The sequence below is a fragment of the Rhizobiaceae bacterium genome (assembly GCA_023953845.1).
GTDB lineage: Bacteria > Pseudomonadota > Alphaproteobacteria > Rhizobiales > Rhizobiaceae > Arvimicrobium.
In genome coordinates, this window is record JAMLJC010000001.1 from 4,129,764 (window position 1) to 4,186,287 (window position 56,524).

Consider the following 56,524-nt stretch of genomic DNA (forward strand, 5'->3'; position numbering starts at 1 on the left):
CCTCGCTCCAGCTGTCGTCGGCGCCGATCCAGCCGAGCTTCAGCTCGCTGTTTTCCGTCGGCTTGATGGTCGCCTTCAGCATGCCGCTCAGCACGTCGAAGCCGGTGCCGGGCACCGTGTCGCCGCCGCCGGCCTCGTAGTCGTCGTAGTCGCGATAGACGATGTTGCCCAATGCGCTCACGGAGTCATTGAAGCGATAGGCGCCGGTGGCGCTGGTGGTCACGCCTTCGCCGTTGGTCTCGTACATGGCCGTGGTTGATACGGCCCAGTTCTCTTCCGGCTTCAGGAAATCCTCGGCGTCCTTGGTCTCGAAGAATACGACGCCCCCAATGGCGCCCGAGCCGTAGGTGTTCGCAATCGGACCGCGAATGACATCCACCGACTTCACCAGTTCCGGATCGATCCAGAAGGTCGATTGCGGCCCATGATCCGAACGCTGGAAATTCTGGCGCGCGCCGTCGAGTATGACGGCGACACGGCCGAAATCCTGAAGGCCGCGGATGTTGACGCTGGAACTCAGGCGGCGCGCGTCGGTCTGCATGGTGACGCCGGGCACGCCGAAGAGAATGTCGGATGTGGTCGCGGCCATCCGGCGCTCTATCTGCTGCTGATCGACCTGGCTGGCGGAGCCCAGCGTTTCGAGCGCCGAATCCCCGGTGCGGCTGCTGACGAGGATCTCGTCGAGCATCGTCGAGTTGCCGTTGTCCGCCGCGCTCTGTTCGGTGGTTTCCGCGGGCGCCTGCGTCGCTGCATCCTGCGCCATGGTGGCAGCGGTTGTCAGCACGAGACCGGCGGCGCTGGCCAGCAAAGCGGCCTTCAGCCTGCCCGAACGTCCGCCAACCATTCGCGCCGTTGTCCATCCGGCCGCCTTGTTGTCCCGCAATTCCATAATTCCCCGCTCCTCAAAACTCTGCTCAGGCATCCTTCTGCCTTGGCTATGCCGGCGCTGTTAAAAACTTGACTCGTCAACTCCGGTATTGCACTGACTATTAAAGCTGATAATTAGTGTCAACAATTCGCGTGACGATTCAGGAAGGCGAGGGGGCGGGTGTTGCCCATTAGCCGCAGAAAGGACCGAGCCATGAACACGCACAACCCCAAGAGCTTCCAGTTCCGCTATGCCCGGCCGGCGGAAGGCGTTGCCTACCGTCCTCCGCTGGACCGGATGTCGGTGCGCACGCTGTCGAGCGAATCGCTCTTCCAGCGCGGCGAGCACGAGATCGGCATCGCGCACGGAGAATCGCTTTACAGGCTGAAGATCACCCGGCAGGGAAAGCTCATCCTGAATAAATAGGACCCGGAATGGACCAGCATACGAAGCCGTCGCCGCAGGCGATCGTGCGGGCGCGTGTCGACAATCCGAAGATACGCGAAAGAGACCTTGCGACGCAGCTCGGCATCTCCGAAGCCGAGCTTGTTGCGGCGCATTGCGGCGACGGCGTTTTGCGCATCGAGCCGCGTGTGAACGATCTGCTGGTCGGCCTTGGAGCGGTCGGCGAGGTCATGGCCCTGACGCGCAACGAGAGCGTCGTGCATGAGAAGATCGGCGTCTACGAGAATGTCGAGCCGGGCGAACACGCCGCGCTCGTGCTCGGCGAGCAGATCGACCTGCGCGTTTTTCCGAAAGCGTGGAAATACGGCTTCGCGGTCGAAAAGCGGGACGGCGACGATATCCGTCGCAGTCTGCAATTCTTCGATGCGAGCGGCGAGGCAGTGCATAAGGTTCATCTGCGCGCTGCCTCGAATCTTTATGCATATCAGAAGCTTGTATCGGAACTTGAAAGTACCGGACAGAGCCGCACGCTGGATGTTGTGCCATTGCCCGGCGAAGACGCCGGCACGTCGGAGACGTCGGCCAGCGTCGAGGATCTTCGCGATCGCTGGAGCCGGATGACGGATGTCCACCAGTTCTTCGGTATCCTGAAGGCGTTGAAGCTGAATCGCCGGCAGGCCATGCGCATGGTCGGCAAGGACTACGCATGGTCGATGCCCGTCGATAGCGTCGCTGCCGTGCTCAGCCATGCCGCCCAGCAGGCGCTGCCGATCATGTGCTTCGTCGGCAATCGCGGCTGCATACAGATCCATTCGGGGCCTGTTCAATCCATCAAGCCGATGGGGCCGTGGATCAACGTCATGGACGAGACGTTCCATATGCACCTGCGTACCGACCACATCGCGGAGGTGTGGGGCGTCCGCAAGCCGAACACGGACGGGCACGTCACGTCGGTGGAGGCCTATGATGCCGCCGGCAGGCTGATCATCCAGTTCTTCGGCAAGCGCGAGGAAGGTCAGCACGAGCGCGAGGACTGGCGGTTTCTCGTCGAGAATATGCCGCGCATCGACTCGCCTGTTGCCGCCTGACGCGACAGGGCCTAGAAAGTAGAGTTATGTCTGCAAGTTTTTCGATCCGCCGGCTGCGCGGGCTGACGTCCGCCGCAATGGGCATGCTTGCCACGTTGCTTCCTGCTGCGGCCGATGAAACTCCGGTGCTGCCAGACACATCGCGCGTGGTTTCGATCGGTGGCGCCATCACCGAGATCGTCTACGCGCTGGGCGAGGAGAAGATGCTGGTGGGCAGGGATTCGACCAGCGTCTATCCCGAGGCGGCATTCGCGCTTCCCGATGTAGGCTATATGCGCCAGCTTTCGCCGGAAGGCGTCCTCTCGGTGAACCCGAGCGGAATCCTGGCATTGCAGGGTAGCGGGCCGAAAGAGGCCGTCGACGTGCTCAAGAAGGCGAGCGTTCCATACGTGGAGATCAGGGAAAGCTACGATCACGCGGGTATCGTCGAACGCATCCGCGCCGTGGGCAAGGCGATCGGCGCCGACGACAAGGCTGAAACACTGGCCGCACAGGTCGACGGCAAGCTGAAAGAGGCGGAACAGCTTACGGCCGGGGTGAAGGAGCGCAAGCGTGTGCTGTTCATCCTGTCCATGCAGGGCGGCAAGATACAGGCTGCCGGCGCAGGCACGGCCGCGGATGGCATCATCGAGCTTGCCGGCGGCGTCAACGCCGTGCAGGGCTATCACGGCTACAAGCAACTCACCGACGAGGCAGCCATCGAGGCGAAGCCCGACGTTATCCTGATGATGACGCGCGGCGGCCAGCACGATGCCGGCGAAGCGGAACTGTTTGCCCATCCGGCGATCGCGGCAACGCCTGCCGGGCAGGCGAAACGGCTGATCAAAATGGACGGCGCCTATCTGCTCGGCTTCGGGCCGCGCACCGCCGATGCGGTCAAGGAGGTTGCTGCGGCGCTCTACGGCGATCAGGTTGGAAATTGATCGGGCCGGACCCATGGTGCAGCAGATTTCCGCCGCGACTGCAGGCGTGACGCGCCGCGCTCCGGAAGGGGATCGCTCGTCGCTGGCACGGCTGGTGATGGCCGGCCTTTCCGTATGTCTCGTGGTGACCGCCGTTCTCAGCCTGACCGCCGGTGCGTCGGATGCGTCCGCGATGGCGGTGCTGGGGCAGTGGATTTTCGGCGGCTCCCCGGACATCGGCATTTCCGCCCGTGACCAGATCATCGTGCAGGATATTCGCCTGCCGCGCATCGTGATGGGCATTCTCGTCGGCGCGGGTCTCGCTGTGTCCGGAGCCGTGATGCAGGGATTGTTCCGTAATCCGCTCGCTGATCCCGGCCTCGTCGGCGTATCGGCCGGCGCCAGCCTCGGCGCCGTGTCCGTCATCGTGCTCGGCGCAACCATCCTCTCGCCGGCTACGGCGTTGCTGGGCGGCTACGCGCTGCCGGTTTCGGCCTTCGTCGGCAGCCTGATCGTCACGCTGATCCTCTATCAGGTATCGACACGGCAGGGGCGGACATCCATCGCCACCATGCTGCTCGCCGGCATAGCGCTCAGCGCGCTGGCCATGGCGCTGACCGGCATTCTCATCTTTGTCGCGGACGACCAGCAGTTGCGTGATCTCACCTTCTGGCAGCTCGGCTCGCTCGCGGGCTCGACCTGGGCGAAAGTCGGCGCGGCGGCTCCGATCATGCTGGTCGGCATGATCGCCACGCCGTTCATAGCGCGCGGCCTGAATGCGCTGGCGCTGGGAGAGCCGACGGCCGCGCATCTCGGCATACCGGTGCAACGGCTGAAACACGTGGCTATCGTCGTCGTTTCGGCGGTGGTCGGCGCCGCCGTCGCCGTCAGCGGCGGCATCGGCTTCGTCGGGATCGTGGTGCCGCATCTTCTGCGACTCGTGATAGGCCCGGACAACCGGTATCTGCTGCCGGCATCGGCGCTTCTGGGCGGCATTCTCCTCTTGATCGCCGATGCGGCGAGCCGCACCATCGTCGCCCCGGCCGAACTGCCGATCGGCATCGTCACGGCGGCGGCCGGCGCGCCGTTCTTCCTGTGGATACTGCTGCGCCGGCGCGGCGTGGTCGATCTGTGAGGCCGGCTCCATGATCGTCGCGGAAAGAGTCTCCATCTCCTTCGGCCGCAAGCGCATCGTCTCCGGCGTCGACTTCGAGGCGCATCCGGGCGAGGTGTCCGCAATCGTCGGTCCGAACGGCTCCGGCAAGACCACCTTCCTCAAGGCGCTTTCGGGAGACGCGGGCTATGGGGGACGGATCTCGATCAACGGCCGCGAGCTCAGGTCGATGAAGGCCTGGGAAGCGGCGGCGATGCGCGCCGTGCTGCCGCAGCAGGCGATGATGGCCTTCCCGTTCACGGTGCGCGAGGTGGTCAAGCTTGGTCTGACAGGTGGCCGGTCCGGTGCTCCGGCCGGGGAAAACGAGCGGCTGCCGGAGCGCGCTCTGGCCCGCGTCGATCTCGAGGGGTTCGCCGGCCGCTACTATCAGGAACTCTCCGGCGGCGAGCAGCAGCGGGTGCAACTGGCGCGCGTCCTCTGCCAGGTCTGGACGCCGGTGCTGGACGGGAACCCGCGCTATCTCCTGCTTGATGAGCCGGTGTCGAGCCTGGACATCAGGCATCAGCTCATCATCATGGATATTGCGCGCGATTTCGCCCGCAGCGGCGGCGGCGTGATCGCCATCCTGCACGATCTCAATCTCACTGCGATGTATGCCGACCGGGTCTACGTGATGCAGCGCGGCAGTCTCGCGGCCGCGGGCTCGCCGCGCGCCGTGCTGAGCGACGAGGTCATTGCGCGAGTGTTCGAGTGTCCGCTGAGGGTAGGGGCCTTGCCGGCAGGAGACATGCCCTTCGTGCTGCCGCAGTCCGTCGCCTGAGCGATCAGAGGAAGTCGGCGCGATGCGGTGTGAAGGCGTCGATCAGCCGCCCCGCTTCGAGCGCCTTTACCCCGTGAACGAGGTTTGACGGGACGATGTAGGCCCCGCCGGCTGCGACGGTCTGCGTCCTGCCGTCGATCGTCACCTCGAACACACCTTCGACCACATAGCTCGCCTGCACGTGCGGATGGGAATGCAGCCAGCCTTCGCCGCCCTTTTCGAAGGCGAACTCGACCATCATCAGTTCGTCCGTATGCAGGACGACGCGGCGGCGGTTGCCGTCCGGCGTCGCCGTCCATTCGCCCGTGCCGTCCGAGAACAATGTGATGTCCGTCATGCAGAAAGGCTCCTCATCTTGCCAGCCAGCCGCCGTCGACGGCGAGTACGGTACCGTGCACATAGGTGGACGCCGGCGAGAGCAGGAACACCGCCGCGTCGCCTATGTCGCTCGGGCGGCCCCAGCGGCCTGCGGGAATCCGGGCGAGAATGGCCGCGTTGCGGTCCGGGTCGGCGCGCAACGCCTCGGTGTTGTTGGTCTTGATATAACCCGGCGCGATTGCGTTGACGTTGATTCCTTTGGCTGCCCATTCGCAGGCGAGCAACCTGGTGATGCCGACCACGCCGTGTTTGGAAGCGGTATAGGAGGCAACGCGTATCCCGCCCTGAAAGGAGAGCATCGACGCGATGTTGACGATGCGACCCGCGCGGCCCGCCGCGAGCAGGTGCCGGCCGAAGGACTGGCAGAGGAAGAACGTCGTCTTGAGGTTGGTGTCGACCACGTCGTCCCAATTCTCTTCCGAGAATTCGACGGCATCCTGCCGCCGGATGATGCCGGCATTGTTCACGAGGCCGTCGAGGGGCGCCTTCTTCCAGACTGCTTCGAACATCGTCTGCGCGGCGGCGTGATCCGACAGGTCGCAGGCTACTGGCTCGAACGCGGCGCCGATCTCGCGCATCAAGCCGGCGGTTTCTTCCATCGAGGATCGGCCGACACCGGTCACGCTTGCTCCAGCGCGCCCGGCCGCGAGACAAATCCCTTGGCCGATGCCGGTGTTGGCTCCGGTCACCAGGATGCGCTTGCCTTCAAGGCTGAACGGAGACGGCTTCATCGCAGATCGCCGATCGCCACCGGATCGACGTCGGTATAATCCACATTGTCGCCGGCCATGGCCCAGATGAAGGCGTAGTTTGAGGTGCCGCAGCCGGAGTGGATCGACCAGCCCGGCGAAAGCACGGCCTCCTCGTTCTTCATCACCACGTGTCGGGTCTCGTCGGGCTCGCCCATGAAATGGAAAACGCAAGCCGTATCGGGCAGGTCGAAGTAGAGATACGCCTCCATCCGGCGGTCGTGCACGTGGCAGGGCATGGTGTTCCACACGGAACCGGGCGCGAGTTGCGTCATGCCGACGACGAGCTGGCAGGTTTTCACGCCTTCCGGATGGATGAACTGGCAGATGGAGCGCTCGTTCGAGGTTAGCTGGCTGCCGAGATCGAGCCGTTTGGCGTCCCCGATCCTGATCGTTTTCGTCGGATGCCGCGCATGGGCCGGCGCGCTGAGAAGATAGAACTTCGCCGGTTCGACGGCGGCGTCCGAGGCAAAGACGACCTCGGCGGTGTCCTTGCCGATATAGATCATATCGCGCGGCGCCAGCGCATGGATGACGCCGTCGGTCGTGACCGTGCCAGCTCCGCCGATGTTCACCGCGATCATTTCGCGGCGGTCTAGGAAATTCGGCGTTCCGGTGGGCTTGATCGCCTCAAGCTTCAAGGTCTTCGCGCCGGGCATGGCGCCACCGACGACCATGCGGTCGTAGTGCGTATAGACGAGGTTGATGCTGCCCGCCTGAAACAGCGCAGGCAGATGGAAATGGCTGCGCAATTCGTCCGTGCCCATGGCCGCGGCCGCCTGCGGATCGATCGCGTAGCGCGATGTGTATTCGGTGTGGCCGTGCGTTCCGGTCATTGGTCTTCTCTTTTCAGGTTTGGGAATTGCGCAGCCGGGGCATGGCGGAAAGATATTCCTCGTAGCGGCCGTCGAGACGCTCGCGGTAGCGCTGCTGGCTGGCGCCAAGATGCGCGCGCATGCCGGCGCGCGCCGCGTCGGCGTCGCCTCGCAGGATGGCGCGCATTATCACGAGATGTTCCCGCTGCAGCCCTTCCTGATACTCTCGGGTCAGCACGCTGTCCGTGCCCCATGGCGAGGTGACGTCGCAGGGGATCGTGCGGCTGCCCAGCGCATCAAGCACATCGACGTAGAACGGGTTGTTGGTGGCGGCCGCGATGGCGCGATGGAAGGCGAAATCGGTCTTGCCGGTCGGCTTGCCGAGGCCGAGCAGCCGTTCGAACTCGAAGAACGCTTCCTGGATCGTCGCTTCCTGCGCGCTGTTGCGGCGCAGCGCCGCGAGGCCCGCGCTCTCGATCTCGATGCCCATGCGGACTTCGAGAACATTGAGCGCGTTGGAAATGCTCATGCCGCTGCTGCCGGCGCTGATCGCGGCGAACGCCTGTGTCGGCCGTTCATTGACGAAGACGCCCGCGCCTTGCCGGGGCTCGACCAGTCCGTCGGCGGCGAGAGTGGCGATCGCCTCGCGTATCACCGTGCGGGAGACGCCGAAGGTCTCGGTCAGCTGGCTCTCGGTAGGCAATTTCTGGCCTGATGGAATCTGCCCCCGGAGAATCTGGTCGCGCAATGCCGCAACCACGCGCTCGGAGAGCTTGGGCCGTCTTTCGGTTCTGATGTCGGTCGAATCGCTGGGTGCCATGCCGTCTCCTACTTGAAGACGCTCGGCAGCCAAAGCGACAGCGCCGGCACGTAGGTGACAAGCGCGAGCACGACGAGGCTCGCGCCGTAGAAAGGCCAGATCGAGCGCATCGCCTGCCACACGGTGATCCGGCCGACGGCACAGGCGACGAACTGCACGGCGCCCACTGGCGGCGTGTTCAGGCCGATGCCCAGATTGAGGATCAGGATCACGCCGAAATGCACAGGATCGATGCCGTAGTGGAGGGCGACCGGCAGGAAGATCGGCGTCGCGATGATGATGGTCGGGCCCATATCCATGAAAGTGCCCAGGATCAGCAGAATGAGATTGATCAGGAGCAGCACGATGAGCGGGTTTTCCGACACCGCCCCCATCCAGGCGATCAGTTGGGCGGGGATGCGCAGGTAAGCCATCAGCCAGGCGAAGGATGCGGCCGTTCCGATGATGAGCAGCACCATGGCCGTCGTGCGCACCGCGCCGAGCGTGGCGTGGACGAAGGCCGTCCAGTTGAGCTGCCGATAGATCAGCAGCGTCACCAGCAGCGCGTAGATGACCGCGATGCAGGAACTTTCCGTCGCGGTGAAGACACCGGAGCGGACGCCGCCGAAGATGATCGCGATCAGCAGCAGACCCGGCAGCGAATTGAGGAAGAACCAGCCCACGCGCCGGAAGCCCGGGAACGGCTCGGTCGGATAGCCCCGCTGGCGGGCGACGATATAGGCCGTCACCATGAGCGACAGGGCGAACAGCAGGCCGGGGATGATGCCGGCCGTGAACAGATCGGCGATCGATATCTTCCCGCCGGCCGAAATGGAATAGATGATCATATTGTGGGACGGCGGCAGCAGGAGCGCGATGAGGGCCGCCATCGACGTCACGTTGACGGCGTAGTCCGCCCCGTAGCCGCGCGCCTTCATCTGCGGGATCATCAACCCGCCGACCGCCGCGGCCTCGGCGACGGCAGAGCCGGAAATGCCGCCGAAAAGCGTCGAAGCCGCGATATTGACCTGTCCGAGGCCGCCGCGCATGTGGCCGACGAGCGAGCCGGCGAAGTTGACGATACGCTGGGCGATCCCGCCCCGCACCATCAGGTCACCCGCATAGATGAAGAAAGGAATGGCAAGCAGCGTGAAGACGCTCATGCCTGAGTTCATCTGCTGGAAGATCACCAGCGGCGGCAGGCCGATGTAGAGGATCGCCGCAAAACTCGCCGCGCCGAGGCAGAAGGCGATCGGCGTGCCGATGAGCATCAGCAGGGTGAAGACACCGAACAGGATGAGCGAAGCCATCACACTTCCTTCACTTCCGAGAGCGACGGCACGTCCTCCTCATGCGCGTCCATGTCGACGTCGACTCCCGACCACCGCAGCACGATCCGCTCCAGCGAAAACAGCGTGATCAGCACGCCGCCGGCCGTCAGCGGCAGGTAGCGGAAGGCGCCCGAAATACCGAGCGAAGGCAGCACTTCGTTCCATTGCAGTCTCATCAGCGAGATGCCGTACCAGATCATGCCGAAGGCGAAGGCGAGCACGACGAGGTCCGAGATGGTGCGCAATATCCGCTTGCTGCCGGGCGGCAGGACGTAGAGCAGCACGTCGAAGCCGAGATGATAGTTTTCCCGCACGCCGACGGCGGAACCGAGGAAGATGAACCAGCTCATCAGCATGATCGCCGTAAGCTCGGTCCAGGCGTTGCTGTGGTTGAGCACATAGCGCAGGAATACCTGCCAGAAGACCAGAACGGTCATCACCACCAGGCCGATGCCTGCGATGTAGAGAGCGCCGTCCGACAGGGCTGCGAGCAGCTTGCCGGCCGCCGTCAGGCGTCGCCGTTCGGGCGGAGCTTCTCCGATGCTGATCGGCTGGGCCACCTTGTCCTCCCTAAGGAATGAGGGTCCGGGCAGGCGGCCCGGACCCGATCCGCCCAATCATTTCACCGCGCGGATACGCTCGACGAAGGCCTTGAGCTCAGGCGTGTTCACATATTTTTCGTAGACCGGCGCCATGGCGTCGATGAACGGCTGCTTTTCCGGGGTGTTGATCTGCGAGCCCGCATCCTCGACGATCTTGCGGGAGGCTGCGACGCGCTCGTCCCAGAGCTGCCACTGCTTCTCCATGGATTCCTTGCCGGCCTGCTTGAAGATCGCCTTATCTTCGTCCGAGAGCTTGTCCCAGGCGGTCTTGGCCATGACGAACACTTCCGGCACGATGGTGTGCTCATCGAGTGAATAGAACTTGGCGACCTCGAAATGCTTGGCCGATTCGTAGCTGGGGAAGTTGTTCTCGGCGCCGTCGATGACGCCGGTCTCGATCGAGGAATAGACCTCGCCATACGGCATCGGAGTCGCCGTCGCGCCGAGCGCGGCCACCATGTCCACGAAAACATCCGACTGGATGACGCGGTATTTCATGCCCTTCAGGTCGTCGACGGTGTTGACCGCCTTCTTGGAATTGTAAAAGGAGCGCGCGCCGCCATCGTAAAAGGCGATCACCACCACGCCATGCTCGTCAAAGCCCTTGGCGATCTCGTCGCCGATCTCGCCTGCCATCACCTTGCGGGCATGATCGGGCGAGGTGAAGAGATAGGGCAGGGAAGGGATCTTGGTCAGCGGGACAAGGCTGTTCCAGGGCGCCATGGAGACGCGGTTGAGGTCGATGACACCCGAGCGCACCTGTTCGATCGTGTCGGCTTCCTGGCCGAGCTGCGCGGAGTGATAGACCTCGACCGAATACCGGCCGCCGGTGCGCTCCTTCACCAGATCCCCGAAGTACTTGACCGCCTCGACGGTCGGGTAGCCGTCCGGATGCGTGTCCGACGAGCGCAGCACGGTCTGGGCCGCGGCGGCGCCGGTCATGAGGGCGGCGGCAAGGAGCGTCGCTCCCGCCAGTTTCGAAAAATGCATCATGATCTCCTCCCGGTTGGTTTCGCTAGAGCCGATACGCGCGCTTCGCGAGCGAATAGGCCAGTTCCTGCGCAAGCTCGTATGCCTCGTCCTCCCGCAGGCGGTGTTCCGTGACGAGACGCGCGAGGAATGCGCAATCGACGCGGCGCGCCAGGTCGTGGCGGGCCGGAATGGATGGGAAGGCGCGGGTATCGTCGTTGAAACCCACCGTGTTGTAGAAGCCGGCCGTCTCGGTGGTCATCTCCCGGAAACGACGTATCCCTTCCGGGCTGTCGTGAAACCACCAGGCCGGTCCGAGCCTGAGGGCTGGATAGACGCCGGCCAGCGGCGCCAGTTCCCGCGCGTAGCTCGACTCGTCAAGCGTGAAGGCGATGACCGTGAGGTCGCGCTCGGTGCCGACGCAGTCGAGCAGCGGCTTCAGCGCGGCGACGTAATCCGTGCGGGTCGGAATGTCGAAACCCTTGTCGCGGCCGAATTTCTGCAGCGCGGCGGGCGAATGGTTCCTCCATGCGCCGGGGTGGATCTGAAGGACCAGCCCGTCATCCAGGCTCATCTTCGCCATTTCCGTCAGCATCTGGGCGCGGAACAGCCGTCTTTCGCGTTCATCGTCCGATCCGGCGCGGATGCGGTTGAACAATTCCGCTGCCGCCGCGGACGAGAGATTCGCCGTGTCGGCGGTAGCGTGGCCGTGATCGCTCGAGGTCGCGCCGAATTCCCTGAAATAGACGCGGCGCTCGCGATGGGCCTCGAGATAGCCCGCCCATGTGCCCGTATCGCAGCCGGTGATTTCGCCAAGACGGTCGAGGTTATCGAGAAAGCCCTCAAAATCCGGATCGACCACCGAGTCTGGTCTGTAGGCGGTGACGACGCGGCCGTCCCAGCCGCTGTCGCGGATCTGGCGGTGATACCGAAGATCGTCCAGCGCGCCCTCGGTCGTGGCGATAACTTCGATATTGAAGCGCTTGAACAACGCCCGGGGTCGATAAGCCTCGGTCTGCAAAAGGGCTGCAATGGCGTCGTAGGATCGGTCGGCTGTCGCGGCATTCAGCAGGTCGTCAATGCCGAATACGCCGGAAAGAACGTAGTCGAACCAGAGCCGTGTCGGCGTGCCGCGAAAAAGATGAAAATTCTCCGCGAAGCGTCGCCAGATCGTGCGCCCGTCCGTCTCGACGTGAGAGCCGTCGCGGGCGGGAACGCCGAGATCTTCCAGCGGCACTCCCTGACTGAAAAGCATGCGAAAGACGTAGTGATCCGGGACGATCAGAAGCTGCGCCGGGTCCGGAAACGGCTCGTCGAGCGCATACCAGCGCGGGTCGGTGTGGCCGTGCGGGCTGACGATCGGCAGTTCCTTCACCGACGCGTAGAGTGCGCGCGCCACGCCGCGGGCGGTCGCTTCCGCCGAAAACAGAAGATCGTCCGCGACCAACGCGCTCATCGTGCCGCAGTCCTCCCTGATCGGCACGGCAAGCCTATCGAGAGGCAGATTCATGTGTCAACATACAAAAAAGTCTAACTTGTATGATGACTTTTGCGACTGCAACGGTGCATTGTCATCATCGCCTGACTACGCAGAATGCCCGCTACGGGAGAGTAAGCATGGGGAAGGTTTGAATGGGGCGCGTCAGAATCAGCGTGATCGGTCTCGGCATGGCATCGGGTCCGCATGCGCACAGCCTTGCCGATCTGCGAGAAAGGGTCGAAGTCGTGGCGGCCTTCAGCCCGAGCCCGGCGCGGCGCGAGGCTTTTGCGGCAACTCACGGCTTTGCGGTCTGCGACAGCGCCGAGCGGATTTTCTCAGATGCTTCCATCGATGCGGTGATGCTGCTGACGCCGCCCAGCAGCCATCTCGAACTGATGCGGCGCGCGGCGGAGGCGGGGAAGCACGTGCTCCTGGAAAAACCTCTCGAAATAAGCCGCGAGCGCTCGGAGGCGCTTGTTTCAGCGGCGGCGTCCGCCGGCATAAGGCTCGGCGTCGTGTTGCAGCACCGGTTCCGGCCCATCACCCTGGCGTTGGCGGAGCTGATCGGCCAGGGGAGGCTGGGAGAGATCGTCAGCGCGTCCTCCCGCCTCTACAACTGGCGACCGCAGAGCTACTACGACCAGCCGGGGCGTGGAACGCTGGCGCGTGACGGCGGCGGCGTGCTGCTCACGCAGGGCATCCACACGCTGGACCTCATGATTTCGCTTGCCGGTCTCCCCGTGGAGGCCACGGGTTACGTCGCGACAAGTTCGATCCACCGTATGGAGACCGAGGATCTGGCGATGGCCGCCATCCGCTTCGGCAATGGCGGCATCGGTACGGTAAGCGCGACGACCTGCGCCTATCCCGGCATGGCCGATGCGGTCGATATCATCGGGTCGAAGGGGACGGCCCGGATCGATGGGACGACACTGCACGCCGCCTTTCATGACGGCACGGAGATCAGGAAGAACGACGGGAGCCTCGGCGGCGGCGCCGGCGCCGATCCCATGGCCTTCCCGCATGAACATCATCGCGCGGTGTTGGCGGATTTCCTCGACGCCATAGAGGACGGACGCGATCCGAAGGTGACGGGGCGCGAGGCGCTCAAGGTGCACCGTCTGATCGACGCAATACTGGAATCTTCGCGAACGGGCCGGCCGCAAGCGGTATGAGCGCAGGAAGAGACGTCCCGCCGAAACTGCTGGCAGCTATTTCGCCGGCACGTAAGGATCTGCCAGCGCGGCTTCCGGGCGGCTGATCGGCACTGCCGTCTTCGAGGTGCGCTTTGCAAGGCTTGTCGCGCCGTTGCGCTCCAGCATCTTGCGGAAGACGGGATGCATGCCGCCATCCGTATAAGCCTGCTCCGAAACGGCGATGCTGCCCGTCGCCATAGAGGAGATCGCGGCATCGTCGGCATTCTCGCGCGCAGCGATCAGCGCATTGCCGTCCGGCGGGCAGGCGGCTTGCGGATCGGAGATCGGCGCGGCCTGGCCTTCCGCCGCGAAGGCGTAGCCTCCGCCGCAATAGCCTACCTGCGGCGGTCGCCGGGTCTTCTCGAATGTGTCATAGCCGCTCTTCAGATTCTGCCAGAACGCGTAGTTCGGATCGTTCCGGTTCTTCGCCATGTTCTGCGCGGTCATGCGGAACGGATATGCCTGGACCTGGAATGCGCGCTGTCCGCCCTTCAGCGCCTCCCTGCCGACCGCGTAGATTTCACCGACACCTTCGTCAGTCATCGCGTAGCAGCCCGACGACGAGCAGGCGCCGTGGATCATCAACGCCTCGCCGGTGTAGCCGAGAGACGCCTCCAGCCTGTTCGGGTAGCCGAGATTGACGGAGAGATAGTACTGCGACTTGGGGTTCAGCATGCTCGCCGGAATGCTGTAAAAACCTTCCGGCGCCTGCCGGTCGCCCGCGCGCTTCTTCGGCCCGAGCTGTCCCGACCAACGGCACATCGGATAGGTCTTCAGCAGCGCATACTGTCCGGTGCGCGTGCGCTTCCAGATCTCGAGTTCGCTTTCCTGCTTGAAGATGCGCACGACGATGGGATCGGCCGGCGACATCGCGTTTGCCTTCATCTTCGAGACGAGCGCCGTCGGTATCGGCTGCGAACCGCGCTGATCGGCGTCGAGCACGCTGGAAACGCATCCGGCGAGCAGCAGTCCGGCCGCCGCTAAAATGGTCATTCGGAGAAAAAGGCGATGCAACGTCTTACCGCTCGCGATCTCTTCGGACATTGTGAAACCGGGCGTCGATACGCCACGATCCATCCTCCAGGGATTTGGTTAATCCGGCATTACCGCGCACCGGCATTGCCGGAACGGCGCCCGATAATGCTCCGCGAAGCAGGCAAATTTGACCATCTTGAGGCGAACGCAAGGCCAAACCGTAACTGATGGCGACATGCTGCAAGCATCAAGGGGAAACTGGCGCGAGTGACGGGGCTCGAACCCGCGACCTCCGGCGTGACAGGCCGGCACTCTAACCGACTGAGCTACACCCGCGCTTTGCGACACGCGCTTCAAATCGGCGGCGTCGAGGCGGTCACTTAAGGGGTTCGTACCGGAGTGTCAAGCGCGCGAAAACAGCTTTGCCGAGGAACATTCCCTGTGGATATCGAAAGTCGCGAGGCAGCATATGCCGCCTTGCGGCGCTGCATTTATGCCTTGCGAAATACGAACCGACCGCCTACACCTCCGGCCGTTCGGGCGATTAGCTCAGTTGGTAGAGCGCTTCGTTTACACCGAAGATGTCGGCGGTTCGAGCCCGTCATCGCCCACCATCCTGTCCGTCAGCTATGTTTAATGTCGCGCGCGTCTGGCGCATGTGCTGTCGCGCAGCAGGAACGTCTGCTGTCCGTCCGGAATTTCCCTCTTGTCGAATGACCGTTATTTGCGTTCGCTATGACCTTCAGGCGACGAGCAACAGGAGGACGACATGTCGACACTGATTCCCTCGATCAACCGCCGCAATTTTCTCTCCGGCGCCGGTGCAGCGGGCGCGCTGATCGCGCTGCATCCGTTCTCGGCCAGGGCCCAGGCCAATCAGGCCCATCTCAGGATCATGGAGACGACCGACATCCATGTGAATGTGCTGCCCTACGACTACTATGCCGACAAGCCCAACGACACGATGGGCCTGTCGCGGACCGCGTCGCTGATCGATGCCATCCGCAAGGAGGCCACCAACGCCATGCTGGTGGACAATGGCGATTTTCTGCAGGGCAATCCCATGGGCGACTACATCGCCTACGAAAAAGGCATGAAGGACGGCGATGTCCATCCGGTCATAAAGGGCATGAACGAACTCGCCTATTCCTGCTCGACGCTCGGCAACCACGAGTTCAACTATGGCCTGTCTTTCATGGACAAGGTGCTGGCCGGCGCGAATTTCCCGTTTGTCTGCGCCAATCTCGTGCGGGGCACGGAACTCGCAGCCAGTCCGCGCGACGACAAGCTCTATCTCAAGCCATACGTGATACTCGATCGCACGATCAAGGACGGCAGCGGCGCGGAGCATCCGGTCAGGATCGGCATCATCGGATTCGTGCCGCCGCAGATCATGATGTGGGATGCCAAGAATCTCTCCGGCAACGTACTGGCGCGCGACATTGTCGAGGCGGCAAGAGCCTGGGTGCCGCAGATGAAGGAGGAGGGCGCCGACATCGTCGTCGCGCTGTCGCATTCCGGCATCGACGTCAAACAGGGCGAGATGATGGAGAACGCTTCCTTCTTCCTTGCCGGCGTGGACGGGATCGATGCGGTGTTCACGGGGCACCAGCATCTGGTCTTTCCCGGGCCGAAGGATTTCGTCGATCTCGAAGGCGTCGACGCCGCGGCCGGCAAGCTGCAGGGCAAGCCGGCGGTCATGGCGGGTTTCTGGGGCTCGCATATGGGACTGATCGACCTGCTCCTCGAGCGGGACGGGTCGACGTGGCGGGTCGTTTCGGCGACGTCGGAAGCACGGCCGATCTACGAGCGCATCGACAACAAGAACAAGGCGCTGGTGGGCGATGTCGAGACCATCGTCGCGGCGCTGAAGCCGGATCATGAAGCGACGCTCGCCTATGTGCGGCGGCCGGTCGGCAAGACGTCGGCGCCGCTCTATTCCTACTTCGCGCTGGTCGCGGACGATCCTTCGGTGCAGATCGTCAGTCAGGCGCAAACCTGGTACGTCAGGGACCTTCTCAAAAACACACAGTGGAAGGACCTGCCGGTGTTGTCAGCCGCCGCCCCGTTCAAGTCGGGCGGCCGGGGCGGGCCGGACTACTACACGGACGTGCCGGCCGGCGACATCGCCATCAAGAACGTCGCCGATCTCTATCTATACCCCAATACGGTGCGCGCGGTGGAAATCACCGGCGCTCAGGTGAAGGAGTGGCTGGAAATGTCCGCCGGCATCTTCAATCGCATCGAGCCGGGCAAAGCCGACCAGAAGCTAATCAACCCGGACTTTCCCTCCTATAATTTCGACGTGATCGACGGCGTGACCTATCGCATCGACCTGTCGCAACCGCCGAAATACGGGCCGAAGGGCGAAGTGCTCGATGCCGGGTCCAGCCGGATCAGGGATCTGATGTTCGATGGGAAGCCGATCGATCCCGCGCAGAAGTTCGTCGTGGCAACCAACAATTATCGCGCCGGCGGCGGTGGCAATTTCCCGGAGATCGACGGCTCCAAGGTCATTCTGGAAGCGCCGGACACCAACCGGGACGTGATCGTCCGCTACATCATCGACCAGAAAACCATCAATCCTTCGGCAGACGCCAACTGGTCTTTCGCTTCCATAGCGGGCGCTACGGTTCTCTTCGAAACAGGCCCGAAAGCCAAAGATTTTCTTGGCGACGTAAAAAGCGTGTCGATCGAGGCGGCCGGCGAAGGGGAGAACGGTTTCGCGCTCTACCGGATCGCTCTTTGATCAGATCCATGCGGCTACCGGACGAGCGGCTGCTGGATCGCCGGATTGCCGAAACCTCCGGGATTGACCGGGCTGATCGGCACGCTGTTGCCTGACTGGCCGAGCGGATCGTTCGGCACCGGGATAGGAGCGGTCTGCTGCGGTAGCGTCGTTGAGGTCCTGCCTTCATCCACGGCGTTGCGTTGCTGGATCGGCACGCAGCCTATGCCGGTGATCTGGGGATCGGAGCCGTCCGGGCATAGCTGGCCGGGCGGCGGAAACTGCCTTTGCTGAGCCAGCGCGCTTCCCGCGAGGAGGAGCAGCGTGGCAGCGGCCAGAATCTTCGTGCTCATATCGGCATTTCCTCTTCCATACTTCTCCATGCCGATCTCAACGGGCATCCCGCAGCATGGTTTCGCCGGCAGATGCTCAATCGTCGCCGCGACATTCCCGATATGGGGACGGAACCGGCGCATATCCATGCTTGCGCGAGTTTCGTCATCTGCGCGATTGACGGCCAAGGCGTGCCGGCCCTATCGATCTGCCCCTGTTGCGCCGCTTGGTAGAAAATCCTTCGCCAGCCGGCATCTGTTTGGGAGAAAGCATCATGGCGGACTTGCGGGTCCTGATCGTCGGCCTTGGCCATATGGGTCTCGCGCACGGCCGCGCCTACGACAAGATCGACGGCTACGAGATCGTCGGCCTGTGCGCCCGCAGCGCGAAGAGTCGTGCCGACCTGCCGGAGGCCTGGGGTCATCTGCCGCGGTTTTCGGACTACTACGAGGCGCTGGCCGCGCTGAAACCCGATGTGGTTTCCATCAACACCTGGCCGGATACGCATGCGGCGTTTGCAATCGCCGCGTTCGAGGCCGGGGCGCATGTTTTCGTCGAAAAGCCTCTCGCCGAAACGGTGGAAGATGCCGAACGCGTGGTCGCGGCGGCTCGCAGGCACGACAGGAAGATGCTGGTCGGCTACTCGATGCGCCACAGCCCGATCTGGAAGCGGGTGGTCGAAATCGCGCAGGGGCTCGGCAAGCCGCTGGTCATGCGCATGAATCTCAATCAGCAGTCGATCGGTCCTTCGTGGACCTGGCACAAGAACCTCTTGTCCTCGCTGTCGCCGATCGTCGACTGCGGCGTGCATTACGTCGACGCCATGTGCCAGATGACGCTGGCGAAGCCCGTGCGCGTCAGCGGCATGGGCGCACGGCTGTCGGACGAAATCGCGCCCGACCAGTACAATTACGGGCACCTTCAGGTCTTCTTCGACGACGGTTCCGTTGGCTGGTACGAGGCGGCGTGGGGGCCGTCGATCAGCGAGGCGGCTTTCATGGTCAAGGATATCGTCGGACCCAAGGGATCGGTGAGCGTCGTGCCGCCGTCGCACAGACTCGGTTACGGAAAAGGCGCGACGTGGACGTTTTCCTCCGACATCCACACGCACGGCGCGATGGACGCCGTGCTCGTTCATCACGCGGGACTGAATGCCGAGCAGGGGTTGGTCGAGGGTGACGAGGTGATTCCGGTAATCGACAAGCCGGACCACGACGAGATCTGTCGGCTGGAGCAACTTTATCTGCTCGACGCCATCCGCAACGATCGCGATATCGGCGAGGGGATGGAGGCTGCCGTCAACAGCCTCAAGATCGTGCTAGCTGCCGACCGCAGCATCAAGGAAGGGCGGATGATCGAGCTCTGACCGGGCGATCCACATGAGCGCGAGAGCCATTCAGGCCAGGGACCTTTCGAAATGCAGGCAACGGATACGCATTCCATCTCCGGTTCTATCCTGACGCCGGCCGGATGGGTGCGGGGTGCGGCGGTTGTCGGCGGTCAACGCATCCTGCGGATCGAGGGAACGCCGTTTGAAATCGGACAAGCGCCCGCCGCGCCCTACGTCATTCCCGGCTTCATCGATCTTCACGTCCATGGAGGCGACGGGCAAGATTATCTCGGCAGTGCGGCAGAAATCCGCCAGTTCCTCCGCTTCCACGCGGCGCATGGCACAGTGGCGATCGCGCCGACGACGGCAACGGCGCCGGCAGATGTGCTGACCCGCTCGCTCGGTCTTATCGAAGCGATCCGCAACGACAGGCAGCCGGGCGAGCCGACTGTGCTCGGCGCGCATCTCGAAGGACCTTTCATCAATCCGGACAAGCTCGGCGCGCAGATGAACGTGCCGCTCGAGGGTGACGTCGCGCTGGCGCTGCGATGGGCCGACACGTGCAAGCTGGTCGTCGCCACGGTGGCGCCGGAGATTCCGGGCGGCATCGCGGTGATGGAGGCGTTGACCGCGCGCGGATGCCGCGTGCAGATCGGTCACAGCCTCGCCACCGCCGGTGAGACAGCCGCCGCCTTCGCACGCGGGATGGCCGGTTTCACGCATCTTTTCAACGCCATGTCAGGTGTCGACCATCGCAATCCGGGCGTCGCCGCCTATGCGCTGGCGCATGGCCGATATGCCGAGATGATCTGCGACCTCAATCATGTCCATCCCGACGTTCTGCTTGCCGCCCACCGCGCCATTCCGCGCCTCTATGCAATCACCGACGCGACGAAATTCGCCGGCCGGCCCGATGGCGAATACGCCATGGATCACCGCACCATCATCAAGCGCGGCCTGACGATCACGCTCGGCGACGGCAGGACGCTTGCCGGCAGCGCCATCACCATGATCGACGCCTTCCGCAACCTGATGTCGCTTGGCCTGTCGATCGAGGAGGCCTCCGGATTGTGTTCCACGCGCCAGGCGGAATATCTCTGCCTGAACGACCTTGGCAGGATCGCTCCGGGGGTGCTGGCGAGCGTGGTCGTGCTGGACGAGCGTCTCGGTCTGGCGGATGTCTGGGTCGCCGGCGAGCGTATCGCCGGCTGAGGATATCCCTGCAAATATTTGCAAGCGCCTGTTATTCCGTTCCTCACCCGATGAAGTCGAGGCGGCGCGCGATAAGTTCTAATCCCGCAAACCCATGATGAGCGTCTGTTCCTGATCGATGAGCGATCCCGTCATCGGCGCGGATGCGTCGCTTAGGAGGAACAGCGTCAGCCGCGCGATATCGTCCGGCGACAGGAGTTTGCCGCTCGGCTGCGCCGCATTTGCCCTGTCGAGCCAGCCTTCGCCATGCCCGAGCGTTACCGCCTGCATCTGGCGCTCGGCCGGCGTGTCCGTCCAGCCGACATTGATGCCATTGATGCGGATGCGGTCAAAGCGATGCGCGTAGGCGGCATTCTTGGTCAGGATGCCCAGCGCTGCCTTCGTCGCGGCGTAGACCGCGAGTTCGGGTGTCCCGCCATGCAGATTGATCGAGAGTATGTTGACAATCGCTCCCGGCGCCTTGCGGCCCCGCAGATGGTTGATGACCGCCTGCATGAGAAAGAACGGCGCGCGTGAATTGACCGCGAACAGCATGTCCCACAGCTCGGGCGTGGCGTCTGCGGCCGATCCGCGATCCGTCGCGCCGGCCGCGTTGACCAGCGCGTCGACGCGTCCGAAACGGTCGAGCGCGCCACGCATGATCGTATCCGGTCCGTCCGGAGCGGAAAGTTCTGCGGCGACGAACTGCGCCTCCGCACCGACGGCTTCGAGCTCGGCCGCGACCCTGGCTCCGCGAATGGCGTCGCGGCCGGTGATGACGACGCCGTCGGCACCTTCCTGCGCGACACGAAGAGCGACTGCGCGACCGATTCCCTGCGTCGCGCCGGTTATCAGGACGACGCGTCCTTTCATTGTCGTATCCACCGCTTTCTTTCGCTCCGTTCGCCTGCGATTTCAGAGGGAAATATTATAATTGCCGGGAAGGCGGAAGCATTCGCGCAAGAACACAGCGCTTTTCACAAGTGCATTGGAAATCGATTACACTCAAATTGACAAAGCGGGAATTGTGTCGATGATCGTTTTGAGGCCGATATGTCCCGCAGAAGGACGTCGGCAAATCCGTACCGTGTTGCTGGGAGGAGTATGCGGATGGCGCAGGAGTCGGAAGGCGTTTCCGCGTTCGACGCGGGATCGGCAGCCCGGATCGAACTGATCCGCGAAGGCTGATCCCGATGGTCTATGCAACTTCGGATGGCGGGGTCGGCGCCGGACGCCTGCGGGTCGGTATGGTCGGCGGCGGCCGTAACGCGTTCATCGGCGCGGTTCATCGCATGGCCGTGCGGCTTGACGATCTGATCGTCCTGACCGCCGGCGCGCTGTCCTCCGATGCGGAGAACGCGCGTTTGTCCGGTCTGGATCTCGGCCTTGCGCCCGACCGCATATATGCGGACTATCGCGAGATGGCGGCGCGAGAGGCGGCGCGTCCCGACGGCATCGAGGCCGTCATCATCGTCACGCCGAACCATCTCCATCATCCTGTCGCCAAGGCGTTTCTGGAGGCGGGCATCGATGTCATCTGCGACAAACCGCTGTCGGCGACGCTCGGCGAGGCGAGGGAACTGGTTGAGCTGACGCGCGAAAGGAAGCTGGTCTTCGCCGTGACCCTCAACAACACCGGGTATCCGATGGTGCGTCAGGCGCGCGAGATGATTGCCGGGGGCGAACTCGGCGACCTGCGTGTCGTTCACGCAAGCTATATTCAGGACTGGCTGACCAATCCGATCGATTCCGATGGTCAGAAACAGGCGGAGTGGCGAACCGATCCGGCGCGGGCAGGGGCATCCGCCTGTCTTGCCGACATCGGCGTGCATGCCCACAATCTGGCGCTCTTCGTCACGCAACTCGATCTTGCCGAGGTTTCGGCCGACCTTGCGACCTTTGTTCCGGGCCGGCGGCTGGACGACAACGCGCATGTCATGCTGCGTTTCGGCAACGGCGCGCGCGGCCTGTTGACCGCGAGTCAGGTGGCCGTTGGCAATCTCAACAATCTGAGCCTCAAGGTATTCGGCACGAAGGCCGGTCTGGAATGGGCAGGCGAGACGCCCGAAGTGTTGCGCTTCACCCCCTATGGCGAGCCGACGCGCTTGCTGGTGCGCGGTGGGCCTGCCAATTCGGATGAGGCGCGGCGTGGTTCGCGCATGCCGGCTGGCCACCCGGAAGGTTATGTCGAGGGTTTTGCCAATCTCTACCGCGATGCGGCCGAACTGGTACGGGCGCGGCGTGCGGGCAGGGTGCCCGACCCGGCCGCGCTGGCGGCGACGCCGGATGTCATCGATGGCGCCAGGGGAGTTGCATTCGTCGAGGCCGCCGTGGCTTCGTCGCGAAACAACGGCGCGTGGACGTCCGCGCGTCTCGTCTGATGGGAGCTTGCGTTGTCTGCCGGCGCCCGCCGGCAGCGCATGAACAGGAGGAGTAATATGAACACCAGGTATCTTCTGGCCGGCGTCGCGCTGGCTGCCGGCTTGACGGCGGCCAGCAGCGCTATGGCCGACAAATATGTGGTCGGCGTTTCCAACACGCTGATCGGCAACGGATGGCGCGAGGAGATGATCTGCTCGGTCAAGGCGCAGGCGCTTGCCTCCGGTCTGGTTTCGAAGGTTATCGTCGCGAACCGCAATGGCGGTCCGTCCGAACAGATCGCGGACCTGCGCAACCTGATCTCGGCAGGCGCAAACGCCATCATCGTCAATCCCTCCGACCGCGAGGCGCTGAACCCGGTCATCAAGCAGGCGGCCGATCGCGGCATCGTCGTCGTGGCGGTCGACCAGGCGGTGTCCGCGCCGGAAGCCTATGTGCTCTCCAACGACCAGACCGAATACGGCCGCGCGGGCGCCAAATGGCTGGCCGAGAAGCTCGGCGGCAAGGGAGAGGTGCTTGAGATGCGCGGCATCGACGGCGTTCCGGCCGACGCCGACCGTCACGCCGGCTTCGAGGAGGTCATGAAGAACTATCCGGACATCAAGGTGACATCCGTGTTCACCGACTGGGCCCTCAACAAGACCGCGCAGACGATGAAGGACCTGCTCGCCTCCGGCAAGCAGATCGACGGCATCTGGACGTCCGGTCTCGATCTGCCGGTGGTCGAGGCCTACAAGACGGCGGGCAAGCCCTTCGTGCCGGTCGTCGGAGCCGACAATAACGGCTTCCTCGGCGCTCTGATCGACCAGCACGACAAGGGCCTGTCCGGCGTTGCGGTTTCCAATCCGCCGGCGGTCGGCGGTGCCGGGCTCGCGCTCGCGCTCGACGTTCTGGAGAAGAAGAAGGATCATCCGCACGAGGTGAAGATCACGCCCACGGTCTGGGATACGGATACCGGCATGGATACGATCAAGGCTTCATACGATCCGAAGCTCGATCCGTTCTACAGCGTCGCCGTGTCCGTCGAAGGCTACACCACCTATACGAAGGACCAGATCCTGGCCTGCAAGGGACCGGGCGAATAAGCCTTCGAGCTGTGAACCGGACGAGCCGGCGGGTGGACCGCCGGCTTTTTCGGCGGCAGGCATGGCTGCGGTGAAAATGACCCCGGACGAAATTCTGCTTCTCGACATCCGTGGCGTAGCCAAGCGCTTCGGGTCCGTCGTCGCGTTGCGCGGAGCCGATCTTCAGGTGCGGGCCGGCGAGGTCCATGCGCTGATGGGCGCCAACGGCGCCGGCAAGTCGACTCTTGTGAAGATCATAACCGGGGTTTTCCCTGCCGACGCCGGCGAGTTCCGCCTCGCCGGCCAGAACCGGAGTTTCCGTTCGCCGGCCGAGGCGCGACGGGCGGGCGTGGTCTCCGTCTATCAGGACCCGGCGATCGTGCCGGATCTCACCGTTGCGCAGAACATGCGGCTGGCGCGCGTCCCCATCGACGCCGTCAAGGCCGCGATGCGCAAGCTCGGCGTCGACCACGTCGATCTTTCCACGGTAGCGCGCGACGTCGATTTCGCCATCCTGCGCCTTATCGACCTGTCCCGCGCCATCGCTTCCAATCCGAGCATCCTGATGCTTGACGAGATCACCGCCGCGCTTCCGGCCGATCTTTCGGAGCGCGTCTTTGCCGTCGTCGATGAATGGCGCAAGGGCGGCAAGAGCGTTATCTTCATCTCCCACCGCATGGCCGAGGTGTCGGCGCTTTGCGATCGGGCGACCGTGCTGCGAGACGGCGTCACGGTCGGCGTCACGGAAACGAAGGGCGCCGAGGCCAGGATCGTCAACATGATGCTCGGTCAGGAAGTCGCCAGGGCAGCCGCCTCCCACGTCCGGCAGCCGACCGCGGCCGATGCGAATGCCGTTCCGGCCCTTGAGATCAGGAATCTCAGCTACGGCCGTGCGCTTCATGACTTGTCCTTCAGCGTGGCGCCGGGCGAGGTGCTTGGCGTCGCGGCGCTCGAAGGGCAGGGGCAGGATGAACTTTTCGACTGTATCGCCGGTGTGCGGCGCATCGCTTCGGGCGAAATTCGCGCGCGCGGCGAAGTCCTCAAACTGCGCCATCCTGCCGATGCCATCGCGGCCGGGCTGGTGCTCGTCCCGGCGAACCGTTTGCAGGCGCTGCTGCCGCAGCGCTCGATCCGCGAGAACGTGGCGCTGGCGGGCTTCGGCGGCCTTGCCGGCTGGGGACCGATCGACATGCGCGGCGAGCGCAGCCGTGTCGACGACGCGATCCGCCGCCTGCAGATCGATACCCGCGCGTCCCCGGAACTGCGCCGCCTGTCGGGCGGCAATCAGCAGAAGGTGGTGATCGCGCGCTGGCTGGCCTCGGGTTTCCGCACGCTGCTTTGCTTCGATCCGACGCGCGGCATCGACATCGGCACCAAGCAGCAGATCTACGCGCTGCTGCGCGAGATCGCCGGCACTGGCGCATCCGTGCTGCTGTTCACGTCGGAGTTGCCGGAGATCCCGCTCGCCTGCGATCGTGCGATCGTTCTCTTTAACGGCAGGATTTCCGGAGAGATGCCGGCGCATGAGGCCGACGAGGCGCGGCTTCTCCACGCCGCTCACGGGCTGGCGCCGGATGTCTCGAAGGTGCACGCATGACGCAGCCGGCCACTCCTCCGACGCGATCGGCAGGCCTCAGGACGGCCGGCAGGCTTCTGCGCGAATTCGGCATGCCGCTGGTCTTCGTCGCGGCCATTCTGGCGACCGCGATCATCCATCCGAATTTTGGCTCGTTCGACCTGCAATCGCTGGCGCTCGGGGCGCTGCCGCTGGCGATGGCCGCCGCCGCGCAGGCCATCGTCGTCATCAGCGGCGGCATCGATCTCTCGGTCGGTTCCCAGATCGCCGTGGCGAACGTCCTTTCGGCGCGGCTGATGCAGAATGCGAGTTTCGAGGAATCGCTCGCAATCGCGGTGCTCATTCTCCTGGCAGGGGGCGTCATCGGCGCGCTTAACGGCATCGTGGCAGCGCTGTCGCGCATTCCCGACGTGGTGGTGACGCTTACGACCGGCTTCATCTGGGGCGGCGTAGCCCTGCTCATCATGGAGCGGCCGGGCGGCGGGGCTCCGGCGGCGTTCCTCAACATTGCTTCCGGCATCGATTTCTCCGAATGGGTGCCGAATGCCTTCATCGTCATCGTCGTGGTGATCGCGGCGATTTGGCTGCCTGTCCGACAGAGCCGCATCGGTCTGCTCATCTATGCCGCAGGCAGCGATCCGGTCGCGGCCTTCCGCAGCGGCGTCGATGTGCGCGTCGCGCGGACACTGGCCTACGCTTTCGCGGGCGTCGCCTGCGCGGCCGGCGGCATCGGGCTCACCATGACGACCGGTATCGGCGCGCCGCTGGCCGGCACGTACTATACGCTGAGCAGCGTGGCGGCGGCGGTCATTGGCGGCGTCAGCCTGACGGGCGGACGCGGCGGCATGGTCGGCCCGGTGGCGGCGGCGCTTCTGCTGACGCTGATCCCGATGGATCTCATCTTCCTCAACATCGACCCGAACTACGGCCAGGTGATCCAGGGCACGCTAATCGTGCTCGTCGTCATGGTAGGCGGCTTCGTGGCCTTCATGCAGGAACGCAAATGACGGCGGCGCTCGACTTCCTGCGAAACAACACGATCTATGCGCTGATCGCCATTCTCTTCGTCTTCGTCGCCGGCATCGAGATCGCGCGGCCGGGAACGGTGACGCCGCTCTGGATCTCCAACATGATCCTGTTCGCCGCGCCTCTCGCCATCCTCGGCGCCGGCCAGACCATGGTCATGCTGACCGGCGGGATCGATCTTTCCGTCGCGAGCGTCGCGACGGGCGCGGCCTACCTGCTCGCCACCAACGCCACGTCCGGCGACATCACCGCGATTTCGATCGCACTGTCGCTCGGCCTGGCGGTCGGCGTCGTAAACGGTATCGGCGTGGCCTTGCTGCGGGTGCAGCCACTGATCATGACGCTCGGCACCGGCCTGATGTGCGCCGGGGTCATGATCGTCTACAGCCAGCAGATGATGGCCAGCCAGCCGCATGTGCCGGCGATCATCCAGTTCCTCGGTTCGGCCAAGGTGATGGGCCTTGTGCCGGTGAACCTGTTCCTCTGGGTGGTCATTGGCGGGCTGGTGCTGTTCGTGCTGCATCGCACGGGCTACGGCCGCCTGCTCTACGCCATTGGCGACAATCGCGACGCCTGCCATCTCGCCGGCATCCGCGTCTGGCGCGTGGTTTTCGTCGATTACGTGGTCTGCGCCGTTCTCGCGGCTGTCGCCGGACTGGTGCTGGTGGGCGGAACCAACGCGTCGGATCTCAGCCTGGCGAACGCCTATCTGCTGCCGTCGGTGGCCTGCGTCATCATCGGCGGCACGTCGATCTTCGGCGGACGGGGCGGCTATGCCGGCACGATCGTCGGCGCGCTGATCCTCACCGTACTGACCAGCCTGCTGACCTTGCTCGAGGTCCACGAGCCGACAAAGCAGATCCTTTATGGTCTCATCATCCTGCTGCTTGCCGCGGCCTATGCCCGGCTGACCGAATAGGTCAGCCTGTCTCGTCCCGGCTGCCGCTTGCGGAACCCTTGGGCGAACCACCTTCGTCCGGCATGGGCGGACGATCGGGCGCCGGTTCCCAGCCGAAGACGCTCCTTCCGCCCAACAGATGCGACTGGTCGAATTCGCCCGCGACGATCTCCTTGAGGCTCGGGCCGGTGACGTAGCGTTCAAGGCGGCGCGACTGATCGTCCAGCCGCTTCAGCGCGCCGGCCGCTTCGTCGCGCCCGAGTTTCGCTTTCGTCACCGCCGACTTCAAGACATTGATCGTCTCGTCATAGACCTTCAAAGGCACCGGAAACGGATGCCGGTCCTTGCCGCCATGGGCGAGCGAGAAACGTCCGGGATCGGAGAACCGGCATGGCGCGCCATGCACGACCTCGGCCACCATCGCAAGGGCGCGCACGGTGCGGGCTCCGACGCCGGGCACCAACAGAAGTTCGGCGAAATCTTCCGGCCCCCGGTCGGTCGCGGCGGCGATGTTGCCGTGCAGGCGGCGCATGACAATGTCGCTCTCCCGGACGTCGTGGTGGGCAGGCATGACAAGGTGCGGCAGGCTCAGTTGATCGGGCTGGGGCGCTTCGTTCGGTTCCAGCGCGGCAAGCTCGGAGACGATCCGGTCCGGTCCGAGATCCCGCAGGATGTCGATCTGCCCCGTGCGGGACGCGGATGCGCGACGGTCCACGAGGTTGACGATGTCGCCCTGCCGCTCGCCCTCGATCGCGGCGTGCGGTTCATCCACGAAACTTTTCAACCCTTCCGACAGCCAGTGATAACGCCGGGCCTGCCGGCTGTCGCCGTTCATGCCCTGCTGAACGACGGTCCATTTGCCGTCGTCTGTGACGATGAAACCGTGCAGGTAGAGATCGAAGCTGTCCTGCACGGCGGCGCTGTCCACCTTCGCCACGAGACGGCTGGCGGTTGCCAGGGCCTCGCCGTCAAATCCCACGCGTCCGCCGATGGCCTGCAATTCGGCCGGCGTTTTGCGGGAGTGAGCACCCCGTCCGCCGCAGACATGCAGTCCGAGTTCGCCGGCGCGCGGCGCCAGCCCGCGCTTCAGAGCGCCAAGCACGCTGGTCGTGATCCCCGAAGAGTGCCAGTCCATGCCCATCACAGCGCCGAAGGACTGGAACCAGTAGGGGTGAGCCAGCCGGCACAGGAATTCATCGCGGCCGTAGTGCTGCACGATCGATTCAGCGATCAGCACGCCGAGACGCGTCATCCGGTCGGCAAGCCAGCGTGGCACGCGCCCGCCGTGCAGGGGCAGGTCGGCGCTGCCGCTGCGCTGGCTCATGGCCTTTCTGCCGGGAAGAATCGCATAGCGCCTCTATGTAGGCATCGCCAAGGCAATCGCCAGCGGCGGTATTGAGCGGCACCCACGACGGTTACCGCAACAAAGCGAATCCTTGCGCCGACTGTTCTTGACAGGCCGGATCGCTCAACCTTATATCCGCGCGTCCTTGGCGACCCGCCGGGCGGTTCGCCGCTCTCGCGGAATTGCACCGGGGCGGAGTAGCTCAGTCGGTTAGAGCAGAGGAATCATAATCCTTGTGTCGGGGGTTCGAATCCCTCCTCCGCTACCATGCAACCTCCCGACGACTTTTCCTGTGCGTTCTCGCGAGGTGAGCTGACCAATTCGCCCCTCCGCCACCATCGAAATAATGTACCCTGCCCGGAGATGCCGATGGCGGGCAGGGCCTCTCTCCACGACCTGATGCGCCGCGCGATGCTTGCCTATGCCGGGCGTTTGCACTAGCGAAGGCTGACGCTGGCCGCAGACGGCCGGCTCGCCGACAGGATTCGATATTCGCAGGTTTCCATGACGCTCGTCGATACGCGCACGCCCGATCCGAAACGCCTGATCCCCGGTGCCACAGGCGACTGGGAAATCATCATCGGCATGGAGGTCCATGCCCAGGTGACGTCCGAATCCAAGCTTTTCTCCGGTGCTTCCACGGCCTTCGGCGCCGCGCCCAACGCCAATGTCAGCATGGTCGACGCGGCAATGCCCGGCATGCTGCCCGTCATCAACGAGGAGTGCGTGAGGCAGGCGGTGCGCACCGGCCTCGGCCTCAAGGCACAGATCAACCACAAGTCGGTCTTCGACCGGAAGAACTATTTCTATCCGGACCTGCCGCAGGGCTACCAGATCTCGCAGTACAAGCAGCCGATCGTCGGCGAGGGCATCGTGTCGGTGTCGATCGGCCCCGATTCGAAGGGCAATTTCGAGGATATCGAAGTCGGCATCGAACGCCTGCATCTGGAGCAGGATGCCGGCAAGTCGATGCATGACCAGCACCCCACCATGTCCTATGTCGATCTCAACCGCTCCGGCGTGGCGCTGATGGAGATCGTCTCGAAGCCGGACATGCGCTCGGCCGACGAGGCGAAGGCCTATCTCACCAAGCTGCGCACCATCGTCCGCTATCTCGGCACCTGCGACGGCAACATGGACGAAGGCTCCATGCGCGCCGACGTCAACGTCTCGGTGCGCCGCCCTGGCGGGCCTTTCGGCACGCGCTGCGAGATCAAGAACGTCAACTCCATCCGCTTCGTCGGACAGGCCATCGAATACGAGGCGCGGCGCCAGGTCGCCGTTCTGGAGGATGGCGGCTCGATCGATCAGGAGACCCGCCTGTTCGACCCGAGCAAGGGCGAGACGCGCTCCATGCGCTCGAAGGAAGAGGCGCACGACTACCGCTACTTCCCAGATCCGGACCTTCTGCCGCTGGAGTTCGATCAGGCTTTCGTGGACGATCTCGCCAAAAACCTGCCGGAGCTGCCGGACGACAAGAAGGCTCGTTTCGTGAGGGAGATGGGCCTGTCGGCCTATGACGCGTCGGTTCTGGTTTCCGAGAAGTCGATCGCCGATTACTTCGAGAAGGCCGCTTCCGGCCGCGACGGCAAGACCGCCGCGAACTGGGTCATCAACGATCTGCTCGGCGCGTTGAACAAGGCCGGAAAAGACATTGAATCCGCTCCGGTTTCGCCCGACCAGATCGGCGCGATCATCGATCTCATCAAGGAAGGCACGATTTCGGGCAAGATCGCCAAGGACCTGTTCGAAATCGTCTGGAACGAGGGCGGCGATCCGCGCGCGGTGGTCGAGGCGCGCGGCATGAAGCAGGTGACCGACACCGGCGCAATCGAGAAGGCGGTGGACGACATCATCGCCGCCAACCCCGACAAGGTCGAGCAGGCGAAGGCGAAGCCGACGCTGGCGGGTTGGTTCGTCGGTCAGGTCATGAAGGCCACCGGCGGCAAGGCCAACCCGCAGGCCGTCAACGATCTGGTGAAGGCGAAGCTCGGCATTGAGTGAGGCACTGCGCAAACAGTGCCGGACGCGCCCCTGCTGCTACCTGGCGAGGACCAGCGCCCAATAGCGCCTGCCGCCGCCAAGCGGGTCGGCCGCGGCGGCCAGTCCGAAGCGCGTATAGCTTCGATCCAGCATGTTGCGGCGATGCGGCGGCGAGTCCATCCAGCGCCGGAACAGCTCTTCGGCGCCGAACGCGCCATGCGCGATGTTCTCGGCCGCCGCGCCCGGCACGCCATTCTGGCGCATGCGCCGGTCGAAGGCGCGGCGAAAGCCGGTCGTGTGTTTCATGGCGCCGGCTCCGGCCATGAATGATGCCTGCTGCAGCGCCGCCCTTTCCAGCGCGGCGTCGGGAAGGAGAAGCGGCATGCCGGCCTCCGCGCGAATCTCACGCAGATAAGGGACACCCGCGCCATTCTCGCCGCTCGCGCTCACCGTCGACACGTCGCTCTGGCATGCCGCGAGGATAAGAAGCGCCGCAACGGCGACGGATGCGCGCACGAAATTCGTCATGCCCGACCAGATCCTTCCTTTCCGGATGCACACCGGGCTGGCTATCCGCCGAAACGGTGGCTTTTTGCTGTCACGATGTCGCCGGCGCGATTGGATGCTTGCCAGATGCGGGGCAGGAAGCCATAACGGCAGCGACGCAGCGCCGGTTCGCCCACGCGTCCAATGAGTTGTCCATGATGAAGTTTCTGACGCAGTTTTTCACCTGGTGGAATGGGCAGACGCTCAACACGCGTTTCCACACCTGGCGGTACGGCAAGGAAGTCGGCCAGGACGAATTCGGCAACATCTATTATGAGGGCGGCGTGAACTCGGACGGCCAGACGCGCCGCTGGGTGATCTACAACGGTTATTCGGAGGCTTCCATCATTCCGCCGGGCTGGCACGGCTGGATTCATCACCGTGTGGACACGCCGCCGGTGAAGGAAAACTACAAGCCGCGCGAATGGCAGAAGCCGCACGAGCCGAATCTTACCGGCAGCCCCAAGGCTTACCGCCCGAAGGGTTCCATCCTCGGCAACCAGCATCGGCCGCAGGTCACCGGCGACTACGACGCCTGGACGCCGGGTTCGTAAAGCCCTCCTTTGGCGGTTGAAAGACGCGCGGGTTTCTTGGAAACCGCGAATCGGTCTTTTATCGCCACAATTGACTTCTAAGGCGCTTGAACGCCGCCGATCCGGGCGGTGCGTTCCTTCGAATGTGCGGCAAAGATCGGTAGCGATGTTTCCTTCGGCAAATGGTGTCGCCACAGGCCTGCGTGTTGGCCTTCTTGCCATGCTCGCCGCGGGTATGTTTGCGGGCGCGGCCAGCGCTGAACGCCTCACCAATCCGGTCGCGGAATTCGCCGGCATCGACAAGATCACCGGCCGGATCATCAATTTCGACGTCTATATCGACGAGACCGTGCAGTTCGGCGCGTTGCAGGTGACACCGCGCGTCTGCTACTCGCGATCGAAGGACGAGGAGCCGAAGACGGACTCCTTCGTGGAAGTGGACGAGATCACGCTCGACCGCAAGATTCGACGCATCTTCACCGGATGGATGTTCGCGGAGAGCCCCGGCCTCAACGCCGTGGAGCATCCCGTCTATGACGTGTGGCTGAAAAGCTGCAAGGAAAAGTCCGACGTGCCGCCGCCCGACGAGGCGAAGACGAACTGAAAGCCGGAACTTTCCGGTTCCTCGGTCATTGTGCTGGGCAGATCCACCCGGCACGAACGAGGAGTGTTTCCATGACTACCCATACCGGCCACACGGCCGCCATCCCGGCCTCCAAGGTAATCGGCACCTCCGTCTATAACGGCGCGGGGGAGAGCATCGGAACCATCGAGGACGTCATGCTCGACAAGACCTCAAACGGGATCATGTTCGCCGTGATCGGCTTTGGCGGCTTCCTTGGCATCGGCGAGAAATATCACGCGGTCCCCTGGTCGGCGCTCGACTACAGCGTCGAGCGGGGCGGCTATGTCGTGCCTTTCTCGAAGGACCAGCTTGAAGCCGCGCCGGCCTATTCGATCAACGAACTGACCGGCGATGACGGCCAGAGGGCCCGCGACGCGTCATATGAGTATTACAAGGTCGATCCCTACTGGAACTGACCTTCAAGTCGAGATGCGGCGGACCCGGCCCGGCGAGCAATCGCCGGGCCGCTTTGTTTTGGACCGCTCGTGCTTTACGCTCCCGCGTTAAGGAGCCCGATATGACCTCGCACGACTTCCCCGTCTTTGATCTCTCACGTTTTGAAGGCGCAGGCGCTATCGAGCGCGCGCAACTGGGCGCCGAGGTGGATCATATTTGCCGGACCACCGGCTTCCTCGCCATCGGCGGGCATTCGGTGCCGCAGGGCGTGATCGACGGTGTCTGGTCGAAGGCGAGGGCATTCTTCGATCTGCCGGCCGAAGAAAAGGAAAAGGCGAGGGCGCCGTTTCCCGGGTATCCCTACGGCTATCTCGGACCGGGCGTCGAAGCGCTGGCCAAGTCCAAAGGCCAGGATACGCCGCCGGACCTGAAGGAGAGCTTCAATGGTGGCCCGCTTTCCGTGCCGCCCGGTCTCTCCGACCCCGAGGCATTGGCCTTTTGCTATGCCGAAACCATCTGGCCGGTCGAGCCGGCAGGCTTTGTCGAGGCATGGCAGGCCTATTACCGGGCGATGGAGAATCTGGCCGCGCGCATCATGCGTGTGTTCGCCGTGGCGCTGAAGCTGCCCGAGACCTATTTCGATCCGACGATCGACAGGCCGATCAGTGCTCTCCGTGCCTTGAACTATCCCGAGACGACGGTTCCGCCGCAGCCGGGCCAGTTGCGAGCGGGGGCGCATACCGACTACGGCAGCCTGACGATTCTCTTGCCGCAGGCAGGTTCCGGCGGGTTGCAAATCTACACGCCGGAAGGTGCGTGGAAGGAGGTGCCGCCTGTGCCGGGCGCCTTCGTCATCAATATCGGCGACCTCATGGCGCTATGGACGAACGACCGTTGGGTCTCCACCCTGCATCGCGTGGTCAGCGACGGGAATCCGGCGCGCCGCCAGTCGCTGGCTTTCTTCCATCAGCCGAACTGGGATCAGGACATCGTCTGCATCGAATCCTGTCTCGAACCCGGCGAGACGCCGCGTTATGAGTCCGTCAAATCCGGGCCGTACCTCATGTCGAAATTCAGGTCGACGGTGAAGCCGGCGGCGTGAGGCGGCCGGTATCGGCGGTTCGCCACGTTGCGTTTTGACGCGCTTCGGCTAAGAGGAGCGCGATTTTCCTGCACCAGCCCAAGAGGTTCTGCCATGACTGCCATCGTCGATATCGTCGGCCGCGAGATACTGGACAGCCGCGGCAACCCCACGGTCGAGGTGGACGTGGTGCTGGAAGACGGCTCGATGGGCCGCGCGGCGGTGCCGTCGGGCGCCTCCACCGGCGCGCATGAGGCGGTCGAGCTTCGCGACGGCGGCAAGCGCTACCTCGGCAAGGGCGTGCTGAAGGCGGTGGAAGCTGTCAACGGCGAGATCTTCGAGGCGATCGGCGGCATGGAAGCCGAAAGCCAGCTCCATATCGATCAGACCATGATCGATCTCGACGGCACGCCGAACAAGAGCCGGCTTGGCGCGAACGCCATTCTCGGCGTCTCGCTTGCCGTCGCCAGGGCGGCGTCCGAGGCGGCCGGCCTGCCGCTCTATCGTTATGTCGGCGGCGCCGGCGCGCATGTCCTTCCGGTGCCGATGATGAACATCATCAATGGCGGCGCGCATGCCGACAATCCGATCGATTTTCAGGAATTCATGATCATGCCGGTGGGCGCCGCGAACATCCGCGAGGCCGTCCAGTGGGGTTCGGAAATCTTCCATACGCTGAAGAAGCGGCTCAAGGACGCCGGCCACAACACCAATGTCGGAGACGAGGGCGGCTTCGCGCCGAACCTCAAGAGCGCGCAGGCCGCGCTCGACTTCATCATGGAGTCGATCGATAAGGCCGGCTACACACCGGGCGAGCAGGTCGCGCTCGGCCTCGACTGCGCATCGACCGAGTTCTTCAAGGACGGCAACTACGTCTACGAAGGCGAAAGGAAGACGCGCGACCCGAAGACGCAGGCGAAGTATCTCGCCAAGCTGGCCGCTGACTATCCGATCATTTCGATCGAGGACGGCATGGCCGAGGACGACTGGGAAGGCTGGAAGACGCTGACTGATCTCTGCGGTAAGCGCGTGCAGCTCGTCGGCGACGATCTCTTCGTCACCAATTCCGCCCGGCTGCGCGACGGCATCAAGATGGGCGTCGCCAACTCGATCCTCGTCAAGGTCAACCAGATCGGCTCTCTGTCGGAAACGCTGGACGCGGTGGAGACGGCGCACAAGGCCGCCTATACCGCCGTGATGTCGCATCGCTCGGGCGAGACGGAAGACTCCACGATCGCTGATCTCGCCGTCGCCACCAATTGCGGGCAGATCAAGACCGGATCGCTGGCGCGCTCCGACCGGCTGGCCAAATACAACCAGCTGATCCGCATCGAGGAAGAGCTTGGCAAGCAGGCGAAGTACGCCGGGCGTTCGATCCTCAAGGGCTGACGCCACCGCACAGTCTTCGCGGCATGTGGCCGGCGCTGGTGCGCCGGCCATTTTCGTTTGCTCGATCGCCCACGCTTCGGATCTGGTGTAACCGCCTGTTAAGCATGGTTGAGCGACAAGGAAGATCCCGCAGGGACTCTCCGCGATGTGGACACGCCATCACAAGAACAGGAACACCGGCCGGCTCATCCTGCCGGCGGTTTGCGCTGCGTTTCTGAGCTATTTCGGCTACCATGCCTATAACGGCCAGTACGGCATCAATTCCAAGGCGCAATTCGAGGCGCGCCGTGCCGAACTGACGGCCAGGTTGGGCAGGTTGCACGACGAGCGCATGCATATCGAGCGGCGGACGAACCTTCTGCGCGACGGTTCGCTGGAGAAGGATATGCTTGACGAACAGGCGCGCCGCGCGCTCAGCATGTCGAAGGAGGACGAGGTGACGGTCCTGCTTGACCGCTCCCTTTCTAATTAATCAGAATCAAGTTAATTGCTTGGAAATCCAGTATTTATAAGGGTTTGAAAGCATGTCAGCCATGCATTTTTCAGCATGGCCGAGAATGTTTTTGCATGTTAGCTTCTCTCCAATTCAGAGGGGAGGGGGCGCCGCCTGAACTCCCTTTTGCGGTCCGGGAAGAGACGCGACATAGGGAGTGACGCATGGCGACTGCCGCTCGAAAAGCGCCGGCGAAAGCCAAGTCTGATACCAAATCAAAAAGCAGGTCTGACGCCAAGGCGTCGGTTTCGACCCCGGCGGCGCCGAAGCCCGCCGAATTCACCAGGGAAGAAGAGCTTCGCGCCTATCGCGACATGCTGCTCATCCGCCGCTTCGAGGAGAAGGCCGGCCAGCTTTACGGCATGGGCTTCATCGGCGGCTTCTGCCATCTCTATATAGGTCAGGAAGCGGTGGTGACCGGCCTGAAGATGGCGCTGGTCGAGGGCGATCAGATGATCACGGCCTATCGCGACCATGGTCACATGCTGGCGATGGACATGAGCCCGCGCGGCGTCATGGCCGAGTTGACGGGGCGCAAGGGCGGCTATTCCAAGGGGAAGGGCGGCTCGATGCATATGTTCTCCAAGGAAAAGCACTTTTACGGCGGCCACGGCATCGTCGGCGCGCAGGTGTCGCTTGGTACGGGTCTCGCCTTCGCCAACAAATATCGCGACAACGGCAACGTCTCCCTCACCTTCTTCGGCGACGGCGCGGCCAATCAGGGGCAGGTCTACGAAAGCTTCAACATGGCTTCCCTGTGGAAGCTGCCGGTGATCTACGTGATCGAGAACAATCGTTACGCCATGGGCACCTCCGTGACGCGCTCGTCGGCGGAAACCGATTTCTCGCATCGCGGCATCTCCTTCCGCATCCCCGGCATCCAGGTGGACGGCATGGATGTGCGCGCCGTGAAATCGGCCGCCGAGATGGCCACCGAATGGGCACGATCCGGCAAGGGGCCGATCATCCTCGAAATGCTCACCTACCGCTATCGCGGCCATTCCATGTCCGACCCGGCGAAATACCGCTCGAAGGACGAGGTCCAGAAGATGCGTTCCGAACACGATCCGATCGAGCAGGTGAAGGCGCGTGTTCTTGACAAGAAGTGGGCAACCGAGGACGAACTGAAAAATATCGACAAGGAGGTTCGCGACATCGTCGCCGACTCCGCCGACTTCGCCCAGACCGATCCGGAGCCGGATGCGTCCGAACTCTGGACGGACGTGTATCTCTGAGGGAGGGCGAACCATGCCGATCGATATTCTGATGCCTGCGCTCTCCCCGACGATGGAGGAGGGCAATCTCGCCAAATGGTTGAAGAACGAGGGTGACCAGATCAAATCCGGCGACGTGATCGCCGAGATCGAGACCGACAAGGCGACGATGGAAGTCGAGGCCGTCGACGAGGGTACGCTGGGAAAGATCCTCGTGCCGGCAGGCACTGAGGGCGTGAAGGTCAATACGCCGATCGCAGTGCTCTTGCAGGAAGGCGAGAGCGCGGGAGACATTGGCAAGGCGGCCGCGCCTGCCAAGGCCGAGGCGCCCGCCAAGGCAGACGCGCCTTCGGAGCCCGCCGAGGCTCTCCCGGCCAATGCCGGGAAGGAACAGGCGGCGCCGGTTCCCGCTGCGCCGAAGACGGAAGTCGCCGGTGATCCGGACATTCCCGCAGGCACGGAAATGGTGTCGATGACCGTGCGCGAAGCGCTGCGCGACGCCATGGCCGAGGAAATGCGCCGCGATCCCGGTGTATTCGTTATGGGCGAGGAGGTCGCCGAGTATCAGGGCGCCTACAAGATCACGCAGGGCCTGCTGCAGGAATTCGGGCCGAAGCGCGTGGTCGACACGCCGATCACGGAACACGGCTTTGCCGGCGTCGGCGTCGGTGCGGCGATGACCGGATTGAAACCCATCGTCGAGTTCATGACCTTCAACTTCGCCATGCAGGCGATCGACCAGATCATAAATTCGGCGGCGAAGACGCTCTATATGTCCGGTGGCCAGATGGGCGCGCCGATCGTGTTCCGCGGACCGAACGGTGCTGCTGCACGCGTTGCCGCCCAGCACAGCCAAGACTACGGCGCGTGGTATGGCCATATACCAGGCCTGAAGGTGATCCAGCCCTACAGCGCGGCCGATGCGAAAGGCTTGCTGAAGGCGGCGATCCGCGATCCGAATCCGGTCATCTTCCTCGAAAACGAGATTCTCTACGGCCACAGCTTCGACGTGCCGAAGCTGGACGATTTCGTTCTGCCGATAGGGAAGGCGCGAATCCAGAAGGCCGGCAAGGACGTGACGCTCGTTTCCTGGGGCATCGGCATGACCTATCTGGTCAAGGCCAAGGTCGAACTGGCGGGCATGGGCATCGATGCCGAGATCATCGATCTCAGGACCATCCGCCCGATGGATCTGGATTCGGTTGTTGCCTCCGTGAAGAAGACCAACCGGCTGGTCGTGGTCGAGGAAGGTTTCCCGCAGTCGTCGGTTGGCGATTTCATTGCCAATCAGGTGTCGCAACGCGCCTTCGACCATCTCGACGCCCCGGTGATCACCATAGCGGGCAAGGACGTGCCGATGCCTTACGCGGCCAACCTCGAGAAGCTTGCGTTGCCGAATGTCGGCGAGGTGATCGAGGCGGTGAAGGCCGTGACCTACCGCTGAGCGGATGTTGATGTGGTGGCGTCGTGACAGGATGCTGATGCCGTCGGGATCGTTTCGGGGCTGATTGCCATGGCCGTTACGGGAAAAAAGCTGGCAACCTACGCCGACATCGAAGCGGCGCCGGAACATCTCGTCGCGGAAATCATCGACGGTGTGCTGCGAACGCATCCCAGGCCGTCGCCCCGGCATTCCGTCACGGCCAATAGCCTGACGGACGAATTGACCAGCCCTTTCCAAAAAGGGCGTGGCGGGCCTGGCGGCTGGATATTCGCCGTGGAGCCTGAACTGCATCTTGGAGATCATGTGCTTGTGCCGGATATAGCGGCCTGGCGGATCGAGCGAATGCCGAAGCTGCCAGCGACAGCATATTTCGAGGTGGCGCCCGACTGGATCTGCGAAGTCCTCTCCGGATCGACGGAAACGCGTGATCGCACGGCCAAAATGCGCATCTACGGCGAGGAAAAAGTGGCCTATCTCTGGCTCATCGACCCCCGGCAGCAACTGCTTGAGGCGTTCCAGTACCTTGAACGCGGATGGACAAGGCTCGGCGGCTGGTTTTCGGACGATCGGGCGAGCGTGCCGCCCTTCGACGCAATATCGCTTTCTCTCGCGGACCTATGGCCGCTCGACAACCCGCTGGGTCTCCATGAAGACCCGCAAGCCCTCTTCGCAGGAGACCGCTAGATGCCCATCAACATCACCATGCCGGCGCTCTCGCCCACGATGGAAGAGGGCAATCTCGCCAAGTGGCTGGTCAAGGAGGGCGACAAGGTCTCGCCCGGCGACGTGATAGCAGAGATCGAGACCGACAAGGCGACGATGGAGGTCGAGGCCGTCGACGAGGGCACCGTCGCGAAAATCGTGGTGCCTGCCGGCACTGAAGGCGTGAAGGTGAATGCGTTGATCGCTGTCCTGGCAGGCGATGGCGAAGATGTCGCCGCTGCCGCCAAGGGCGGCGATGGCGCGCCTGCAAAGGCGGAAGCTGCGCCGGCCAAGCCGGAAAAAGCCAAGGTCGAGCCTGCAAAAGCAGAATCGCCTAAGCAGCAGCCGGCGGCTTCCGAAGCGGCTGGGCCGGCTCCTGGAAAGGGCGAGCACGGTTCCCGCGAGCGCACATTCGCCTCGCCTCTGGCGCGGCGCATCGCCAAGGAAGCCGGCGTCGACGTCGCCGCGGTGAAGGGCTCCGGTCCGCACGGCCGGATCGTCAAGTCGGATGTCGAGGCCGCGATCGCCAGCGGCGGCGCCAAGGCCGCGCCATCGGCCGCAGCGAAGGCGGCTTCAGCGCCGGCCGCGCCGAAGCCTGTGTCGGACGACGCGGTGCTGAAACTCTTCGAGGAAGGCTCTTATGAGCTTGTTCCGCACGACAATATGCGCAAGACGATAGCGCGGCGGCTGGTCGAGGCCAAAAGCACGATCCCACATTTCTATCTCACGCTGGATTGCGAGCTTGATGCGCTGCTGAAGCTGCGCCAGCAGCTGAACGACGCCGCACCCGTCAGGAAGACCGAAAAGGGCGATCAGCCGGCCTACAAGCTTTCCGTCAACGACCTCGTCATCAAGGCGCTGGCGCTCGCGCTGCGCGACGTGCCGACGGCCAATGTTTCCTGGACGGATGCGAACATGGTCCAGCACAAGCATGCCGATGTCGGCGTCGCCGTGTCTATCCCCGGCGGTCTGATCACGCCGATCGTGCGCCGGGCGGACGAAAAATCCCTGTCGGCGATCTCGAACGAGATGAAGGATCTGGCGGCCCGCGCCAAGACGCGCAAGCTGAAGCCGGAGGAATATCAGGGCGGCACGACGGCGGTCTCAAATCTCGGCATGTTCGGCATCAAGGACTTTTCCGCCGTGATCAATCCGCCGCATGCGACGATCCTCGCCGTGGGCGCCGGCGAGGAACGCGTGGTGGTGAAGAAGGGCGAGATCACGGTCGCCACCGTCATGTCGGTGACGCTCTCGACCGATCACCGTGCCGTGGACGGCGCGCTCGGCGCCGAACTGCTCGGCGCCTTCAAGCGGCATATCGAGAATCCTTTGGGGATGCTGGTCTGATCGTCGAACCTGTCGAAAGGGAAATGCCATGGCTACCGGAGCGCATGTTGAAAGACTGAGAACGTCGTGGGTCTGGCTCGCCGTGCTCGGCGCGATTTCGCTGATCGGCGGCATTCTGGCCCTCTTCAACCCCTTCGCGGCGACGCTGGCGGCGGTTCTGCTCGCCGGCTGGACCTTCCTGCTGTTCGGGGTGGTGCAGCTCATACAGGCGTTCAGGATCACCGGCTGGTCGGGGTTCCTGTGGTCGCTGTTGCTCGGATTGCTGACGGTCGCTGTCGGCATCTCCTTGCTGTTCAACCCGGTCGCGGGGGCGCTCTCGCTCACCATGCTCGTCGCCGTGCTGTTCCTGGTGCTGGGCGTTGTGAAGATCATGTACGGATTTTCGCTGCGGCCGATCTCCGGATGGGGCTTTGCGGTGTTGTCGGGCGTGATCTCGCTGCTGCTCGGCTTCATGATCATCGCCGATTACCCATGGTCGGCCACGACTATCCTGGGCATCCTGCTGGCGGTCGAACTGCTGTCGAACGGCATTTTCCTGCTGATCGTGGCGCTCGGACTTCGCAAGATCTGATCGGGCGAGGCGCTTCTGCATACCGGAACGGCGTGGCTTACAACCGTACTGGCCCGATGGGATTTGAGCGTCGGCGTCACGTAAGCCTGACGTGAGGTGATAGGAGAGGGACTGCGTGAAGAATATCCTGTGCTACGGCGATTCCCTGACATGGGGCTACAATGCGGAGACGCTATCCCGCCATCCGTTCGACGTGCGGTGGCCGAATGTCCTTCAGGCGGAGCTCGGCAGCGCCGCCCATGTGATCGAGGATGGCCTCAACGGCCGCACGACAGCATTCGACGACAATCTCGTGGCGGAAGACCGGAACGGCGCACGCACGCTGCCGACAAGCCTTTCAACCCATTCGCCGCTTGATCTGGTCGTCATCATGCTCGGCGCCAACGACATGAAGCCGTGGATTCACGGCCGCGCCTATGTGGCGGCGAACGGCATGGCGCGTCTCGTCAATATCGTGCGCGGCCATACCTATTTCTTCAACGCGCCCGCGCCGCAGGTGATAATGGTGTCGCCGCCGGCCGTCTCGCGCACCGACAATGTCGAGTTTTCCGAGTATTTCGAAGGCGCGAACGTTTCCTCCACTCATTTGGCCGAGGCCTACCGTCTATATGCCGCGCAGCTTGGCTGCACCTTCTTCGAAGCGGGCACGGTCGCCAAAACAACGCCGATCGACGGCGTGCATCTGGACGCCGAGAACACGCGGGCCATCGGCCGTGCCCTTGCGCCTCTCGTCAAGCAGACGCTTGGCCTTTGACCTGAAAGGAGCCTTTCGTGGCTGAATCCTATGACGTGATCATCATCGGCTCGGGGCCTGGCGGCTACATTGCGGCGATCCGCGCGGCGCAGCTTGGCCTGAAGGTCGCGGTGGTGGAGCGCGAGCATCTTGCCGGCATCTGCTCGAACTGGGGCTGCATCCCGACCAAGGCGCTGCTGCGTTCGGCCGAGATATTCCACTACGCCCAGCATCCCGGCGACTACGGCGTGAAGATCGAGGGCACCGTCTCGCCCGACCTCAAGGCGATCGTGGCGCGCTCGCGCGCCATCGCCCATCGCATGAACAATGGCGTCGGTTTCCTGTTCAAGAAGAACAAGGTGGACATCATCTGGGGCGAGGCGAAGATCGCTAAGCCGGGCGAGGTCGTGGTGTCCAAGACGGCGAAGAAGCCGATGGAGCCGGTAGGCCCCGTGCCGAAGAACACGCTGGGCGAAGGCGCCTACAAGGCGAAGCACATCATCATTGCCACCGGCGCGCGGCCGCGTGCGCTGCCGGGCATGGAGCCGGACGGCAAACTGATCTGGACCTATTTCGAGGCGATGAAGCCGGCGGAAATTCCGAAGTCGCTGCTCGTCGTCGGTTCGGGCGCCATCGGCATCGAGTTCGCCAGCTTCTACCGTACGCTCGGCGTCGACGTGACCGTGGTCGAGGTCATGGGGCAGGTGATGCCCGTGGAAGACGCCGAAATCTCGAAGCTGGCGCAAAAGCAGTTCGAGAAGCAGGGCATGAAGATCCTGCTGGAAGCCAAGGTGACGAAGGTCGAGAAGGGCGCGAACTCGGTCACGGCGCATGTCGAGACCAAGGGCGGCAAGGTCGAGAAGATCACCGCCGATCGCATGATCTCCGCGGTCGGTGTGCAGGCCAATATCGAGAATCTCGGCCTCGAGGCGCTCGGCGTGAAGACCGAGCGCGGCTTCATCGCCATCGACGGCTATTGCAAGACCAACGTGCCGGGCATTTACGCCATCGGCGATGTCGCCGGCGCGCCGATGCTGGCGCACAAGGCCGAGCACGAGGCCGTCATCTGCATCGAGAAGATCGCTGGCCTGCCGAACGTCCATCCGATTGACAAGCGCAAGATTCCCGGCTGCACCTATTGCCATCCGCAGGTGGCGTCGGTCGGCATCACCGAAGCCAAGGCCAAGGAAGAGGGGCGCGACATCCGCGTCGGCCGCTTCCCGTTCGTCGGCAACGGCAAGGCGATCGCGCTGGGCGAGGATCAGGGTCTGGTGAAGACGATCTTCGACAGGAAGACGGGAGAGCTTCTCGGCGCGCATATGGTCGGAGCGGAAGTGACGGAACTCATCCAGGGCTTTGTCGTCGCGATGAACCTCGAAACCACCGAGGAAGAACTGATGCACACCATCTTCCCGCATCCGACCCTCTCGGAAATGATGAAGGAGAGCGTGCTGGATGCCTATGGCCGCGCGCTCAACGTGTGAGGTCGATGGAACCGGAGTGCGCTGCTCGCCGTTATCCGGCTGTTGTTTCAATTCGGATGAGGGACCACAAGCATGGATGTGAATGGTGTTGGTTGGATTGCGGCCATCCTGATCGGCGGCGTCGCCGGCTGGCTCGCGGAAATGTTCATGAAGAGCAATATGGGACTCTTGATGAACATCGTTCTCGGTATTGTGGGTGCCGTCGTGCTGAACGCCATTCTGGCCGTTCTGGGAATTTCCCTGGGTGCGGGCTGGATCGCCTATCTGGTCGCCGGCTTCATCGGCGCGTGCCTGCTCATCTTCGTGGGTCGCGCGATAAGGCGCTAGCCCGCCGCAACCCTGCCATGCATTCGAGGCCGTTGCGCGCAGGCGCAGCGGCCTTTCGTTTGTGCTGCAAAGCTATTACATCGGGCGTATTCTGCTTGAGCGTCGCGAATGCGCGCCGAGCTCGAACTGAAGCAATTTGAAGGGCGAAAAGCCTCCATGGTTACTGTAGTCGATATGGTTGCACAGCCCCGGCCACGCCATCCGGAGAAGGCGCACCGACCGGATCAGGAAGTGCTGCGCAAGCCGGACTGGATTCGCGTGCGCGCGCCGGTCTCGAAGGGCTATTCGGAAACGCGCGAGATCGTGAAGTCGCACAAGCTGGTGACGGTGTGCGAGGAGGCCGGCTGTCCGAACATCGGCGAGTGCTGGGACAAGAAGCACGCCACCTTCATGATCATGGGCGAGATCTGCACCCGCGCCTGCGCCTTCTGCAATGTCGCGACCGGCATCCCTACTGCGCTCGATCCGAACGAGCCCGAAAGCGTGGCCAGCGCCGTCGCGACGATGGGGCTGACGCATGTCGTCATCACTTCGGTCGACCGGGACGATCTGGACGATGGCGGCGCGCAGCACTTCGCCGATGTGATCCACGCCATCCGCCGCACCGCGCCGGGCACCACGATCGAGATTCTGACGCCCGACTTCCTCCGCAAGGAAGGAGCGCTGGAGGTGGTGGTCGCTGCGAAACCCGACGTGTTCAACCACAATCTGGAGACGGTTCCGTCGAAATATCTCAAGGTGCGCCCGGGAGCGCGCTACTTCCATTCCGTGCGGCTGCTGCAGCGGGTGAAGGAACTTGATCCGTCGATCTTCACCAAATCCGGTATCATGGTGGGGCTCGGCGAGGAGCGCAACGAGGTGCTGCAATTGATGGACGATCTACGCATCGCCGATGTCGATTTCATCACCATCGGCCAATATCTGGCGCCCTCGCGGAAGCACCACGCGGTGATGAAGTTCGTGACGCCCGACGAATTCAGGTCTTACGAGACGATCGCCTACACCAAGGGTTTCCTGATGGTCGCGTCCAGCCCGCTGACGCGCTCGTCGCACCATGCCGGCGAGGATTTCGCGCGGCTGCGCGCGGCGCGCGAGGCGCAGCTCCAGAAGGCGGGATAGCCGCATCCGCCATGCCGCAATTCGAGACGACGCGGCGCGTGCTCCATGCTGCGGACCAGATGTTCGCGCTGGTTGCCGACGTCGAGAAATATCCGGAGTTCCTGCCGCTCTGCGAGGCGCTGACGGTCCGTTCGCGCAAGGAGCGGGACGGGCGTGCCATTCTCGTTGCCGACATGACGGTCGGCTATAAGGCGATCCGCGAGACCTTCACCAGCCAGGTGCACCTGAAGCCCGCCGAGCGGACGATCGAGGTGAAGTATCTCGACGGGCCGTTCAAATATCTGAGCAATGTCTGGCGTTTCGAGCCGACGGCGGATGGCGGCTGCGACGTTCGGTTTTTCATCGACTACGAGTTCAAGAGCCGCATTCTGGGCGCCGTCATGGGCGCCATGTTCGACCGCGCTTTCCGCATGTTCACCGATGCGTTCGAGAAACGGGCGGCGGAGGTCTACGGCGCGGTGTGAGTCAGTCGCCCTTTCTCGATAGCGCCTCGATCCCCATCTCAAGCGCGACCCTGACGGTTTCCTCGCGGATGTAGGACCTTCCGCGGTTCTCGAACAGGCGCTTTTCGGCTACCGGTTTCTCGCCTTCGAGCGCGAGGCCGAACCAGACGAGCCCGACCGGCTTTTCGGCGGAGCCGCCATCCGGACCCGCGACCCCTGTTACGGCGAGCGTGATGCCGGCGCGCGAGTTTCTGAGCGCCCCGACAGCCATTTCAATCGCGGTCTCGCGCGATACCGCGCCGTGCTTGTCCAGCGTTTCCTTCCGCACGCCAAGCATGTCCATCTTGGCCTCGTTGGAATAGGTGACGAAGCCGCGATCCACCATGGATGACGAGCCGGGAATGTTGGTGAGCAGCGCGATGATCTTGCCGCCCGTGCAGCTTTCCGCGGTCGCGGTCAGCATCTTCTTCGCGTGGCACGCTTTCAGGAAGCGGTCGGCAAGTTCATCCATATCGGTCATTCCGGCACTCCTCCGGGATAGATCACGGTGGCTGTCGCGATGGCCGCGATGCCTTCTTCCCGACCGATAAAACCCAGATGCTCGTTTGTGGTTGCCTTGACCGAGATACGACTGGCATCGATCCCGAGCATGCCTGCGATGGCGGCCGCCATGGCGGCGCGGTGCGGGCCGATCTTCGGAGCCTCCGCTATGAGCGTCACATCGGCATTCGCTATGCGCCCGCCGCTTTCGCGCACGATGCGCGCCGCATGTTCGAGGAAAATCCGCGATGCCGCGCCTTTCCACTGCGGATCGGAAGGCGGGAAATGCGAGCCGATGTCGCCCGCGCCGCAAGTTGCCAGCAGCGCGTCGGTGAGCGCATGGAGGGCGACATCGGCGTCCGAATGGCCGGACAGTTTCTTGCCGTGCGGAATCCTGACTCCGCAAAGCCAGACGTGGTCGCCCGGTTCGAAGGAATGGACGTCGTAGCCGTTGCCGGTGCGCACATCCGGGAAATGTGTCCCGCCGAAGAGGCGCTGATCGGCCATGTCGATATCCTTTGCCCAGGTGAGCTTCACATTGTCCGGTGAGCCGTCCACCAGCCTGACCGGTAGTTTTGCCCACTCCGCGATCGCCGCGTCGTCGGTGAAATCCGACCTGCCGGCGCGTGCCGCCTCGATATGCGCCGCGTGGATCGACTGGAACGGGAAACCCTGCGGCGTCTGCGCTGCGAAAAGACCGTCGCGGGAAATCGTCTCCGCCACCATGCCGCTCTCGTCGCCGCGTTTCAGCGTGTCGGAGACGGGCAACACCGGCAGGGCGCCGCAGCGCTCACCGATCGTGCCGATGGTCCGCGCGATCATCGCGGCATCCACGAACGGCCGTGCGGCGTCGTGGATCAGAACTTTGGATGGTGCGATGTCATGCAGCGCCTGAAGGCCGGCGAGCACAGATGCTTGCCGTGTTGCCCCGCCTTCGACCAGCATCAACCGCCCGGCGGCGTCGCCAAGCGCGGCATCGGCAAGAGCCCGGTGATCCGGGTGGATGACGACAGCTACTACGTCGACATCCGGATGCGACAGGAATGCGTCGACGCTTCGCGCCAGAATCGCTTTGCCGCCTATGGCCCGGTATTGCTTCGGCAAATCGCCGCCGACGCGTTCGCCTCGCCCCGCCGCGACGATCACCGCCGCGACTTTTGTGTTTCGGCTGTTGGACACAGAGCTTGTCATCGTCCGGCCTTAATACGCCGGATTGGGTTCCGCCAGCGTTTCCACGTTTGTCCGCTTCGTTCGCAGTTGCACATTGCGGAACGTGTGAAATCTGGTTAGAGAATGTGCAACGCGTGGCAGTGCTTGGTTTTTATGCATGTTGGATCTCGACAAACTCGCTGAACCCCTTGGCGTAGGGCCTGTGACGATCCAGAACCGTGTGTTTCAGGCTCCGATGTCGGGTGTGACCGACGAGCCGATGCGGCGTCGAGCCTATGCGCACGGCGCCGGCCTCGTGGTTTCCGAGATGGTCGCCAGCGGCGAGTTGGCGAAAGGGCGCGGCGATACGGAGCGGCGCATCCGCCGTTCGGGACTCCCCGTGCATATGGTGCAACTCGCCGGAAGGGACGCCGGACTCATGGCCGAGGCCGCGGCGATCGCGGAAGGCGAAGGCGCCGACATCATCGACATCAATATGGGCTGCCCGGCCAAGAAGGTGACGGGCGGCTATTGCGGCTCGGCGCTGATGCGCGACCTCGATCACGCGGTTCGGCTGATCGACGCGGTCGTCGGCGCCGTCCGGGTCCCGGTCACGGTGAAGATGCGACTCGGCTGGGACGAGAACGCGCTCAATGCGCCGGAACTGGCGCGCCGCGCCGAGCAGGCCGGCGTCGCAATGGTCACGGTGCATGGACGCACGCGCTGCCAGTTCTACAAGGGCGCAGCCGACTGGCATGCGATCCGCGCCGTGAAGGAGGCCGTATCCATCCCTGTCGTCGCCAATGGCGACGTGCAGACGCCGGCCGATGCGCGAACCCTGCTGGAACGGTCGGGCGCCGATGCGGTCATGGTCGGTCGCGCGCACTATGGTGCGCCATGGGCCTCGGCCGCAATCGCCGCCGCCGCTGCGGGAGACGCTGCGCATGGCGTGCCGCGAACCGCCGCCGAACTCGCCGACTACGTCGTCGCGCATTACGAGGACATGCTTGCGCTCTATGGCGTCGAGAGCGGCGTCAGGCAGGCGCGCAAGCATCTCGGCTGGTATCTTGATCGTCGTGCGCCCGCTGTTTCGGAGGCGCTGCGCCGTGCCGTGATGACATCGTTCGAGCCGGCGCTGGTGATCGCTTACCTGCGTGAGGCGTTTGCCGCGGGCGACCGCGAACCGGAGCGGATGGCAGCATGAACAACATGACGCCGAATGCCAGCATGCGGGACGCCGCCCAGATCGTTCTCAACACGATCCGCCGCCCTGTCATCATGGTGGGGCCGGACGGCTTCATCACCTTCGCGAACGCTGATGCGGAAGATTTCTTCCGGTCGAGCGCGAACGTTCTGGCGCGCAATTCGCTGGCGAAGCTGGTTCCGTTCGGCAGTCCGCTGCTGCAACTCGTCGAGCAGGTGCGCGAGCGGCGCGCGCCGGTGAACGAATATCGCGTCGACGTTTCCTCGCCACGGCTCGGCGTTGAGAAGGTGGTCGACCTCTATGCCGCCCCGGTCCCCGAATTTCCGGGGTCGGTCGTCATCATGTTCCAGGAGCGGTCCATGGCGGACAAGATCGATCGCCAGATGACCCACCGCGGCGCGGCGCGTTCGGTCACGGGCCTTGCCTCCATGCTCGCGCATGAGATCAAGAATCCGCTTTCCGGCATTCGGGGCGCGGCGCAACTGCTCGAACTGTCGGCCTCCGACGACGACCGCGCTCTGACCCGGCTCATCACCGACGAGACGGATCGTATCGTGGCCCTTGTCGACCGCATGGAGGTGTTTTCGGACGAGCGGCCGGTCGACCGCTATCCCGTCAACATCCATGTGGTGCTCGACCATGTAAAGGCAATCGCTAAGACCGGTTTCGCCAAGGGCATCAAGATCATTGAGGAATACGACCCGTCGCTGCCGCCGGTCTACGCCAACCGCGACCAGTTGATCCAGGTCTTCCTCAATCTCGTGAAGAACGCCGCCGAAGCGATCGGCTCCGATCCGCAGGGCGAGATCACGCTCTCGACCGCGTTTCGACCGGGCATCCGTGTCTCTGTGCCCGGCACGCCGGAACGAGTGTCGCTGCCGCTGGAGTTCTGCGTGCGCGACAACGGGCCGGGCGTCTCCGACGATCTCCTCCCGATCCTCTTCGATCCTTTCATCACCACGAAGCCCAACGGCTCGGGCCTCGGCCTCGCGCTGGTGGCGAAGATCGTCGGCGAGCATGGCGGGGTGATCGAATGCGATTCCTCCGCGCGCGGCACGCAGTTCCGCATCCTGATGCCCGCCTGGAAGGAAAACATGCCGACAGGCGACGAAGCAGACGGAGATCGCCAATGAGCGTCCCTGGCCAGATCCTCGTTGCGGACGATGACGCGGCGATCCGCACCGTTCTCAATCAGGCGCTCAGCCGCGCGGGCCACGAGGTGCGTGTCACCTCCAACGCCGCCACGCTGTGGCGCTGGGTATCGTCCGGCGAAGGCGACCTCGTCATAACCGACGTGGTGATGCCGGACGGCAACGCATTCGACATGCTGCCGCGCATCAAGAAGGCGCGGCCGGAACTCCCTGTCATCGTCATGAGCGCCCAGAATACCTTCATGACGGCGATCCGGGCCTCTGAGACCGGGGCCTATGAATATCTGCCGAAGCCCTTCGACCTGACGGAACTTCTCAACATTGTCTCGCGCGCTCTTGCGGAGCCGCGCCGGCCGCTGGCCGATGCGCGCGCCGAGGAGCAGCCCGATGTCATGCCGCTCGTGGGGCGGTCCGCCGCCATGCAGGACATTTATCGCATGCTGGCGCGCATGATGCAGACCGATCTGACCGTGATGATCACGGGCGAGTCCGGCACCGGAAAGGAGCTCGTGGCGCGGGCGCTGCATGAGTATGGCCGCCGCCGGAATGGGCCGTTCGTGGCCATCAACATGGCCGCCATTCCGCGCGACCTGATCGAGTCCGAGCTCTTCGGCCATGAGAAAGGCGCTTTTACCGGCGCGCAGAACCGTTCCACCGGCCGCTTCGAGCAGGCGGAAGGCGGTACGCTTTTCCTCGACGAGATCGGCGACATGCCGATGGAGGCGCAGACACGTCTGCTGCGCGTCCTGCAGCAGGGCGAATACACGACCGTCGGGGGGCGGACGCCCATCAAGACGGATGTGCGGATCGTCGCCGCCACCAACAAGGATTTGCGCAATCTGATCAATCAGGGTCTCTTCCGCGAGGATTTGTTCTACCGGCTGAACGTGGTGCCGCTGCGGCTTCCCGCACTCCGGGAGCGTTCAGAGGATATTCCGGATCTCGTCCGGCATTTCTTCAAGCAGGGCGAGCAGGAAGGCCTTCAGACCAAGCGCATCATGCCGGCAGGCATCGAGCTGATGAAGCGTTACTCCTGGCCCGGCAATGTTCGCGAGCTGGAGAACCTTGTCCGGCGGCTGGCGGCGCTCTATCCGCAGGACGAGATTTCCGGCGAGATCATCGAATCGGAGCTCAAGACGGGGGTCACGCCCAGCGTGCAGGCGCCGCAGCTCATGCCTGAGAATCTCACCATCGGGCAGGCGGTGGAGCAACATCTCCAGCGCTACTTTGCGCTTTTCGATGGCGATCTGCCGCCGCCGGGTCTTTACGATCGCATTCTGGCGGAAGTGGAGTATCCGCTGGTGCTGGCCTGTATGACGGCCACCAGAGGCAACCAGATCAAGGCAGCCGAACTGCTGGGTCTCAATCGGAACACGCTGCGCAAGAAGATTCGCGAACTTGGCGTCAATGTGTACCGGGGCGCACGCCCGGCCTGAGCAGCTGGGTCTCCGACGGCCATTTCACGCGATCGTCAGCGGAAATTATCGCGGATGAATGTCTCTGCGGCCGGGCTTTGTTGCAGAATCGCCACAATGTGTTGCATAGAATCAACGCAATTCCTTGGCGTCTTGAGTTGATGGCAGTCCAGGCAGACACGATTCCGGCATCGCTTTTCCCACAAGGCTCGCAACTCGACCGTCGTCGTTTGCTGGCCCTGCCGGGCGTCGTTGCTATTGTCGGCGCGCTGGTGACGTCGGCGGTGTCCTTCGCCATCCTCATCGGCGTGACTCCGATCACGCCGAGCGAATCGACCACGCTGCTGCTGATCGCCATCAACAGTGTTTTCGTCCTGCTTCTGTCGGCGCTGATCGGCCGCGAGATTCATCGCATCTATATGTCGCGTCGCCGCGGCAAGGCGGCCTCGCGGCTTCACGTGCGCATCGTGGCGATGTTCGCGCTGGTGGCGGCCATCCCGGCCATTCTGGTGGCTGTCGTGGCGTCGATATCGCTGAATGTCGGGCTGGACCGCTGGTTCGAGATCCGTACAAAGACGATCGTCAGCTCATCCCTGTCGATCGCTGAGGCCTATGTGATCGAGAATGCGCGCAATCTCCAGGGAACGACGCTGTCCATGGCGAACTTCCTCAACCAGGCCCGCAGCGTCTACAATCTCGACCGGACAGGCTTCCGCGAGCTGATGACGCAGGAGGCGGTGGGCCGCGCGCTGGCGCATGCCGCGCTCATCAAGGCCGACGGCTCCTTCGTCATGCTGGCGGAAACACGTACCAATTTCGACATGCCGCAGCCGCCGATCGAAGCCGTGCAGCAGGCCGCCGACGGCAAGCCGGTACTGATCGAGCCGCGTACCCGCAACATCGTCGGCGCCGTGCTTAAGCTGCGCGAATTCCCCGATATGTATCTCTACACGATCCGGCTGGTCGATCCGGAAGTGATCCGCGCGCGGCAGATCGTCCGCGCCAATGTCGAAGACTACCGCGACCTTGAGGGCAGCCGCATTTCGACGCAGATCGCCTTCGCGCTGCTCTATCTCGGCCTTGTCCTCATCATCGTGCTGTCCGCGATCTGGACCGCCATCGCCGTCGCCGACCGCCTCGTCAGGCCGATCCGGCAACTGATCGGCGCGGCGGACGAGGTGGCGACCGGCAATCTCGATGTTTCGGTGCCGGTGCGGGCCACCGACGGGGACATGGCCTCGCTCAGCGACACGTTCAACAAGATGCTTTTCGAGCTGAAATCGCAGCGCAACGAGTTGCTGACGGCGAAGGATGTCATCGATGAGCGGCGGCGCTTCTCCGAGGCCGTGTTGTCGGGCGTGACCGCCGGCGTGATCGGCGTCGACGAGGACGGGACGATCACCATCGTCAACCGCTCCGCCGAGACGATGCTTGCGCTGCCGGCGGAGACGGCGGTCGGCCAGAACCTCTCGGTCCTGCTTCCGCATATCGGCCGCGTCTTCGAGATCGGCCGCAACAGCCAGCGCCCGGTCTACAGGGAGCAGGTGACGTTCTTCCGAAACCGGCTCGAGCGCACCTTCAACGTTCAGGTGACGATCGAGCAGGACGACGCCTCCAGCCGCGGCAAGGCCTATGTCGTGACCGTGGACGACATCACCGATCTGGTGCAGGCCCAGAGGTCCACCGCCTGGGCGGACGTGGCGCGGCGCATCGCGCACGAGATCAAGAATCCGCTGACGCCGATCCAGCTCTCCGCCGAGCGTATCCGCAGGCGCTACGGCAAGGTCATCACCGAGGACCGCGAGGTGTTCGACCAGTGTACCGATACGATTATCCGGCAGGTGGCCGACATCGGGCGCATGGTCGATGAATTCTCGTCCTTCGCGCGCATGCCCAAGCCGGACATGCAGAAGGTCGATCTGCGCGAGCCGCTGCGCGAGGCGTCGTTCCTCGTCGAGGTCAGCCGTTCCGACATCGCGTTCGAGCGCGACTTCGGCGGCGAGCCGCTGATGGGGACGTTCGACACGCGTCTGCTGACGCAGGCTTTCGGCAACGTCGTCAAGAACGCCGCCGAGGCGGTCGAAGCGGCGGAGCGTGTCGCGGGCCAGCCGGGCGTCATCCGTATCCGCGCGTCGCAGGACGGCGAGACGATCCGCGTCGACGTCATCGACAACGGCAAAGGCCTTCCCCGCGAGAATCGCCAGCGACTTCTCGAGCCCTATATGACGACGCGTGAAAAGGGCACCGGCCTCGGCCTCGCCATCGTCAAGAAGATCATCGAGGACCATGGCGGAACACTGGAACTCCACGATGCGCCGGAGGATTTCCACGGCGGCCGGGGCGCGATGATCAGCATTTTCCTTCCGGCGGGAGTGCCCGCCGCTTCGGCGGCAGGCGCGAAGGAGAGGGAACCGAAGCAGGAAGAACAGGTCGCAGATGGCATCTGACATTCTCATCGTCGACGACGAAAACGACATTCGCGAACTGGTCGCGGGCATATTGAGCGACGAGGGCCACGAAACGCGCACCGCGCACGATGCCGACAGCGCGCTTGCGGCGATAGCGGACCGCGTGCCGCGCCTGATCTTCCTCGATATCTGGATGCAGGGCTCCCGGCTCGACGGCCTTGCCTTGCTCGACCAGATCAAGACGATGCATCCCGATCTGCCGGTTGTGATGATCTCCGGCCACGGCAACATCGAGACGGCCGTATCCGCCATCCGCCGCGGTGCCTACGATTTCATCGAGAAGCCATTCAAGGCCGACCGTCTGATCCTGATCGCGGAGCGCGCGCTGGAGACATCCAAGCTCAAGCGGGAGGTGTCGGATCTTCGCCAGCGCAGCACGGACAGTTTCGACCTGATCGGCAAGTCGCCGGCGATGAACCATCTGCGGCAGACCATCGAGCGCGCCGCGCCGACCAACAGCCGCATCATGATCATCGGGCCGTCGGGGTCCGGCAAGGAAATGGTCGCGCGCGCCATCCATGGTCTGTCCTCGCGCAAGAACGGCCCGTTCGTATCCCTGAACGCCGCGACGATCACGCCGGAGCGCATGGAAATCGAGCTTTTCGGCACGGAATCGAATGGCAGCGAGCGGAAGGTCGGCGCGCTGGAGGAGGCGCATCGCGGCATTCTCTACCTCGATGAAGTGGCCGACATGCCACGTGAGACGCAGAGCAAGATCCTGCGTGTTCTGGTCGACCAGCAGTTCGAGCGTGTGGGCGGCACGAAGAGGGTCAAGGTGGATGTGCGCATCATCTCGTCCACGGCACAGAACCTTGAAGCGATGATCGCGGAAGGCCGCTTCCGGGAGGATCTCTATCATCGGCTGGCGGTGGTCCCCGTACTGGTGCCCGGCCTGTCGGAGCGGCGCGAGGACATTCCCTATCTCGTCGACCATTTCATGCGCCAGATCGCGCGGCAGGCCGGCATCAAGCCCCGCCGGATCGGCGACGACGCCCTGGCCGTGCTGCAAGCCCACAACTGGCCCGGAAACGTGCGCCAGTTGCGCAACAATATCGAGCGCCTGATGATCCTGGCGCGCGGCGACGATGTTGAAACGCCGATCACGGCGGACCTGCTGCCGCAGGAGATCGGCGACGTGATGCCGCGCGCCCCGAGCCAGTCCGACCAGCACATCATGGCGCTGCCGTTGCGCGAGGCGCGCGAGATGTTCGAGAAGGAGTATCTGATCGCGCAGATCAACCGCTTCGGCGGCAATATCTCGCGCACGGCCGAGTTCATCGGCATGGAGCGGTCCGCGCTTCACCGCAAGCTGAAGTCGCTCGGGGTCTGACGGCGAATGCGCGTCATCATCTGCGGGGCGGGACAGGTGGGCTACGGCATCGCCGAGCGCCTCGCTTCGGAACGGAACGACGTCTCCGTCATCGACACGTCGGCGCATCTCATCCAGGCGGTCCGCGACAATCTCGACGTTCGCGGCTTTGTCGGCCACGGCTCGCATCCGGAGGTTCTCGAAGCCGCCGGCGCGCAGCAGGCCGACATGATCATCGCGGTGACGCTCTACGATGAGGTCAACATCGTCGCCTGCGAGATCGCGCACGCGCTTTTCAACGTGCCGACCAAGATCGCGCGCATCCGCGCCCAGTCCTACCTGCAGCCGCAATATCAGGACCTTTTCTCGCGCGAGCACATGCCGATCGACGTGATCATCTCGCCGGAACGGGAGGTCGGAGAGCTGGTGTTGCGCCGGATCGCACTGCCGGGCGCTTCCCATGTCGTGCGTTTCGCGGAAGGCAACGTGATCGCCCTTGCCATCGAATGCCTGGAAGACTGTCCCGTCATCAACACGCCGCTGAAGCAACTGACGGACCTGTTTCCGGATCTCCCCTCGATCGTTGTCGCCATCGTGCGCAAGGGCAACCTCTTCATTCCGCATTCGGCCGACCAGATGCTGGCTGGCGACGTCGCCTACGTCCTCTCTCAGAAGGATCAGGTGCGCCGCACGCTCGGCCTTTTCGGCCACGAGGAGCAGGAGGCGACGCGCATCGTCATCGCCGGCGGCGGCAATATCGGCCTCTACGTGGCCCGTACCATCGAGCAACGTCAGGCGCGGACGCGCATCAAGATCATCGAGCCCGAGCGGCAACGCGCCGTGCACATCGCCGATCAGTTGCGGCGCACCGTCGTGCTGAACGGCAGCGCGCTCGATCAGAAGCTTCTGCACGAGGCTGATATCGACACGGCCGACCTCATGGTGGCGCTGACCAACAACGATCAGGTCAACATCCTCTCCGGCGCCATGGCCAAGGGGCTGGGCTGCAAGGCAAACCTCGTGCTGCTCAACAACCCGGCCTATCAGGACCTATCGAAGACGCTCGGCGTCGATGCCTATGTGAACCCGCGCTCGGTGACGATTTCCCGGGTGCTCCAGCATGTCCGGCGCGGACGAATCCGCGCCGTGCACAGCGTGGAGCAGGGGCAGGCCGAGATCATCGAGGCCGAGGCGCTGGAAACCTCGCCGCTGGTCGGGCCGGAACTGCGGGAACTCGACCTGCCGGACGGTATGCGCATAGGTGCTATCCTGCGCGGGAACGACATCGTGAAGCCGAACGGCTCCGCCCGCATAAGGCCGAAGGATCGTGTCGTGATCTTCGCCTTGCAGAGCGCGGTGAAGCAGGTCGAGCAGCTTTTCCGCGTGAGCCTCGAATTTTTCTGAGATTTCATTTGTCTGGCGCCGAAGACCGGGAATCGCATATGCGTCCTGAGGTCTTCTGCCGGGAACCGGGACATGCCGCGCATCGCCTACGTCAATGGCCGCTACGTGCCGCATCGCAATGCGATGGTGCATATCGAGGATCGTGGCTACCAGTTCGCCGACGGCGTCTACGAGGTCTGCGAGATCTCGCGCGGCTACATCATGGACATGACGCGCCATCTCGATCGGCTCGACCGTTCGCTGCGTGAGCTGCAGATCGCCTGGCCCATGTCGCGCAAGGCACTCCAGATCGCCATGTCCGAGGTCATCCGGCGCAATATGGTGAAAGACGGTCTGGTCTATCTGCAGGTGACGCGAGGCGTCGCGCCGCGCGACCATCCCTTTCCGGCCGGCGGCGTGAAGCCGGCCGTCGTCATCACGGCGAAGCGGCTGGACCCGGCTGCCGTCGCCAGACGCGCGGCGGCGGGCATCAGCGTCATTACCGTTCCGGAGAACCGTTGGGACCGCGTCGACATCAAGACCGTGGGCCTGCTGCCCAACGTCTTGGCCCGGCAGGCGGCGAAGGCTGCCGGCGCGCACGATGCCTGGTTCGTCGAGCCGGATGGCACGGTGCGGGAAGGGGCGGCCAGCAATGTCTGGATCGTGACGAAGGACAACGTTCTGGTGACCCGCCAGGCGGAAACCGGAATCCTGCGCGGGATTACGCGCACCACTGTCATCGACGTCGCGAAAAAACTCGGTCTCGGCGTCGAGGAGCGCGATTTCACGGTGGATGAGGCGAAAAATGCCAAGGAGGTATTCATGACCTCGGCGACCACCGTCGTCATGCCCGTGGTCTCGGTCGACGGCCAGAGCGTCGCCAACGGGCATCCCGGCTCGACGACGCTTTCGCTGCGCGAGGCATTTTTTGACGTTGCGGAAAAGCAGCCTGCCTGTTAACCGATTTAGCCGCTTGGCAGGCTTTCCGAGCGGTGCGACGACGCAGGGTGTGGCTTCCGCTTGACATGGCGCCGCAAACTGCGCAGTGGCTTTGGGCAATAGGCGACGAAAGATAAGAACAATGGCGGAAAGATCGCAGAACCTTCAGGACCTG

55 protein-coding genes and 3 tRNA genes (2 of these 58 only partly in view) are annotated in these 56,524 nt (G+C 63.7%); 41 read left to right on the forward strand and 17 right to left on the reverse strand.

Annotated features, from left to right (window positions below; genetic code table 11):
* Positions 1–763: the beginning of a TonB-dependent hemoglobin/transferrin/lactoferrin family receptor gene (locus tag M9955_20435; protein MCO5084012.1), read on the reverse strand. The gene continues 1,313 nt to the left of window position 1, outside the view; the window shows 763 of its 2,076 coding nt (coding positions 1–763); it begins with the start codon at positions 761–763; its stop codon lies off the left edge, out of view.
* Between the two features lie 318 nt (positions 764–1,081).
* On the opposite strand from M9955_20435, the gene hemP reads away from it, so the two are divergent.
* From hemP to M9955_20460, 5 genes are read left to right on the forward strand one after another with little or no spacing between them, the layout of a single operon-like run.
* Positions 1,082–1,294 (forward strand): hemin uptake protein HemP, encoded by a 213-nt coding sequence (hemP, locus tag M9955_20440; protein ID MCO5084013.1) that lies wholly within the window; start codon positions 1,082–1,084, stop codon positions 1,292–1,294.
* A gap of 8 nt (positions 1,295–1,302) precedes the next feature.
* Positions 1,303–2,361, forward strand: coding sequence for a hemin-degrading factor (locus tag M9955_20445; GenBank protein MCO5084014.1), 1,059 nt, complete (start codon positions 1,303–1,305; stop codon positions 2,359–2,361).
* Positions 2,362–2,387: 26 nt separating this feature from the next.
* Positions 2,388–3,284, forward strand: coding sequence for a hemin ABC transporter substrate-binding protein (locus tag M9955_20450; protein MCO5084015.1), 897 nt, complete (start codon positions 2,388–2,390; stop codon positions 3,282–3,284).
* A gap of 13 nt (positions 3,285–3,297) precedes the next feature.
* Positions 3,298–4,398 carry an iron ABC transporter permease gene (locus tag M9955_20455; protein ID MCO5084016.1) on the forward strand — a complete coding sequence of 367 codons (1,101 nt, stop codon included), beginning with the start codon at positions 3,298–3,300 and terminating at the stop codon, positions 4,396–4,398.
* Between the two features lie 10 nt (positions 4,399–4,408).
* Complete coding sequence (locus M9955_20460; protein ID MCO5084017.1) at positions 4,409–5,197, forward strand: heme ABC transporter ATP-binding protein; 789 nt, start codon at positions 4,409–4,411, stop codon at positions 5,195–5,197.
* Between the two features lie 4 nt (positions 5,198–5,201).
* Here the strand turns inward: M9955_20460 and M9955_20465 are convergent, their stop codons facing one another.
* The 8 genes from M9955_20465 to uxaC form a co-directional block, all read right to left on the reverse strand.
* Positions 5,202–5,534, reverse strand: coding sequence for a cupin domain-containing protein (locus M9955_20465; GenBank protein MCO5084018.1), 333 nt, complete (start codon positions 5,532–5,534; stop codon positions 5,202–5,204).
* 13 nt (positions 5,535–5,547) lie between these two features.
* Positions 5,548–6,306: a 2-dehydro-3-deoxy-D-gluconate 5-dehydrogenase KduD gene (gene kduD / locus M9955_20470; protein MCO5084019.1), complete on the reverse strand. Its 759-nt coding sequence runs from the start codon at positions 6,304–6,306 to the stop codon at positions 5,548–5,550.
* A complete protein-coding gene (gene kduI / locus M9955_20475; protein ID MCO5084020.1) occupies positions 6,303–7,160 on the reverse strand; it encodes a 5-dehydro-4-deoxy-D-glucuronate isomerase in 858 nt (285 codons plus the stop codon). The genes kduD and kduI overlap by 4 nt, the downstream gene beginning before the upstream one ends.
* A gap of 13 nt (positions 7,161–7,173) precedes the next feature.
* A complete protein-coding gene (locus M9955_20480) occupies positions 7,174–7,959 on the reverse strand; it encodes a FadR family transcriptional regulator (GenBank protein MCO5084021.1) in 786 nt (261 codons plus the stop codon).
* Positions 7,960–7,967: 8 nt separating this feature from the next.
* A complete protein-coding gene (locus M9955_20485; GenBank protein ID MCO5084022.1) occupies positions 7,968–9,248 on the reverse strand; it encodes a TRAP transporter large permease in 1,281 nt (426 codons plus the stop codon).
* The gene (locus M9955_20490) at positions 9,248–9,811 is read right to left on the reverse strand and encodes a TRAP transporter small permease (protein MCO5084023.1); all 564 of its coding nucleotides are present in this window, start codon (positions 9,809–9,811) and stop codon (positions 9,248–9,250) included. Before M9955_20490 ends, M9955_20485 begins: the two co-directional genes overlap by 1 nt.
* Positions 9,812–9,886: 75 nt before the next feature.
* Positions 9,887–10,864, reverse strand: a complete 978-nt coding sequence (locus tag M9955_20495; GenBank protein ID MCO5084024.1) for a TRAP transporter substrate-binding protein — start codon at positions 10,862–10,864, stop codon at positions 9,887–9,889.
* A gap of 22 nt (positions 10,865–10,886) precedes the next feature.
* Entirely contained in the window at positions 10,887–12,296 is a 1,410-nt protein-coding gene (gene uxaC, locus M9955_20500) for a glucuronate isomerase (GenBank protein MCO5084025.1), read from the reverse strand.
* 176 nt (positions 12,297–12,472) lie between these two features.
* Between uxaC and M9955_20505 the strand changes: the two genes are divergently transcribed.
* Complete coding sequence (locus M9955_20505) at positions 12,473–13,495, forward strand: Gfo/Idh/MocA family oxidoreductase (protein ID MCO5084026.1); 1,023 nt, start codon at positions 12,473–12,475, stop codon at positions 13,493–13,495.
* Positions 13,496–13,531: 36 nt separating this feature from the next.
* Here the strand turns inward: M9955_20505 and M9955_20510 are convergent, their stop codons facing one another.
* Entirely contained in the window at positions 13,532–14,509 is a 978-nt protein-coding gene (locus M9955_20510; protein MCO5084027.1) for a murein L,D-transpeptidase, read from the reverse strand.
* 241 nt (positions 14,510–14,750) lie between these two features.
* Positions 14,751–14,827: transfer RNA gene (locus M9955_20515), tRNA-Asp, on the reverse strand.
* 202 nt (positions 14,828–15,029) lie between these two features.
* Between M9955_20515 and M9955_20520 the strand changes: the two genes are divergently transcribed.
* Positions 15,030–15,105 (forward strand) — tRNA-Val (locus tag M9955_20520).
* 155 nt (positions 15,106–15,260) lie between these two features.
* Positions 15,261–17,240 carry a bifunctional 2',3'-cyclic-nucleotide 2'-phosphodiesterase/3'-nucleotidase gene (locus M9955_20525; GenBank protein MCO5084028.1) on the forward strand — a complete coding sequence of 660 codons (1,980 nt, stop codon included), beginning with the start codon at positions 15,261–15,263 and terminating at the stop codon, positions 17,238–17,240.
* A gap of 14 nt (positions 17,241–17,254) precedes the next feature.
* On the opposite strand, the gene M9955_20530 is transcribed toward M9955_20525, so the two are convergent.
* Complete coding sequence (locus tag M9955_20530) at positions 17,255–17,572, reverse strand: hypothetical protein (protein MCO5084029.1); 318 nt, start codon at positions 17,570–17,572, stop codon at positions 17,255–17,257.
* A 254-nt stretch (positions 17,573–17,826) separates the two neighbouring features.
* Between M9955_20530 and M9955_20535 the strand changes: the two genes are divergently transcribed.
* Both M9955_20535 and M9955_20540 read left to right on the forward strand, forming a co-directional pair.
* The gene (locus M9955_20535; protein MCO5084030.1) at positions 17,827–18,918 is read left to right on the forward strand and encodes a Gfo/Idh/MocA family oxidoreductase; all 1,092 of its coding nucleotides are present in this window, start codon (positions 17,827–17,829) and stop codon (positions 18,916–18,918) included.
* 51 nt (positions 18,919–18,969) lie between these two features.
* Entirely contained in the window at positions 18,970–20,094 is a 1,125-nt protein-coding gene (locus M9955_20540; protein MCO5084031.1) for an amidohydrolase family protein, read from the forward strand.
* Between the two features lie 78 nt (positions 20,095–20,172).
* Here the strand turns inward: M9955_20540 and M9955_20545 are convergent, their stop codons facing one another.
* A complete protein-coding gene (locus M9955_20545; protein MCO5084032.1) occupies positions 20,173–20,958 on the reverse strand; it encodes an SDR family oxidoreductase in 786 nt (261 codons plus the stop codon).
* A 308-nt stretch (positions 20,959–21,266) separates the two neighbouring features.
* Between M9955_20545 and M9955_20550 the strand changes: the two genes are divergently transcribed.
* From M9955_20550 to M9955_20570, 5 genes are all read left to right on the forward strand, one after another.
* Positions 21,267–22,454: a Gfo/Idh/MocA family oxidoreductase gene (locus M9955_20550; protein ID MCO5084033.1), complete on the forward strand. Its 1,188-nt coding sequence runs from the start codon at positions 21,267–21,269 to the stop codon at positions 22,452–22,454.
* A gap of 57 nt (positions 22,455–22,511) precedes the next feature.
* The gene (locus tag M9955_20555) at positions 22,512–23,537 is read left to right on the forward strand and encodes an ABC transporter substrate-binding protein (protein ID MCO5084034.1); all 1,026 of its coding nucleotides are present in this window, start codon (positions 22,512–22,514) and stop codon (positions 23,535–23,537) included.
* A gap of 61 nt (positions 23,538–23,598) precedes the next feature.
* Positions 23,599–25,113 (forward strand): sugar ABC transporter ATP-binding protein, encoded by a 1,515-nt coding sequence (locus tag M9955_20560; GenBank protein ID MCO5084035.1) that lies wholly within the window; start codon positions 23,599–23,601, stop codon positions 25,111–25,113.
* Positions 25,110–26,099 (forward strand): ABC transporter permease, encoded by a 990-nt coding sequence (locus M9955_20565; GenBank protein MCO5084036.1) that lies wholly within the window; start codon positions 25,110–25,112, stop codon positions 26,097–26,099. Before M9955_20560 ends, M9955_20565 begins: the two co-directional genes overlap by 4 nt.
* A complete protein-coding gene (locus tag M9955_20570) occupies positions 26,096–27,037 on the forward strand; it encodes an ABC transporter permease (GenBank protein MCO5084037.1) in 942 nt (313 codons plus the stop codon). Before M9955_20565 ends, M9955_20570 begins: the two co-directional genes overlap by 4 nt.
* A 1-nt stretch (position 27,038) precedes the next feature.
* Here the strand turns inward: M9955_20570 and M9955_20575 are convergent, their stop codons facing one another.
* Positions 27,039–28,340: a DUF763 domain-containing protein gene (locus M9955_20575; GenBank protein ID MCO5084038.1), complete on the reverse strand. Its 1,302-nt coding sequence runs from the start codon at positions 28,338–28,340 to the stop codon at positions 27,039–27,041.
* A 212-nt stretch (positions 28,341–28,552) separates the two neighbouring features.
* On the opposite strand from M9955_20575, the gene M9955_20580 reads away from it, so the two are divergent.
* Both M9955_20580 and gatB read left to right on the forward strand, forming a co-directional pair.
* A tRNA-Met gene (locus tag M9955_20580) sits at positions 28,553–28,629 on the forward strand.
* 236 nt (positions 28,630–28,865) lie between these two features.
* Positions 28,866–30,365: an Asp-tRNA(Asn)/Glu-tRNA(Gln) amidotransferase subunit GatB gene (gene gatB / locus M9955_20585; GenBank protein ID MCO5084039.1), complete on the forward strand. Its 1,500-nt coding sequence runs from the start codon at positions 28,866–28,868 to the stop codon at positions 30,363–30,365.
* 36 nt (positions 30,366–30,401) lie between these two features.
* Here gatB and M9955_20590 read toward each other — a convergent pair whose 3' ends face one another.
* Positions 30,402–30,872 carry a CAP domain-containing protein gene (locus M9955_20590; GenBank protein MCO5084040.1) on the reverse strand — a complete coding sequence of 157 codons (471 nt, stop codon included), beginning with the start codon at positions 30,870–30,872 and terminating at the stop codon, positions 30,402–30,404.
* Positions 30,873–31,045: 173 nt separating this feature from the next.
* On the opposite strand from M9955_20590, the gene M9955_20595 reads away from it, so the two are divergent.
* From M9955_20595 to M9955_20670, 16 genes are all read left to right on the forward strand, one after another.
* On the forward strand, positions 31,046–31,444 hold the full coding sequence (locus tag M9955_20595; protein MCO5084041.1) for an NADH:ubiquinone oxidoreductase subunit NDUFA12: 399 nt from the start codon (positions 31,046–31,048) through the stop codon (positions 31,442–31,444).
* Between the two features lie 199 nt (positions 31,445–31,643).
* Complete coding sequence (locus M9955_20600; GenBank protein MCO5084042.1) at positions 31,644–32,027, forward strand: DUF2155 domain-containing protein; 384 nt, start codon at positions 31,644–31,646, stop codon at positions 32,025–32,027.
* 71 nt (positions 32,028–32,098) lie between these two features.
* Positions 32,099–32,464: a PRC-barrel domain-containing protein gene (locus tag M9955_20605; GenBank protein MCO5084043.1), complete on the forward strand. Its 366-nt coding sequence runs from the start codon at positions 32,099–32,101 to the stop codon at positions 32,462–32,464.
* Positions 32,465–32,565: 101 nt separating this feature from the next.
* Positions 32,566–33,546, forward strand: a complete 981-nt coding sequence (locus M9955_20610) for an isopenicillin N synthase family oxygenase (protein ID MCO5084044.1) — start codon at positions 32,566–32,568, stop codon at positions 33,544–33,546.
* A 93-nt stretch (positions 33,547–33,639) separates the two neighbouring features.
* Positions 33,640–34,914 carry a phosphopyruvate hydratase gene (eno, locus tag M9955_20615; protein ID MCO5084045.1) on the forward strand — a complete coding sequence of 425 codons (1,275 nt, stop codon included), beginning with the start codon at positions 33,640–33,642 and terminating at the stop codon, positions 34,912–34,914.
* Between the two features lie 145 nt (positions 34,915–35,059).
* Entirely contained in the window at positions 35,060–35,386 is a 327-nt protein-coding gene (locus M9955_20620; GenBank protein MCO5084046.1) for a septum formation initiator family protein, read from the forward strand.
* A 185-nt stretch (positions 35,387–35,571) separates the two neighbouring features.
* Positions 35,572–36,642: a pyruvate dehydrogenase (acetyl-transferring) E1 component subunit alpha gene (gene pdhA / locus M9955_20625; GenBank protein ID MCO5084047.1), complete on the forward strand. Its 1,071-nt coding sequence runs from the start codon at positions 35,572–35,574 to the stop codon at positions 36,640–36,642.
* A 13-nt stretch (positions 36,643–36,655) separates the two neighbouring features.
* Positions 36,656–38,065, forward strand: coding sequence for a pyruvate dehydrogenase complex E1 component subunit beta (locus M9955_20630; GenBank protein ID MCO5084048.1), 1,410 nt, complete (start codon positions 36,656–36,658; stop codon positions 38,063–38,065).
* A 69-nt stretch (positions 38,066–38,134) separates the two neighbouring features.
* The gene (locus tag M9955_20635) at positions 38,135–38,749 is read left to right on the forward strand and encodes a Uma2 family endonuclease (protein ID MCO5084049.1); all 615 of its coding nucleotides are present in this window, start codon (positions 38,135–38,137) and stop codon (positions 38,747–38,749) included.
* On the forward strand, positions 38,750–40,114 hold the full coding sequence (locus tag M9955_20640; protein ID MCO5084050.1) for a pyruvate dehydrogenase complex dihydrolipoamide acetyltransferase: 1,365 nt from the start codon (positions 38,750–38,752) through the stop codon (positions 40,112–40,114). It begins immediately after the preceding gene.
* A gap of 28 nt (positions 40,115–40,142) precedes the next feature.
* Complete coding sequence (locus M9955_20645) at positions 40,143–40,685, forward strand: DUF308 domain-containing protein (GenBank protein ID MCO5084051.1); 543 nt, start codon at positions 40,143–40,145, stop codon at positions 40,683–40,685.
* A 115-nt stretch (positions 40,686–40,800) separates the two neighbouring features.
* Complete coding sequence (locus M9955_20650; GenBank protein ID MCO5084052.1) at positions 40,801–41,439, forward strand: SGNH/GDSL hydrolase family protein; 639 nt, start codon at positions 40,801–40,803, stop codon at positions 41,437–41,439.
* 17 nt (positions 41,440–41,456) lie between these two features.
* Positions 41,457–42,902: a dihydrolipoyl dehydrogenase gene (gene lpdA, locus M9955_20655; protein MCO5084053.1), complete on the forward strand. Its 1,446-nt coding sequence runs from the start codon at positions 41,457–41,459 to the stop codon at positions 42,900–42,902.
* 72 nt (positions 42,903–42,974) lie between these two features.
* On the forward strand, positions 42,975–43,229 hold the full coding sequence (locus M9955_20660) for a GlsB/YeaQ/YmgE family stress response membrane protein (GenBank protein MCO5084054.1): 255 nt from the start codon (positions 42,975–42,977) through the stop codon (positions 43,227–43,229).
* Positions 43,230–43,385: 156 nt separating this feature from the next.
* Positions 43,386–44,348: a lipoyl synthase gene (gene lipA / locus M9955_20665; protein MCO5084055.1), complete on the forward strand. Its 963-nt coding sequence runs from the start codon at positions 43,386–43,388 to the stop codon at positions 44,346–44,348.
* A gap of 11 nt (positions 44,349–44,359) precedes the next feature.
* Positions 44,360–44,812 carry a type II toxin-antitoxin system RatA family toxin gene (locus M9955_20670; GenBank protein MCO5084056.1) on the forward strand — a complete coding sequence of 151 codons (453 nt, stop codon included), beginning with the start codon at positions 44,360–44,362 and terminating at the stop codon, positions 44,810–44,812.
* 1 nt (position 44,813) lies between these two features.
* Here the strand turns inward: M9955_20670 and M9955_20675 are convergent, their stop codons facing one another.
* Both M9955_20675 and M9955_20680 read right to left on the reverse strand, forming a co-directional pair.
* Positions 44,814–45,311 carry a CinA family protein gene (locus M9955_20675; protein MCO5084057.1) on the reverse strand — a complete coding sequence of 166 codons (498 nt, stop codon included), beginning with the start codon at positions 45,309–45,311 and terminating at the stop codon, positions 44,814–44,816.
* Positions 45,308–46,522, reverse strand: a complete 1,215-nt coding sequence (locus M9955_20680; GenBank protein MCO5084058.1) for a bifunctional 2-C-methyl-D-erythritol 4-phosphate cytidylyltransferase/2-C-methyl-D-erythritol 2,4-cyclodiphosphate synthase — start codon at positions 46,520–46,522, stop codon at positions 45,308–45,310. Before M9955_20680 ends, M9955_20675 begins: the two co-directional genes overlap by 4 nt.
* Positions 46,523–46,658: 136 nt before the next feature.
* Here M9955_20680 and dusB point away from each other — a divergent pair, with 136 nt between their 5' ends.
* From dusB to hfq, 8 genes are all read left to right on the forward strand, one after another.
* Positions 46,659–47,684, forward strand: coding sequence for a tRNA dihydrouridine synthase DusB (gene dusB / locus M9955_20685; protein ID MCO5084059.1), 1,026 nt, complete (start codon positions 46,659–46,661; stop codon positions 47,682–47,684).
* Positions 47,681–48,817: a nitrogen regulation protein NR(II) gene (locus M9955_20690; GenBank protein ID MCO5084060.1), complete on the forward strand. Its 1,137-nt coding sequence runs from the start codon at positions 47,681–47,683 to the stop codon at positions 48,815–48,817. Before dusB ends, M9955_20690 begins: the two co-directional genes overlap by 4 nt.
* A complete protein-coding gene (gene ntrC / locus M9955_20695; protein MCO5084061.1) occupies positions 48,814–50,271 on the forward strand; it encodes a nitrogen regulation protein NR(I) in 1,458 nt (485 codons plus the stop codon). The genes M9955_20690 and ntrC overlap by 4 nt, the downstream gene beginning before the upstream one ends.
* 140 nt (positions 50,272–50,411) lie before the next feature.
* Positions 50,412–52,697, forward strand: a complete 2,286-nt coding sequence (locus M9955_20700) for a PAS domain-containing sensor histidine kinase (protein MCO5084062.1) — start codon at positions 50,412–50,414, stop codon at positions 52,695–52,697.
* Positions 52,687–54,048, forward strand: a complete 1,362-nt coding sequence (locus tag M9955_20705) for a sigma-54 dependent transcriptional regulator (GenBank protein ID MCO5084063.1) — start codon at positions 52,687–52,689, stop codon at positions 54,046–54,048. The genes M9955_20700 and M9955_20705 overlap by 11 nt, the downstream gene beginning before the upstream one ends.
* Before the next feature lie 6 nt (positions 54,049–54,054).
* The gene (trkA, locus tag M9955_20710) at positions 54,055–55,431 is read left to right on the forward strand and encodes a Trk system potassium transporter TrkA (protein MCO5084064.1); all 1,377 of its coding nucleotides are present in this window, start codon (positions 54,055–54,057) and stop codon (positions 55,429–55,431) included.
* A 72-nt stretch (positions 55,432–55,503) separates the two neighbouring features.
* The gene (locus M9955_20715) at positions 55,504–56,370 is read left to right on the forward strand and encodes a D-amino-acid transaminase (GenBank protein MCO5084065.1); all 867 of its coding nucleotides are present in this window, start codon (positions 55,504–55,506) and stop codon (positions 56,368–56,370) included.
* Positions 56,371–56,491: 121 nt separating this feature from the next.
* Positions 56,492–56,524 carry the start of an RNA chaperone Hfq gene (gene hfq, locus M9955_20720; GenBank protein ID MCO5084066.1) on the forward strand. It continues 216 nt past the right edge of the window, so 33 of the gene's 249 nt are visible here — the first part of the coding sequence; its start codon is at positions 56,492–56,494; the stop codon falls past the right edge of the window.

Excerpts from the sequence above, each read along its gene's own strand:
- hemP (MCO5084013.1), top strand. The coding sequence starts at position 1,082 with ATGAACACGCACAACCCCAAGAGCTTCCAGTTCCGCTATGCCCGGCCG.
- M9955_20445 (MCO5084014.1), top strand. The coding sequence starts at position 1,303 with ATGGACCAGCATACGAAGCCGTCGCCGCAGGCGATCGTGCGGGCGCGT.
- M9955_20450 (MCO5084015.1), top strand. The coding sequence starts at position 2,388 with ATGTCTGCAAGTTTTTCGATCCGCCGGCTGCGCGGGCTGACGTCCGCC.
- M9955_20455 (MCO5084016.1), top strand. The coding sequence starts at position 3,298 with ATGGTGCAGCAGATTTCCGCCGCGACTGCAGGCGTGACGCGCCGCGCT.
- M9955_20460 (MCO5084017.1), top strand. The coding sequence starts at position 4,409 with ATGATCGTCGCGGAAAGAGTCTCCATCTCCTTCGGCCGCAAGCGCATC.
- M9955_20465 (MCO5084018.1), bottom strand. The coding sequence starts at position 5,534 with ATGACGGACATCACATTGTTCTCGGACGGCACGGGCGAATGGACGGCG.
- kduD (MCO5084019.1), bottom strand. The coding sequence starts at position 6,306 with ATGAAGCCGTCTCCGTTCAGCCTTGAAGGCAAGCGCATCCTGGTGACC.
- kduI (MCO5084020.1), bottom strand. The coding sequence starts at position 7,160 with ATGACCGGAACGCACGGCCACACCGAATACACATCGCGCTACGCGATC.
- M9955_20480 (MCO5084021.1), bottom strand. The coding sequence starts at position 7,959 with ATGGCACCCAGCGATTCGACCGACATCAGAACCGAAAGACGGCCCAAG.
- M9955_20485 (MCO5084022.1), bottom strand. The coding sequence starts at position 9,248 with ATGGCTTCGCTCATCCTGTTCGGTGTCTTCACCCTGCTGATGCTCATC.
- M9955_20495 (MCO5084024.1), bottom strand. The coding sequence starts at position 10,864 with ATGATGCATTTTTCGAAACTGGCGGGAGCGACGCTCCTTGCCGCCGCC.
- uxaC (MCO5084025.1), bottom strand. The coding sequence starts at position 12,296 with ATGAGCGCGTTGGTCGCGGACGATCTTCTGTTTTCGGCGGAAGCGACC.
- M9955_20505 (MCO5084026.1), top strand. The coding sequence starts at position 12,473 with ATGGGGCGCGTCAGAATCAGCGTGATCGGTCTCGGCATGGCATCGGGT.
- M9955_20510 (MCO5084027.1), bottom strand. The coding sequence starts at position 14,509 with ATGACCATTTTAGCGGCGGCCGGACTGCTGCTCGCCGGATGCGTTTCC.
- M9955_20525 (MCO5084028.1), top strand. The coding sequence starts at position 15,261 with ATGTCGACACTGATTCCCTCGATCAACCGCCGCAATTTTCTCTCCGGC.
- M9955_20530 (MCO5084029.1), bottom strand. The coding sequence starts at position 17,572 with ATGAGCACGAAGATTCTGGCCGCTGCCACGCTGCTCCTCCTCGCGGGA.
- M9955_20535 (MCO5084030.1), top strand. The coding sequence starts at position 17,827 with ATGGCGGACTTGCGGGTCCTGATCGTCGGCCTTGGCCATATGGGTCTC.
- M9955_20540 (MCO5084031.1), top strand. The coding sequence starts at position 18,970 with ATGCAGGCAACGGATACGCATTCCATCTCCGGTTCTATCCTGACGCCG.
- M9955_20550 (MCO5084033.1), top strand. The coding sequence starts at position 21,267 with ATGGTCTATGCAACTTCGGATGGCGGGGTCGGCGCCGGACGCCTGCGG.
- M9955_20555 (MCO5084034.1), top strand. The coding sequence starts at position 22,512 with ATGAACACCAGGTATCTTCTGGCCGGCGTCGCGCTGGCTGCCGGCTTG.
- M9955_20560 (MCO5084035.1), top strand. The coding sequence starts at position 23,599 with ATGGCTGCGGTGAAAATGACCCCGGACGAAATTCTGCTTCTCGACATC.
- M9955_20565 (MCO5084036.1), top strand. The coding sequence starts at position 25,110 with ATGACGCAGCCGGCCACTCCTCCGACGCGATCGGCAGGCCTCAGGACG.
- M9955_20570 (MCO5084037.1), top strand. The coding sequence starts at position 26,096 with ATGACGGCGGCGCTCGACTTCCTGCGAAACAACACGATCTATGCGCTG.
- M9955_20575 (MCO5084038.1), bottom strand. The coding sequence starts at position 28,340 with ATGAGCCAGCGCAGCGGCAGCGCCGACCTGCCCCTGCACGGCGGGCGC.
- gatB (MCO5084039.1), top strand. The coding sequence starts at position 28,866 with ATGACGCTCGTCGATACGCGCACGCCCGATCCGAAACGCCTGATCCCC.
- M9955_20590 (MCO5084040.1), bottom strand. The coding sequence starts at position 30,872 with ATGACGAATTTCGTGCGCGCATCCGTCGCCGTTGCGGCGCTTCTTATC.
- M9955_20595 (MCO5084041.1), top strand. The coding sequence starts at position 31,046 with ATGATGAAGTTTCTGACGCAGTTTTTCACCTGGTGGAATGGGCAGACG.
- M9955_20600 (MCO5084042.1), top strand. The coding sequence starts at position 31,644 with ATGCTCGCCGCGGGTATGTTTGCGGGCGCGGCCAGCGCTGAACGCCTC.
- M9955_20605 (MCO5084043.1), top strand. The coding sequence starts at position 32,099 with ATGACTACCCATACCGGCCACACGGCCGCCATCCCGGCCTCCAAGGTA.
- M9955_20610 (MCO5084044.1), top strand. The coding sequence starts at position 32,566 with ATGACCTCGCACGACTTCCCCGTCTTTGATCTCTCACGTTTTGAAGGC.
- eno (MCO5084045.1), top strand. The coding sequence starts at position 33,640 with ATGACTGCCATCGTCGATATCGTCGGCCGCGAGATACTGGACAGCCGC.
- M9955_20620 (MCO5084046.1), top strand. The coding sequence starts at position 35,060 with ATGTGGACACGCCATCACAAGAACAGGAACACCGGCCGGCTCATCCTG.
- pdhA (MCO5084047.1), top strand. The coding sequence starts at position 35,572 with ATGGCGACTGCCGCTCGAAAAGCGCCGGCGAAAGCCAAGTCTGATACC.
- M9955_20630 (MCO5084048.1), top strand. The coding sequence starts at position 36,656 with ATGCCGATCGATATTCTGATGCCTGCGCTCTCCCCGACGATGGAGGAG.
- M9955_20635 (MCO5084049.1), top strand. The coding sequence starts at position 38,135 with ATGGCCGTTACGGGAAAAAAGCTGGCAACCTACGCCGACATCGAAGCG.
- M9955_20640 (MCO5084050.1), top strand. The coding sequence starts at position 38,750 with ATGCCCATCAACATCACCATGCCGGCGCTCTCGCCCACGATGGAAGAG.
- M9955_20645 (MCO5084051.1), top strand. The coding sequence starts at position 40,143 with ATGGCTACCGGAGCGCATGTTGAAAGACTGAGAACGTCGTGGGTCTGG.
- M9955_20660 (MCO5084054.1), top strand. The coding sequence starts at position 42,975 with ATGGATGTGAATGGTGTTGGTTGGATTGCGGCCATCCTGATCGGCGGC.
- lipA (MCO5084055.1), top strand. The coding sequence starts at position 43,386 with ATGGTTACTGTAGTCGATATGGTTGCACAGCCCCGGCCACGCCATCCG.
- M9955_20670 (MCO5084056.1), top strand. The coding sequence starts at position 44,360 with ATGCCGCAATTCGAGACGACGCGGCGCGTGCTCCATGCTGCGGACCAG.
- M9955_20675 (MCO5084057.1), bottom strand. The coding sequence starts at position 45,311 with ATGACCGATATGGATGAACTTGCCGACCGCTTCCTGAAAGCGTGCCAC.
- M9955_20680 (MCO5084058.1), bottom strand. The coding sequence starts at position 46,522 with ATGACAAGCTCTGTGTCCAACAGCCGAAACACAAAAGTCGCGGCGGTG.
- dusB (MCO5084059.1), top strand. The coding sequence starts at position 46,659 with ATGTTGGATCTCGACAAACTCGCTGAACCCCTTGGCGTAGGGCCTGTG.
- M9955_20690 (MCO5084060.1), top strand. The coding sequence starts at position 47,681 with ATGAACAACATGACGCCGAATGCCAGCATGCGGGACGCCGCCCAGATC.
- ntrC (MCO5084061.1), top strand. The coding sequence starts at position 48,814 with ATGAGCGTCCCTGGCCAGATCCTCGTTGCGGACGATGACGCGGCGATC.
- M9955_20700 (MCO5084062.1), top strand. The coding sequence starts at position 50,412 with ATGGCAGTCCAGGCAGACACGATTCCGGCATCGCTTTTCCCACAAGGC.
- M9955_20705 (MCO5084063.1), top strand. The coding sequence starts at position 52,687 with ATGGCATCTGACATTCTCATCGTCGACGACGAAAACGACATTCGCGAA.
- trkA (MCO5084064.1), top strand. The coding sequence starts at position 54,055 with ATGCGCGTCATCATCTGCGGGGCGGGACAGGTGGGCTACGGCATCGCC.
- M9955_20715 (MCO5084065.1), top strand. The coding sequence starts at position 55,504 with ATGCCGCGCATCGCCTACGTCAATGGCCGCTACGTGCCGCATCGCAAT.